Below are 57,170 nucleotides of genomic sequence, written 5' to 3'. Positions count from 1 at the left end.
CGAGGTTGGGCGGATTATTGCCAGGCCCTTTATCGGTTCGCCTGGCCAGTTTGTACGTACGCCAAATCGTCACGATTATAGTGTAGAGCCTGTGGGGAAAACGGTTTTGGATTTGTTGCAGGAGCAAAATATTCCCGTAATTGGCGTAGGCAAGATCGGCGATATTTTTGCGCACCGGGGGATTAGCCAGTCTTATCCGACAAAGTCAAATTCACATGGCATGGAAGAGCTAGGGCGATTAGTGCGTGAAACAGCCGGACCTTGCTATATTATGGCAAATCTCGTTGACTTTGACAGCCAATACGGTCATCGGCGCGATCCCGCTGGCTATAAAGCAGCTTTGGCCCAATTTGATCAGGAATTAGCCGTATTTTTGCCGCTTCTTAAAACGGACGATTTGCTGCTGATTACGGCGGATCATGGTTGTGATCCTACGGCGCCGGGATCAGATCATACTCGTGAATACGTGCCAATCTTGGCCTATAGCCCAACGCTTACAGGTCTTTCTCTGGGAATTCGTACCTCCTTTGCTGATGTAGGGCAGACGATTGCTGAAAACTTTTCGCTGAGAACGTCTGTACCAGGTGTCAGTTTTTTATCGCTCTTAGGGAGTAAAAAGTCATGAATTTTGTCGAGAAGATTTTACAAACTCGTAATGGCGATCCCCTAACAGGGGCAGATATCGAAGCAATGATTCAGCTGTTTACAGCCGGGAAGATTCCTGATTATCAGCTGTCGGCTTGGCTTATGGCGGTATTTTTTCGCGGTCTTTCCCGCGAGGAAACATCAGCTTTAACCTTAGCCATGGCTCGGTCCGGCCAAATGCTCGATTTAAGTTTGGTGCCAGGCATCAAGGTTGATAAACATAGTACTGGCGGTGTAGCCGATACTGTTACGCTTATTTTGGCGCCGCTTGTTGCTGCCGCTGGCGTTCCTGTAGCAAAAATGAGTGGCAGAGGCTTAGGCTTTACGGGTGGTACAATTGATAAACTAGAAGCGATTCCTGGTTTTTCGACCGCGTTAAGCGAAGCTGACTTTGTAGCTCAGCTGCATAAAATTGGGATTGCGCTTACGAGTCAAAGCTCTAGTATTGCTCCGGCTGACGGAAAAATCTACGCTCTACGCGATGTAACTGGGACAATAGAAAGCATTCCATTGATCGCTTCTTCCGTTATGAGTAAGAAAATTGCTTCCGGCGCTGATCGCATCTTGCTTGATGTAAAAGTGGGACAAGGTGCGTTTATGAAAGATCTTGCCGCTGCTAGAGAACTTGCTGAAACGATGGTAGAGATTGGCGAGCGATTAGGTAAAAAGACGATTGCTTTATTAACTGATATGAACCAGCCGCTAGGTACGGCTATTGGCAACGGGCTGGAAGTGGCGGAGGCCATTGAAATTCTGCAAGGCGGCGGGTCGCGACGGCTGCGGGAGGCGGTTTTGATTTTAGGCAGTTATATGCTGCTTCTTGCCGAAAAAGCTGAAAATCTGCAAGCTGCGCAAGAAAAACTTAGTGAATTGCTGGCATCGGGAGCGGCACTAGCTAAATTTGAAGAATGGATTATGGCGCAAGGGGGCCATAAACAGATTCTGCTAGAACCACATAAACTTTATGATACGCCCTATACATTTACGGTGCTGGCTAAAGAAGCTGGATTTGTTCAAACAATGGCGGCGGAAAAACTTGGAAAAATTGCAATGCGTTTAGGCGCTGGCAGGGCCTATAAAGGTCAAACAATTGACTTAGCTGTGGGCATTCGTTTGTTGGTACAGGTCGGCGATTTGGTTGAGCCTGGTCAAAAAATCGCTTGTTTATACACACAATCTGAAACGGCGGCGTTACAAGCCGCTGATGAGGTTAAAGAAGCGATTGTGATTGAACCAATTCCGCAGAAACCGCAGCCGCTTTTGCTTGGCTTAGTGGACGAAACAGGCTTTCAGCCAATCGCTTTATAAAAAAATCGCTGGTTATTTTACCAGCGATTTTTTTGTGTATCTCCTGACTTTATGGACAACCTAAAGCATAAAGCGTGGTTTAAAGAAAGGAGCTTATACAGATGGTCAAGCGCAGAAGTTTTATTGTTTTTGCTGTTTTTTTGCTGCTTTTTTCCGGACTTTTTCCTGTTGCCAAGGCTGCTACAGCAAAGGATATACCGCTTTCGCTTACAGCGCAATCAGCTGTTTTAATGGATGCTGACGGAACTATTTTATTTGAAAAAGATGCTCATAAGCCCTTGCCTCCAGCCAGTGTGACCAAAACGATGACACTGCTTCTTGCTGTTGAAGCCGTCGACCAAGGGAAAATTCAACTTACCGACCAAGTGACAGCAAGTTCCCATGCTGTTCGCCAAGGGGGATCACAAATTTGGCTCGAGCAAGGCGAAAAAATGTCTGTTTATGAATTGCTTACGGCGGTTGCTGTTGTTAGCGCCAATGACGCTGCTGTTGCGTTAATGGAGCATATTTATGGCAGCGAAGAAGCGGCGATTGCTGCCATGAACGAACGGGCTGCTGCATTGGGACTTGCGAATACCCATTTTAATAGTGTCAATGGTTTGCCTGTAGCGAATCATTATATGAGTGCTTACGATACAGCATTGATTGTTAAGGAAGCAGTAAAATATCCTTTATATCTCCAAGTATCAGGGATCAAAGAGTACTGGCTTCGCGGCGGAAAAAACTGGCTTGTAAATACAAATAAGCTGTTGTGGTGGTATGATGGGGCCGACGGTTTAAAAACAGGCTGGACGGAAGAAGCGAAGTATTGTTTTGCCGGTACAGCCAAACGTCAAAATTTACGATTGATTGCCGTTGTTTTTGCGGCGCCGGAACCGCGCTCCCATTTAAAAGAAAGTATGAAATTGCTTGACTATGGCTTTTCTAATTACATTACCTTACCTGTTGTTGCTAAAGGGGCTGTTTTAGAGAAGGTCAAGGTCGGTAAAGGGGTAGAACATGAGCTGTCTTTGGTAGCTGCCGAAGATTTAAATTTGCTGCTTTTAAAAGGACAAAGCAAGGTAATTCAAAAACAAATGAAGCTTACCGAGCCTTTGGTAGCGCCTATTGTGCAAGGGCAAAAATTAGGTGAACTTACTGTAATGAGGGAAGGAAAAGAAGCGGGAACTGTCGATTTAGTTGCGGCAAAGAGTATTGAAAAGGCGGGATTTATCCAAATACTGCAAGAGACATTTACACATTTTTTTGCGATTGCCAGTGAATGATTACAGCGGGAATTTGCCCGCTTTTTTTATTTGGACAAAAATCGCGGCAGGAAAATTTTTCCTTTTAGCGAAGTGTAGAGGAAATGTGAATGGAAAGCAGGAGGATGCCATGAATGTAGCCGTAGAAATGTGTTCTGGTAAAATCGTAGTTCGATTGGAAGGCGAGCTTGATTTGTTAACAGTCAAGGATTTTCGCGATGCTGTTGATAGTTTTCTCAATAGTCGTAAAGGCAGTCAACTTATTTTAAATCTTTCGGGTCTTACCTTTATTGACAGTTCTGGTATTGGCGCCCTATTGGGACGTTATAAAAAAGCACAGCTTTTAGGTGGCTGTGTTGCTGTAACAAACGTACAGCCTCAGGTACGTCGCATTTTAGAGTGCTCTGGTTTGGTTCAACTTTTTTTAAATTATGAGACGGAAGAAGCGGCCTTACAAGAGCTGTAAGAATAGGGAGGGCAAGTGATGGCTGTTAAAAATAAAATTATCATGAAGCTTATGAGTAATGAAGAAAACGTAGCTATTTCCCGTGTCGCTGCTGCGGCTTTTGCCGCACAGACAGATATTACGCTTGGGGAACTTGAAGATATTAAAGTCGCTATATCTGAGGCTGTTTCCAATGCTATGATTCACGGTTATGAGGGCGGTGAAGGGATTATTGAGTTTACAATGAGCCTATTAGAAGGAAATCTCGAATTTGTCATTGCCGATTTTGGTGTTGGCATAGAAAATATTGCCTTGGCCAGGCAGCCTGCTTATTCAACCGATCCGGAACGAATGGGGCTTGGCTTTGTGTTTATGGAATCGTTTATGGATGAATTAGTTGTTCAATCTAAGTTAGGTGAAGGAACGACTGTCACCATGATCAAACGCTGCGATGCGAATCGCGTTCATTAGGTGGGGAGACTGTGCTGACAGATGATGTATTTAAAGCTTGTCTGGTTCAGGCCCAGGCTGGCGATGAAAGAGCCAAAGAAATATTAGTAAAGGAAAATTTAAACTTAGTGCACAGCATTGTGCGGCGTTTTCTTGGTCGGGGATTTGAAGAAGAGGATCTCTTTCAAATCGGCTCAATTGGATTGCTTAAGGCCATAGAGCGCTTTGATCTTACCTATGAGACGAAATTTTCTACCTATGCAGTCCCCTTGATTTTAGGTGAGATTCGTCGCTTTATTCGTGATGACCATCCCATAAAAGTAAGCCGTTCGGTCAAGGAACTTTCTTACCAAATTCGGTTAGAGCAGGAAAACTGGCAAAAACGAACTGGCAGAGAGCCTTCTCTTTTGGAACTGGCGGAAGTGATGAATTTGGCAGCTCCTGAAGTAGCAGCTGCTCTTACAGCAGTACAGCCGCCTGTTTCTTTGTTCGATCCCATCTTTTCTGCTGATGAAACGCAGCCGGTTTTATTAGAGCGGCTTAAAGGCGTGGAAGAAGAGAAAAATCTGATTGAACGATTAAATTTACAGCAAATGCTGGAACGATTGTCAGAAAAGGAACGGCAGATTATTAAATTGCGCTTTTTTGATGATCTTACGCAGGCAGATGTTGCCTCGCTGTTGCAATTATCGCAGGTACAGGTTTCACGCTTAGAAAAAAAGGCGCTTATATTTCTGCGGCAGCTTGCGGCAAACCGTTAAAATTTTATAAAAAAAGTAAAAGGGCCCATACTAAGAAAAAAGCGAGGTGATTTTTTTGCCTGACAAGCGGTTTCATTGGATCCTTGGCGGCGTAATTGTTTTTTTTACGGCTACGCTTCTCACGTATTATTTGTTTTCGGAAAATTATACAAAACGTTCTCCCGTCCGGGCCAAGCAGGTTTTAGCGGATAAAATAACAGGAATCGTGCAAAATAATGATATTCTAACAGATAAGGGAGGTAAGCCTATGGTTGTAAAAGTCATTGAACTAGTCGGTTCTTCACCGCATAACTGGACAGAAGCCGTCAATAGCGCCGTAGCAGAGGCAGATCAAACAATTGATGAAATTACTGGCGTAGAGGCAACTAATTTTACAGCTTCCATTGCTGGCGGGAAAATAGCCGAATATAAAGCAGATGTGCGGATTGCTTTTAAAGTAAAATAAATAAAAAAACAGACGAAGGAAACTCAGTATTGATGTGACCTTCGTCTGTTTTTTTATTTGCTTTTGCTTGGTGCATGTTTTTATTTCGCAGTGGTCACAATAACACAAGAGGTGGATGGAATGAATCAAGCGCAGCAACAAGAGTATCAAGCGCGAGTAAAAGAAAAAAGTCCTAAGCCGCCGCTTCTAAAAAATTGCCTCTGGGCCTTTGGCGTGGGGGGAATGATTTGTCTTTTGGGGCAGTTCATTCAAGGCCAGTTTATCAATTCGGTTGGGCTAGCCAAACAAGACGCGGCAACAGCAACTTCGATTCTCCTTGTGTTTCTAGGAACCTTTTTTACGGGGTTGGGCGTTTATGATGAACTGGGCAAGCGGGCTGGCGCTGGTTCCGTTGTTCCGATTACGGGATTTGCTAACTCGGTGGCTGCTCCAGCCTTAGAGTTTAAGCGCGAAGGCTATGTTCTTGGCGTCGGAGCGAAGATTTTTGTGGTGGCAGGTCCGGTCATTCTTTATGGTACGGTAACGGCTTTTCTAGTAGGAGTGGCGCATCTTTGGTTGAAAGGAGGCTAGGGTTTTGTCAAAGAAAGCCGGAAAGCAAACCGTTATCTTTTCTTTACCGCCAAGTCTTTTGGCAACAGCTATTATTGGCGGTCCCATGGAAGCAGCAGGAAATCTTTCTGTTTATTTTGACCGGGTGTTAGAAGATAACCTATTAGACTATGACAGTTTTGAACAGTGCGAAGCTGCGATGTTGGAATGGGTTGTACAGAAAGCGGCAAAAAAAGGAGCTCAGACACTTGATTCGATTGATTATATTCTAGCAGGCGATCTTTTGAATCAGTTAATGTCCGCTCATTTTGCGAATCGAACGCTGCAACGGCCCTTTATTGGTATTTATGGCGCCTGTTCCAGTATGGTTTTAACACTTGCTGTTGGCGCAATGTTACTTGACGGCCAATTTGCTGATCAAGTAATTGCAGCCGTGTCAAGCCATCATGATGCCGCCGAACGACAATATCGTTTTCCCACGGAACTTGGCGTACAGCGTCCGCCAGTGGCGCAATGGACTGTAACTGGTGCTGGCGCGGTTCTTTTGGCTGCAAAAGCGGCTGCAAAGCGGCCTAACATTAAGGCGGCGACAATCGGCAAGATTATTGATGCTGGCGTACAAGATCCTAATGCTATGGGCGCAGCCATGGCGCCTGCTGCCGTAGATACTATGTTGCAGCATTTTCGGGATCTGAACCTTACGCCAAGTGACTATGATCATATTTTTACGGGGGATCTCGGTAAAATCGGTAAAGCCTTGGTGATTGATATGATGGCAGAAGCTGGTTATGACGTAAAAGGTCGTTATGAAGATTGTGGCTGCCTGATCTATACGGAGGAGCAGGATACTCATTCCGGCGCCAGCGGCTGTGCTAGTTCTGCGATTGTTTTCGGGGGGCCCATTTATCAAGAACTGGCAGCAGGACGGCTCAAAAAAGTACTTATTGTGGGAACTGGTAGTTTGCACAGTCCCACGTCGTATCAGCAAAAAGAAACGATTCCCTGCATAGCTCACGCGATAGCTGTAGCAGGAATATAAGGAGGAAGCGAATGCAGAGCTATTTAGCAGCGTTTATTGTGGGCGGCTGTATTTGTGTAATTGGTCAATTGCTTATGGATTTGACTCCGTTAACTCCCGCTCATATTTTAGTGCTTTTTGTCAGTCTCGGCGCAGTGGTTAGTGGCCTCGGTTTATATCAGCCGCTTGTTGATTGGGCCGGTGCTGGCGCTACAGTACCCTTGACTGGCTTTGGCCATGCACTTACTGTTGGTGTTATTCAGGATATTGATAAAAATGGAGTTTTGGGACTCTTTACCGGAGCCTTTCGCGCCGCCGCCGGCGGACTTATGGCAGCGCTGTTCTTTGGATTTCTTGTATCTCTTGTGTTTAATCCTAAGGGGTAGGCTTTATGTATGTAATCGATGTGATTGGCTTTATCGTTTCTATCGGGGTCATTGGCCTACGATATCCTCATTATGTCATTTTAGCGTCCCTTATTAATCAGGTAGGTCAAATTATAGCATCACTATTTTGCCATTTGGGAATACAAGGAGTTTTTGCCGCAGGACTTTTTAGTCAGATTGATGTGAATGGACCGCTGCCAAAGCTATTATTTGTAGCTGCAAGTGGAATTTTCAGCAATTATGCCGCAGGAAAGGTAGTTCGTGGTTTTGAGTTTGAGCCTTCGGCCCATTTATGGCAATCTTTTGCCAAACTGCGATTTCCTTTTGCCGTGATCAATATGCGGTTTGCTTTTCTGATGTTTTGCATGCAAGTCTTTTATTTTATAAAAAACCTCTAAGGGCAAGGAAAGGTTGGGGAAAAGTTGGCCAGGAAACTTACGAGACCTCTGTATACAGGCGGCGAAAACAGTAAAGAAGAAACAACCATTATGGAAAAATTGCAGGAAATGGCGCAAGATATACTGGATTTACAAAAAGCCGTTTCCGATAACAGTAAGGAAGGGAATAGCAGTAATAACACCAATAGCAGTAATAATACCGCGCAGTCAAGCCTAAGTGACAACTCAGGGCAAAATGTAATGCAAAGCCGTCAGCAAAATCAAGCTATTTCTTCTAATCAACAAGACTTTTCGCAAAAGCTGCAAGAGCTTTCCAACTTGCGTTATGAGCTATCGCAGGAGTTGGAAAATGGGCTCCAGAGTTTACAGCAAGTGATGGAACAAAGTCAAACTCTTGTAGCCGAAATGGAGCAGCTATTGCAGCAGAAAAATCAGTAAATGCAAAAAATCCGTGTAATATTAGTGACTGACGGCGATCAGGCGGCCCAACAGGTTGTTGAAAGCGTGGCTTATTCACTAGGTCTTCGATGTATCAGCGCTTCCGGCGGCAATCCCACACCAATTAGCGGCCCTGAAATTGTTGCTTTACTACAAGAGGTTCCTTATGATCCTGTTCTAGTTTTGTTTGATGATAAAGGGCATAAGGATTTGGGATGCGGTGAACAAGCTTTAAAATATGTGGCGCTTCATCCGGCCATCGAAGTACTAGGCGCGTTAGCAGTAGCGTCTAACGCTGGCGGAACTGGTGTGCTGACTGACTTTTGTATTACGAGACGAGGGAAAATCATAAGCGGTCCTGTTAATAAATTTGGCAAGCCGACTGTGGCGCCGTTAGGGCTGCCGCTAGTATTTGGCGACACGGTTGATGTATTGAATGAATTAAAAATTCCTCTGATTGTCGGTATTGGCGATATTGGCAAAATGGATTATGCCGATCATGTCTGTCAAGGCGCTCCGATTACCAAGAAAGCGATATTAGCCATATTAAAGGGTGTGAGCAGTTATGAGCGAGACCATTCATAAAAAACTCGACGAAAATATCAAAAACATGAAAGCGCTGCTAGGAACCGACGAAAGTTTTGATATCGTTTTTCGCGAGTATCATGTTGGATCGCGACGATCAGCTTCTTTTTCGATTAATGGAATGACCAATGATGTACTGTTAACGAATGTTTTCCAAGATATGATGACCTTAAAGCAGCAAGAACTGACGATCAACACCTTAGAAAAAGTATTCTATTCGCGAGCGACTCATTCGCAAGTGAAGAAAACCAAAGACTGGAATGAAGCGGTAATCAGTATTCTATCAGGTGAACTGATTTTCTTTATTGATGGTGAAACAGAGGCTTTGATTTTTGATGCGCGCGCCTATCCGGCTCGGTCGCCAGCTGAGTCTAACATTGAAAAGGTCACTAGAGGATCTCGCGATTCTTTTGTTGAGACGCTACCTTTTAATACAGCGCTCATTCGTCGCCGTTTGCGTGATCCTAATCTGCGCTTTACGATTGTAAAGGTGGGGAAACGGTCGCAGTGTGATGTGGCGATTGCCTATATTAAAGATATTACCAATCCTGAACTTGTTGATACAGTCAAAGAGCGTCTCCAGAATATCGTCGTCGATGGCGTCCCTATGGCGGAAAAAGCCATAGAAGAATATATTGGCGGTCATAGCCCCTGGAACATACTTCCCTCGGTACGTTATACGGAACGGCCTGATGTAGCGGCTGTCCATTTGCTAGAAGGCCATATTTGCCTGATTGTTGATACATCGCCTAATATTATGATTTTGCCAACTACCTTCTGGCATCATGTGCAGCATGTGGAAGAATATCATCAAAATGTATTAATCGGTTCGTATCTTCGTCTCATTCGCTTGTTTGGAATCGCCTTGTCCTTATTACTGCCGCCCATTTGGCTCGCCCTAGTCCTTGATAAGCAAATTCTGCCGGAAGCACTTATGTTTTTAGGGCCTCGTGATCCCGGTATTATTCCGCTGGGAATTCAGTTTATTTTAGCGGAAATTGGTGTTGAGCTTGTGCGCATGGCAACGGTTCATGTTCCATCAGCCCAATCGACTGCTTTGGGGTTTATCGGTGCTTTTATGCTGGGCGATTTTGCTACTAAAGTCGGCTTATTTGGCAATGAAGTCATTTTTTATACGGCCGTTGCGGCTGTAGGCGCTTTTGCCACGCCCAGTGTGGAGCTTGCCATGGCGATTCGTCTACTGCGCATACTATTAATTGCTTCGGTACTTTTCTTTAAGCTTACAGGACTTTTCGCCTTGCTTTGTCTCATTTTTCTCTTTATGGTACGCACCAAATCTTTTGGCGTTCCTTATTTATGGCCGGCTTTACCCTTTCAGTTTTCCGCTTTGAAAAGTGTAATTTTGCGACTACCTTTACCGCAAAAGGTTTTACGACCTGCTGTTTTAAAGCCGCAGCGGAGTAGCCGGGAGGAAAAGATGGCCCTAAACAAGAATAAAGAGCAAGACGATTTGAAGGATAAAGAAGACGATTTAAAGGCAAAAAATGATAAGGAAAAATAAAACCGACTCTTTTCCCCGCTTTTCGCGGAGTGAGGGTCGGTTTTCCATGAACTGATTTTATTATTTATTTTTGTAAAAGTCCCGGATATTAGCAAGACTTTCATTTAGATTTTTTAACAAGCTTTCTGCCTGTCCTTGGTTTTCACCGCCGACAGCATCACGCAAGCCTTTAATTGTGCTGTGGGTTTGCGTAACCTTTCCCAGAATTCCCATCATTTCCAAAGAGGGCTTATTTTGCTCCCAGGTTTGTTCTAGTTCCTGAGCTTTAGCCGCTGCTTTTGACCAATCTTTATCAGTTACATAGTAATTTACACTGCGAGCGGCATTGCCAATTTGCAGCAAATCAGCTAAGGGAGAGAATTTATAAGATTTTGCCGCATCGCTTGAGGCGCTAAAAAACTCGTTTAATGCTTCATAGGCGGTCAAGTTATTTTGTGCTGTAATCGCTTGATTTAGTTTTTCCAGAGCTTCATCGGCTTCAACTACTCCTTTTTTGGCACCAATGGCAAGTTTCGTATTTTCCCAGGTTTGACGCAGATTGGCTACATCTAAAGCGGCTGCCGACCAGTTCTTTTGTTTGATTTTTTCAAATAAAATACCACCTGTTGGCTCTAAATCGTAAAAAATTTGCGGCGGTTTTTCAAAACGCTGCCAAAAAGGTGGATTGGTTTTTGTTGTTTCGCCAGAACCTGTTGGCCCTATTTCCGGCTTTTTTTGGGCTTGACCTAGATCACAACCTGCGGTAAGAAGCACCGCAATGAGTGTACTGACAACCAAACTATTTACTAAATGGCGTTGGTTCATGCATATCGACCTGCTTTCTCGTTACTAGACTTATGTCTAGCCTGTTCGAATTAAGTGGTCTTTATGCGTGAAGGATCTATCTGGCAACTAAGTGATAAAACCAGTTAAAGAGTCCGGCTGTAGAATATTGCGCTTGGGGCAAAAGCATTTTTGTTACCTGTTGATAGATGGGAGTAGAACCTTCTTTCATCAGGTCAAAAGCGGCAAAGGAGGCCGATGCATTAGTGAAAAAAAGGGAGAATGGTTTTCTAAAATAAGGGGTTAGCGGCGCTGGTGGTGCAAAGTAGTCGCGGTAATTTTGCTCCGCCCAAGCCTCATATTCTTTATGACCGTCAAAGAGCAAACACGAGGTATGATGGGGAACACAGACATCCTGGAGCAAGTGCGCGGCTGCACCAAGATAAAAACAGCTTTTTGACCATTTTTTTTGTTTGCTATAAAGACGCGACTTATTTAAGTAAAGGGCAAAATCATAAGCAGCATTGGCAAAGCCGAACAGCCCTTGCTTCGTTTGCGGATGAAAAAAATGATTAATATTGCGATAGCCTGAATCGGCCCAGGTAACGCCTTCTTGCAAGGCTGATAGATAGGTAAGTAGAAACCGACTTTCTGATTCGAAGCCTGCTTTTTGTAGGAGTTCAAGGGCCGCCTCATTGATAAATTCATGGGTTGGACAAACTACTTTGGAAGAAAGCGGTCTGGCTAGTAATATAAATAATTTGGCTCCATAGGCGAGAGGGGATTGACGTTGGATCGCTTTAGCCATGGATGCATCTCCTTTAAGGGGATTTGATTGATTTTATTATAAAATTTTTCTGAGGCGGCAATGCGAAGTTCTCTTAAAAATTTGATTAAGGATTTGTAAAGAAGGCTTGCTGCAGTGAGAGTGTTTCAGTTCGGACAGTTCTGTGTTAAAATAAGTAAAGAAACTTTCTTGTTTCAGAAAATTAAGGAGGAAAGTGCGTGTTCGGTTTCGATAGCTATATGATTTTTCGCATTCCGGCGCTGCTAATTGCGCTGACGTTTCATGAATATGCCCATGCGCGTGTAGCTGCTTCTTTTGGCGATCCTACGCCGCGGGCTTTAGGCAGACTGACGCTGAATCCAGTGGCACATCTTGATCCGATTGGGCTGCTTATGCTGTGGCTGTTTCAATTCGGTTGGGCTAAACCGGTTCCAGTCAATCCTAATAATTTTTATAATCGCCGGCGGGGCATGTTTTGGGTTGCTTTGGCGGGACCTTTGTCAAATGTGCTTATAGCCTTTACTGTAGCTGTCCTCAAAGTAGTATTTTTGCAGCTCAATCTGTTATCATTTGAATTGCAGATGGTTCTTGATTTTACCTATACTTATAACCTGATGTTTGCAGTGTTTAACTTAATGCCGTTGCCGCCGCTAGATGGTTCTAAGGTGCTCAGCAGCTTATGGCCGCAAATGGGCTATTGGTTTGAACGAATCGAGCCTTATGCTACTTTTGTATTGATGGGGCTCATGTTTACAGGCGTATTTAGCATGATTATCTACCCGGCAGTTCGAGCGCTTTCCTTTATTATTAAAAGCGTGATTTTAATTTTCGTATAACTAGGAGTGAGTCTAATGAGTCAAAGTCGTATTTTCAGCGGTATGCAGCCTTCCGGAAAATTTCATCTGGGAAATTATTTAGGAGCTTTGGAAAACTGGGTGAAGCTGCAGGAGCAGTATGAATGCTATTTTTCGATTGTTGACTGGCATGCCTTAACGTCTTCTTATGAAGATACTAGCAAATTGCCAGGATACATTCATGATATGGCTCTTGATTGGTTGAGTGCTGGTTTAGATCCGGAAAAAAACGTGATTTTTGTTCAGTCCCATGTAAAAGAACATGCCGAGCTTCATCTCTTATTATCGATGATGACGCCGTTATCTTGGCTAGAACGTGTACCAACCTATAAGGATAAAATTCAGCAGACAAGCCTTGCAGGCAAAGACCTCAGTACTTATGGGTTCCTTGGCTACCCTGAACTTATGACAGCTGATATCATTTTATACAAAGCCGATACAGTTCCTGTGGGTGAAGATCAACTACCTCATTTGGAGTTGACCCGTGAAATTGTACGTCGTTTCAACTATATGTATCAACCTATTTTCCCCGAACCGCAGGCTGCTCTTACGAAGGCATCGATTCTGCCTGGGATTGATGGACGGAAAATGAGTAAATCCTATGGCAATGACATTAGTTTTTCCGCTTCTCCGGATGAACTACGTTCGAGAGTGCAGCTTATGGTGACAGATCCGCAGCGGGTAAAACGGACTGATCCCGGTCGCCCTGAAGTATGTACCGTCTTTAAATTTCATCAGTTTTTCTCCAAAGAAGAAGTCGGTCAAATTGAATCACAGTGCCGCAATGCCGAAATTGGCTGTGTAAACTGTAAGAAGAATTTAGCCGAACATTTAGTCACTGGCTTAGCTGACATTCATGCGAGAAGACAAGCTTTAGAGGCTTCACCCAACAAAGTGAAGGAAATTCTGCAATATGGCGCCGAACGGGCTAGAAAAGTGGCGGCAGCTACCATGGAAGAAGTTCGAGCAGCGATGCATTTAGGCTGAAACTATGGAATATAATCTTCGCCTCGATGCCTTTGAGGGGCCGCTTGACTTACTTATGCATCTGATTGAGAAAAATCAGATTGATATTTATGATATTCCCATTGCGCAGGTTACAGAACAATATCTAGCTTATATTGCCAGTTGGACTGAATTTGATATGGAAATTGCCAGTGAATTTCTGGTTATGGCGGCTACTTTGCTGCAGATTAAATCGCGCATGCTGCTGCCGAAACCGCCCAAGGTAGAACTAGATGTAGAGGAAGAAGATCCGCGGGCGGAACTTGTTAACCGATTAGTAGAGTATCGTCAGTTTAAAGAAGTAGCAGCAAAAATGGGCGAACTTTATAAAGAGCGGGCGCTTTGCTTTACGCGGGAACCTGCCGAATTTGCTAGAATTTATCAGCCCCTTTGCGGTCTGGAAGTGAATGAATTAATTAAAGCTTTTTTGGCTGTATGGGAAAGCACAGTGCCCGAAATTACTCTGGTCGATCATGAAGAAGTCAGTGTACAAAGTAAAATGGCTGATATTCTTCAATTGTTAACACGCGGTAAAGGACGTCTCGAATTTAAAGCGACTTTTATTCGCTCTGGCAGTCGGCAAGAGCTTGTAGCATCTTTTCTGGCTATTCTAGAACTTTTGCGCTTGAAGCGAATTTACATTGAGCAACAAGGCCTGTTTGGGCCGATTTATCTCACGGCAAGGGAGTAGAGGGAGAGTCGTGTTTTACGAGAACTTAAAAGGGCCGATTGAAGCGTTATTGTTTGCTAGCGGCGAACCGCTTGCGGCAAGTAAGTTAGCGCAGATATTGTCGATTGACGAGCTCAATGTACGCGAACTCATTGATCGGCTGCAATTTGATCTTGCTGCTAGTCATAGAGGATTGGCGATTGTTGAGGTCGCTGGCGGATTTCAGTTTTGTACTAAGCCAGAATTTGCCGCCTATATTGAACAATTAGGGCAGGTTCAAGACGCAAAGCTGTCCGCTGCCGCGCTCGAAACACTAGCTATTATTGCGTTTCGTCAACCTGTTACGAGACAGGAAGTTGAGCAGGTACGCGGGGTAAAAGCGGAGCGGATTATTTCTCAGCTAGTTGAGCGAGGTCTAATCAGAGAACTTGGCCGTAAAGACGCGATTGGTCGGCCCATTTTATATGGTACAACAGAAGGCTTTTTGCAGTCTTTTGGATTGCGTAGTTTGAAGGAGTTACCAGATCTTACAGAATTTATTAGCGAAAATACTTGATATAAAAGAAGGCTGTCTCTGCTTAAGAGGCAGTCTTTTTTATTGCGATTTTCAGTTTAAATGGCTAGTCTAGTATAAAACTTTTTTTTTCGGGTATGGTAAACAAAAAGGGGGAGAAAGAATGATGCTTTTTCTAGCCCTTATGCTAATAATTCTGCTCTGCTTTGTTGTATGGAATCTGAAACTTTATGTGTCGATTACTTATCGCGATCAAGGTCAGACGCAAAGCTTAACAATTACTGTGGCTACTTGGAAAAATATATTCCATTATGCGTTCACCGTTCCGCTTAAGGTGGTTCTAAAAGAAGGCCGAGTTTGGGTTGTTGCGAATGAACCGAAAGAAAAGCACCGGTTTGCCGCTTGGATCAGACGTTATTTGCTGCATCCGCGTGAATTGCTTCGATTCGTGCATCTACTAGAAAATATAGTAGATGATTATAAAAATTTAGTTTTGCTTTTATTGCGACGCGGCAAGTGCGAAAAATTGTTTTGGAAGACTCATGTGGGACGAAAAGATGCAGCCGAGACTGGTTTAGTAAGCGGACTATTGTGGACAATGAAATATTCTTTTATTGCCTATCTATTACGCTATATGCCCTTTAGACATAAGCCCTTGGTGCAGGTAGAACCTCACTTTCAGGAAGAGCGTTTTTCGATGGAACTGGAATGTATATTTTCCCTGCCATTAGGCAATCTTATGAACGTTCTGCTTACTCGTTTTACAAAACGTTCTAAGGAGGTAGGATAAATGGGCGATAATCCAATTGAAGGGCTTTTGAAAACAGCGATGGAAAGTATTAAAGAAATGGTCGATGTAAATACTATTGTGGGCGATGCTGTTGAAACACCAGATGGAACGGTTATTATTCCTATATCGCGTGTCGCTTTTGGTTTTGCTGCAGGTGGCGGCAACGGTTTGCCTGCCGGTGAAACCGAAAGAATAGGGGAAAATTTATCGTTCGGCGGTGGCAGCGGCGCTGGCGTCAGTGTAAAACCTGTAGGATTTCTCGTGTGTTCTCCCGTAAGCGGTATTCGCTTTTTACAGGTAGATGGTCATTTAATTTATGACAGAGTGGTCGATCTTGTGCCGCAGGTTTTTGATAAAATTCAAGAGCTTTTACAGGCAAAAGGGTGCCGAACCCATAAAATATCGCCGCAATCTCAGCCAAACGATCAGGAAACAGAAGACGAGTAAAAAAACTGTCGCGCCAAAAAAATTGGCAGCGACAGTTTTTTTACTGTGACAACTTATCAAGTTCATCTTTAATAGTAGCAGCGGCATAGCCTTCTTGTTCAGCAAACTCTCGATAGAGCGCGGCTACTTTTTCGTTATTAATGGTTTCGGCAAAGCTTTGATAGTCTCTTACCAGCTCTTGTTTTTGTGTCAGCGTAGTGCGAAGCGCCGTACGAACGTCAATTGTTTCCATTGTTTCACCTCCTCGTTTATTCTTTCCGATAGATTCCCTGATCATGTATGGTAAGAAGTATTTTGACGTTTGCAAGAAAAGTGGCTATAATAAATAGGTATTTTACTCTCAATTGTCTCTAGAAAGGATTTTTACTCATGCGACTGATCGCACTGCTATGTACTGTGTTTTGTTTGGTTGTAGCAATGCCCACACCTCTTTATGCAGCTGCTGAGCCTGTAATTACAGCGAAGTCGGCTATTGTGATTGAAGCGTCTACCGGAAAAGTTTTATATGAAAAAAATGCTGATGAACGGCGCTATCCTGCCAGTACAACAAAAGTCATGACACTGATTACGGCGTTAGAAGCAGGCAAGATGGATGACATTGTTACGACGAGCGCCAATGCCGCTCAAACGGAAGGTTCTTCTTTATCGCTTACGGTAGGCGAGCAGCTTTCTATGTTGAATATGCTTTATGGTATGATGATGATTTCTGGCAATGATGCGACCGTCGCCGTAGCGGAACATATTTCCGGGTCGGTAGGAGCCTTTGCTCATCTGATGACGGAAAAGGCGCAGAAAATCGGCGCAACCCATACTCATTTTACCAATACCAGCGGTCTGCCTGATCCCAATCATTATACAACGGTAGCTGATATGGCGAAAATTACAGCTTATGGTTATCGCCTTCCTTTGTTTGAAGACATTGTATCAACTAAGGTCAAACAGCTGCCTTGGCAAGGAAAACCTTATAATCGTGAACTTTTCAATGAAAATCGCATGTTGTGGTTGTATGATGGCGCTAATGGCGTTAAGACAGGCTATACGGATGCTGCCGGTCGTTGTCTCATATCAGGTGCGAAACGGGATGGCGTACAGCTTATTGTCGTTGTTTTTGACAGCGAACGCATGTGGGATGATTCTATTGCCTTGCTAAATTATGCTTTTTTAAAAGTCCAGGCTGAGCCTTTGCTGAAACAAGGCGATATTGTAAAGACCGTTAAAGTCGAAGCAGGTAAAGAAGAGAATGCTGTAGCGCTTTATGCTAGCAAGGATTTGTTTATGGCCGTATCACAGGGAGATCAAAAAGAATTTAAGACGCAGATTGATGCCCCTGATACGATTACAGCCCCTGTCGTTAAAGATCAAAAGATCGGTGAAGTCAGGCTGCTATATAAGGGGAAAGTGATTGATTCGGCTGATCTTTTAGCCCAAGATACTGTTGAAAAAAAATCGCTCTTTAAGACGATGTGGAGTTCTGTTTGGGGCGTATTCATGTTTTTAATTCGCAACTTTGCCTAACCTGTTTTGGTTAGGCTTTTTTGTTCTAGCTTTTCTCTTTCCCCGCATAAAATCATAGGGGGGAGGGCTGTCATGATTAATATAATTTGGTTTTTTTTAATTATTATAGGAATTCTTTACGCCGCGGCAACGGGACGTATCGAGACAATTACTAACAGTGCAATCAGCGGAGCCGAATCTGCGGTTGTACTTGCTTTTAAATTGATTGGCGTCATGTCGTTATGGCTGGGAATTATGAAAATTGCGGAACGAGCTGGTGTAGTTAAAGCCCTTTCGCGCTTTATGCATCCCTTGATTTGCTGGTTATTGCCAGGCGTGCCTAAGTCGCATCCGGCTATTGGCGCTGTGGTGATGATGTTGAGCGCTAATATGCTAGGGCTTGGCAATGCCGTGACGCCGCTTGGGATTAAAGCCATGGAAGAATTGCAACGGTTAAACCCGCAAAAAGATCGAGCTTCTGCCGATATGTGCACGCTGGTAGCGCTTTGTACGACTGGTTTCACTTTAGTGCCAGCTACGATTATTGCGTTGCGTTTTGCAGCAGGGTCGCTGTATCCGGCTAATATTACAGGAGTTACACTGATCGTAAGTCTTGCGGCTACGGTTAGCGTGTTGATTCTTGATCGCATTATGCGACTATTGACACAGCGGCGGAGGCATTTTCATGAATGACCTTCTTACGATTTTTGCCGCTTGGCTGATCCCGTTGTTGCTATTGTTTATTCCGTTAATCGGCTTGATTCGCGGTGTGAAAGTATATGAAGCCTTCGTAGAAGGCGCGTCGGAAGGCTTTTCTACGGTTCTTAGGATTATGCCTTACTTAGTAGCAATGATGGTGGCTATTGCTATTTTTCGCGATTCCGGTGCGCTGGCAGCTTTGGCTGGTTGCGTAGCCCCTTGGTGTAGTTTGTGGGGAATACCTGAAGAAATTCTCCCCTTAGCTCTGCTAAGGCCGCTTTCTGGCAGCGGTGCTTTAGGTATGACGGCTGAGTTGATTCATAGGTTTGGACCCGACTCTTTTGTTGGCTGTTTAGCCTCTGTGATCATTGGCAGTACTGATACAACTTTTTATGTTTTAACCGTTTATTTTGGCGCTGTTGGTGTGAAAAATCCGCGTTACTCCTTGTTCGTCGGGTTATGTGGTGACGTAATCGGCCTAGTGGCCTCGCTCTACGTTTGTCAAAAATTTTTTTTGTGAAATCGTTTGGAAAACCGCTGTCAGGCGGTTTTTTTGTTTTGGCTCTTTTGTTGTGTCAGACTTACTCACCGTGAATAGACTGTATTGTGTTTAAAGTGATGATAGGAGGGGACTTAATGATTCATGTCATCATTGTCGGCGGCGGCTGGTCTGGCTGTGCCGCCGCGCTTGCAGCGGCCAAGGCGGGCGCGACTGTCTCTTTATACGAAAAAAGCGATATGTTGCTAGGAACAGGGCTTGTGGGCGGAATTTTTCGCAATAATGGACGATATACGGCAGCGGAAGAAGCGATTGCTATGGGCGGCGGTGATTTGTTTTTGGCTATGGATGCAAATGCTAGACATAAAAACATTGCATTTCCCGGCCATAATCATGCTTCGCTCTACGATGTAGCGTTGATGGAGCCAAAAATCAAAGCACTTCTTACCGACTACGGCGTAGGGCTTTATTTACAAACAAGGATTGTCGATGTCACGAAATATGGGAAAAAGATCACGTCTCTCTTTACTCAGGCGGGAGAGGAACTGAAGGGTGACGTGTTTGTTGATGCCACTGGCTCCGCCGGGCCGATGGGAAACTGTATGAAATATGGCAACGGCTGCGCTATGTGTATTCTTCGCTGTCCGGCTTTTGGACCGCGGGTCAGTATTACTGGTTTGTGCGGAATCAAAGAGATGGCTTCGGTGAAAGAAGATGGAACAGTTGGCGCTATGAGTGGTTCTTGTAAGCTCAATAAAGAATCGCTTAGCAAAGAGTTGCAGGGCCAATTGAATGAGACAGGCGTTGCTTTAATTCCTTTACCGCCCAAGTTTAATAAGAAAAATGTTCTGGGGAAAAAAGCCTGCTCTCAGTATGCTCTGCCGGAATTTGGCGACAACCTTATCTTACTTGATACCGGCCATGCAAAACTGATGACGTCTTATTTTCCCCTAGAAGATCTTCGACAGCTTCCAGGGCTAGAAAAAGCCCGCTTTGAAGACCCTTATGCCGGCGGCAAAGGCAACTCTATGCGCTATTTGGGAATTGCGCCGAATGATCTTACCCTCCAGGTAGAGGGAATGGAAAATCTGTTTTGTTGCGGCGAAAAATGCGGCGCTCTCGTAGGTCATACGGAAGCAATTATTACAGGGCTTCTTGCTGGTCATAATGCGGTGCGGTACGCCCTTGATATGAATTACCTATTACTTAGCCGCGACACAGCCAGCGGTGATTTTATCGCTTTTATTCACGAACAAGCGACAAGCCCAGATGCTCTGGGTAAACGTTATACTTTTTCCGGCTCCGTCTATTTTGATCGAATGAAAGCCAGCGGGCTTTATTCGGCGGACTCGACAGTGATTCAAGCGCGGGCGGTGCAAACTGGAATGGCTGGCGTATATAGTCAATGCTTAGTATAGGAGGGACAAATATGCGAAAACGCCTTCAATGTATTGACGTAAATACAAAATATTGTCCCTGTCTGTTAGCAGAGACAAATCAGTGTATCCTATGCAGTCAATTGCAAGGCAAGGATTTTTGCAGCTGTGACTGGCCGGGGATTTGCATTTTTAATTTAAAAGAATGGCAAAAACCGCTCACGGCAATGCCGGACTTTTGGCGTCGCGAAGAGGAAGTCACCATGACGGCCAGTGAAGCAATTGGCATAAATACGTATAAACTTTCTTTTGCGCTATCGGCAGATTTCGCCGCAGAGTTAAGTCGGTTGGGAGCATTTTTATTTTTTCGTCTGGCCAAGGATCCGCTTTACTTTCAGTTTCCCGTAGCAGTCTATAAAATCACGGGATCACAAATTGAAGTGATTGTGGAAATCATCGGACCGAAGACACGGCGGCTTTGGGAAAATCGCAATGATTCCATTTTAGTGCGAGGACCTTATTTTAACGGACTTTTAGGTCAACCATGGATTGATAAGATCTCTTGTGGTACAATACTACTAATAGTTGGAGGAATTGGTCAGGCACCGGCTTTAGCGATTGCTCAAAAATTGAGAAATGGGCAAAATGAGGTGAAGGCTTTTTTAGCTCCCGGCCAAGTAGGTACTTTGTTTTGTGTAGAAGATCTAGCAGCTTTAGGGGTGACAGTGTATCCCCTTGATTCGCTCAGACAAACAGGATTTGCCAAAATCAGGGAATGGTTTATTACAGAGAAAGAACTGCCTGATGTGATTGTCAGCGCTGGTCCTGATGTACAACATCAGGCGATTATCAAAATACTTGACGAAACGCATGTGAACCTTCCGCTTGTCGTTACAAACAATGCAGTAATGTGTTGCGGCGAAGGTGTATGCGGCAGTTGTCAAAAAAAGACAAAAACAGATGAAACAGTAAGGCTTTGCAAAGTCCAAACGGATTTTGACGTTTTAGCCGAGGTATTAAAAGAAGAATAGGAGTATTTATGGCAGAGAGATTGCAGAAAGTAATTAGTCAATCAGGGATTGCTTCTCGTCGAGAAGCGGAAAAATTGATTGTTGAAGGAAAAGTAGCAGTAAACCACAAGATTGTGACAGAGTTAGGAACAAAAGTCGAAGAAAAAGACCTGATCAAAGTGGATGGAAAGGTAATTCAACGGCAAAAGCTAGTCTACGCTTTACTGAATAAGCCTAAAGGCGTTGTTACCACGTTAAAAGACCCCGAAGGTCGTCAGACCGTGGCGGATTTTGTGAAAGATCTCGGACAGAGAGTACATCCTGTAGGTCGTCTTGATTATAATACCGAAGGATTATTATTGCTTACGAATGATGGTGAGTTGACGCAAGCGCTGACTCATCCGAAGCATCATGTACCGAAAGTCTATGAAGCAAAAGTGCTGGGACTGCCTGAAGATGATAGGCTCGATAAATTGCGCCGCGGCATCAAACTTGATGATGGTATGACGCAGCCTGCGAAAGTAGTTCTTTTGGAACGGGATTTAGAAAAAAATCAGACTGCACTTGAAGTCACTTTATTTGAGGGACGCAACAGACAAGTTCGCCGGATGTTTGAGGCCATTGGCCATCCTGTCAGAAATTTAAAACGCACAAAAATGGCTTTTTTAACACTGGCTGGATTGAAACGAGGCAGCTATCGGCTGCTTACTGTGGCAGAAGTAAGACAACTTAAGAAATTAGTAGAAGAAAAAAGTTAAGCAGGGCGGGCTGAAATAAGCCCGCTCTTTTCAGGAGGAATTGGTTTTGAAGAAAATTATCGTTATCGGCGGCGGCGCTGCTGGACTCATGGCGGCCATAAGCGCCGCAGATCAGGGTGGAGAAGTGGTTTTAGTAGAAAAAATGGCTTCTCTGGGCAGAAAGCTCGCTATTACTGGTAAGGGACGCTGCAATATAACAAATGATTGTGATATTAAAACGATGATTTCGCATATTCCCGGCAATGGTTCTTTTCTGTATGGCGCTTTTCATACTTTCTTTCAGGAAGATATTATTGCCTGGCTCAATGCGCAGGGGGTGGCCACAAAGGTCGAACGAGGCGGACGAGTTTTTCCTGTTTCCGATGAGGCCAAAGATGTAGTGGCGGCTTTCTCTTTAGGGCTATTAGAACGCAAAGTGAAAGTACTTTATAATCAAAGTGCTAAGGCGATTTTGACAGAAAATGGCGTTGTTACTGCCGTAGAAACAGACAAGGGACTTCTTAAGGCCGATGCTGTGATTTTAGCGACGGGCGGCGCTTCTTATCCGGGGACAGGTTCTAGCGGCGACGGGTATGCCATGGCCAAAAAGCTAGGCCATACGCTTGTGCCGCTTAGGCCATCGCTTGTGCCGCTCGAAGTGGAGGAAGATTGGATTGGCGACCTTCAAGGATTATCGCTGCGCAATGTAAAAGCTTCGCTCATTGTGAAAGAGCAAAAAGTTGGGGAAGAATTCGGGGAAATGTTGTTTGCTCACTATGGCTTGACGGGACCGATTATCTTGTCCTTGAGTCGCTTGCTTACGGCTTGGCTTGATGAAAGGCAGCAAGTTACTGAGGAAGTGGCAATTGAAATTAATTTAAAACCGGCCTTGTCGGAAGAAGTACTAGACAAACGACTTCAGCGGGATTTTGAGAAATTTTCCCGTCGCCAGTTGAAAAATAGTTTATCAGAATTGCTGCCTGCGAAGATGATTCCTGTGGTGATTGATTTAGCCCATTTAGATCCGGAAAAATTTGTTCATCAAGTGACGAAAGCAGAACGGCAGAGACTGCAGCACCAACTGCAGCACTTAAGTTTTTTTATTCGTGGGACAAGGCCGTTGCGTGAAGCGATTGTTACGGCAGGCGGCGTTGCCACTAAGGAAATTAATCCTAAGACCATGGAATCTAAAATCGTACCAGGACTCTTTCTGGCAGGCGAAGTGATTGATATCGATGGCTATACTGGCGGCTATAACCTACAGGCTGCTTTTTCAACCGGTTTTGTAGCTGGGAGAAGTGCGGCTCAAATAGAATAAACGACGATTAAAATAAGGGCAAAGGGCTATACTAGGTTCCAAAAGGAGAAATGTCTTATTTCGGCTAAGCAGATCAAACGTTTTGAACGGTTTTTATGCAGTGTTGCGCTACTATGCTTAATTGTACTGACCCTTGTACAGGGGCTTATGCTGCAAGATGGTATTCGTGTTAAACTATCGCTATTAGATCAGTTAGAGGGAACATCGCTTGTAACTACCGACAAAAGTACTTTTCCCGCAAAATAGAGGATTTTTCCGCTATATAAGGAATTCTTTTATAATTAGCCCTTAATTTCCGGCGGCTTTTATATGTCGCAACTTTGTAATGCGGCTTAGACTTATTGGAGGAAGGCAGAGGAGGAAAAAATGGAAGAATATCATGTGCAAAAGGTCAAGCGCCTGAGAGGAACCATTGAAGTTCCTGGAGACAAATCGGTTTCGCATCGGGCCATTATGCTGGCAAGTTTATCGGATACACCAGTTGTCGTAAAAAACTTTTTGTTTTCCAAAGATTGCTTATCGACAATTGATTGTTTCCGTTCGTTAGGTATTGTCATCTCCTATTCGGAAGCTTCAGGCTGTGTATGGGTTTCCGGCAAAGGGATTCATGGTCTGAAAGAGCCGGAAAATATTCTTGATGCAGGCAATTCTGGCACGACAATGCGACTGATGAGCGGGATCTTGTCAGGACAGGACTTCTTTAGTGTAATCACTGGCGATGATTCACTGCGTCAACGTCCTATGGCTCGCATCATTGATCCTTTAAAGCAAATGGGTGCGCAACTCTATAGCCGTAATAAAAACCGCAAGGCCCCGATTGCAGTTTTACCAGCAGGTAAATTACAAGGGCAAAACTTTATGAATCATATTGCGAGCGCTCAGATTAAATCAGCGCAGCTTTTGGCGGGTCTTTTTGCTGAAGGTCCTACTAGTGTGACTGAGCCGTATATTTCGCGAAATCATACGGAACTTATGTTTGAAAACTTCGGGGTTGATGTCAATGTGACTGATACTACTGTTACGATTACGCCGCCGGAAAAGCTTACGGCGCCAGCTGAGGTGATTGTTCCTGGCGATATTAGCTCCGCCGCCTATTGGCTCGTTGCGGCGACTGTCGCTCCAGACAGTGAAGTGACATTGAAAAATGTGGGAATTAATCCGACCCGTACGGGGATTATTGATGCTCTTACGATGATGGGAGCTAATATAGAAATTCAAAATCGGCGTTATTTTGGGCGGGAAGAAGTCGGCGATCTTGTCGTGCGTTCGGCAGAGCTTCACGGCGTTACCATTTCCCATGAAATGATTCCGCGTCTTATTGATGAAATCCCGGTTTTAGCTGTGGCGGCACTCTTTGCCAAAGGTATGACCCGAATTGAAGGCGCTAGTGAATTAAAGGTCAAAGAGACCGACCGATTGTCAGGCATCGCTGGTGAATTGACCAAGCTTGGCGCTAAATTTGTTGTGACGGAAGATGGCCTAATTATTAACGGGCCTCAGACTTTGAGTCACTCCATCTGCCATTCTCGCTTTGATCACCGTTTGGCAATGGCTACGGCCATTGCGGGACTGCTCGGGCAAGGCGCAGAAATCGCTGAAGCGGAATGCGTAGAAATTTCCTATCCTACTTTCTTTAAGCATTTAGAACAGATTTCTTCTTGATGGCAAATGGGGTTTTTGAATAAAGGAGCTTATACAATCATGAAACGACTTACTGTAGCGATTGACGGACCAGCCGGTGCAGGCAAAAGTACAGTTGCCAAAGTACTGGCTAGTCGCCTAAATTATACATATGTTGATACAGGCGCCATGTACCGAGCAATTGCCTGGCAGGCGTTGGAGCAGGGTATTGATAAAAATGACATAGCTGTCGCGGCGAAAATGACAGAGTTAGCTGAGCAAACGACGGTAACGTTGCGTCCATCTGGTGACGGACTCGAAATATTCGTGGGTGAAATAGATATTACAGCGGCCATCCGAACGCCGCAGGTAACTGCTTTTGTAGCGGAAGTGGCGAAAGTCGCTGGTGTCAGAGCGGCGCTGCTCAGCCAGCAGCGGCGAATGGCCGCAAGCGGCGGTGTCGTTATGGATGGCCGCGATATCGGTACGAGAGTCTTTCCCGAAGCCGAGGTGAAAGTGTTTTTAACAGCTTCGGTAGAAACACGGGCTAAACGCCGTCATGCCGAACTGGCGGCGAAAGGTTATGAAGTGGAACTAGCACAATTAGCGGCCGAAATTGCGGCGCGAGATAAGTTAGACAGCGAGCGAGCTTGCGCTCCCTTAGTTCAAGCGGAAGATGCTGTTTATCTAGATACATCGGAACTAACAATTGATCAAGCCGTTCAATTTATTTTCCAGTTGTGTGAAGCGAAGGGACAGGTCTGATTATGCTTTATGGATTGCTTCGTCTCTTATTTAATCCGCTGTTTAAAGGGCTGTTTCGGTTGAAAGTAACTGGTAGAAAGCATCTGCCCCAGCAAGGCGGCTATATATTGGCTGCCAATCATATGAGTAACTGGGATCCGCCGGTGCTTGGTACGGCTATGTTGTTAAGACTTCACTTTATGGCTAAACTAGAACTCTTTCAAATTCCGTTATTTGGCGCGGCGATTCGGTCACTAGGCGCTTTTCCGGTAAAACGGGGCGTAGCAGACCGCACAGCTCTGCGCACGGCCATTGATTTACTCAAGGAAGGAAAGATTGTGGGCATTTTTCCGGAAGGAACACGTAGCAAAACTGGCGAGCTGCAAAAACCGGCAGCAGGACTAGAAATGATTGCCGCCAAAGCGGAGGTTCCCGTAGTTCCTGCTGCGATTTATGGTACAAATCGCATGTTTAAAAACTTGTTTTGCCTGCCGCAATTAGAAGTTCATTTTGGCGCTCCTATTTATCCTCCGAAAAAAGGCGATCGCAAAGAGGATGTGCCGTTAAGTGAACAAGTCATGGCTTCCATACAAAAAATGCTTGATGAACGCGCCGGTAAGGCGTCGTGAAGAAACAACGCGTTAGCATATGCTGGCGCGTTGTTTTTTTATTTGTTTGGCCTAGTCGCTTATTGAAAGTCTAGCTTGAAAAGTCTGTAAATTTGCGTTATTATGAATATGGGTAATAAAATTAAAATACTTAACAAAGGAGGATTAAGAGACGGTTTAAAATCACTAAACAGCGAGGTGTAGATAATGAATTCCATCATGTTGTTGATTGTTGCAGTTTGTGCCTTTTTGCTAGCTTATCGGTATTATTCCGCTTTTATTTCCGCGAAAGTTCTGATGCTCAATGATCAGAATGTAACACCGGCGTATCGCTGCAATGACGGGAAAGAATTTATTCCAACAAATAAATGGGTTCTTTTTGGACAGCATTTTGCTGCCATTGCTGGTGCGGGACCGCTCATTGGACCTGTGCTTGCGGCACAATATGGCTGGGGTCCTGGCTTTATGTGGATTCTCTTAGGTTCCATTTTTGCTGGCGGTGTACATGATTTCATTACCTTATTTGCATCTACACGTCACAATGGACAGTCACTAGCTGTTATTGCTCACAGAGAAACTGGTCCAATTACTGGTGCGGCCACGACGGCTGCGGTATTCTTTATTTTGATTGTTGCCATGGCTGGTCTGGCAATCGTTGTTGTCAATGCCCTGTTCAAAAATCCTTGGGGCGTCTATACGATTTTTATGACCATTCCGATTTCTTTTATTATTGGACTTTTTATATTTAAATTGACTCCTGGAGCCTTAAAATATGCTTCTTTTGCTGGTTTCGTTATGGTAATGGCCGCAGTTATTACTGGTAACTGGGTTGCCAATAGTTCTATTGCTGACTATTTCACCTTTACGAAAGATCAGCTTTCGGTGATTCTTCCGACTTATGGTTTTCTTGCCGCTGTGTTGCCTGTGTGGATGTTACTAGCACCGCGTGGTTATTTGAGTTCTTATTTGAAAATTGGTACCGTTGTTGCTTTGGCTGTAGGGATTGTCATCGTACAACCTACTGTGCAGATGGGAATGACGACACGCTTTATTGAAGGCGGCGGTCCGATTATTCCTGGTCCTTGGTGGCCCTATGTATTTATTACAATTGCCTGTGGCGCTATTTCGGGGTTCCATTCCATGATTAGTACTGGGACTACCTCGAAAATGCTCGAACAGGAATCGCAGGCACGGCCGATTGCTTATGGCGGGATGCTTACCGAAGGGTTTGTTGCCGTAATGGCGCTCATTTCGGCAGTTGTTTTAGCTCCTGGCGATTATTTCGCCATTAATACGCCAGCCGCTGTGTTCGCTAAGCTGAATATTCCGATGGTAGAACTGGATAAATTATCACAGCTTGTCGGTATGGATGTAGCCCATCGTCCTGGTGGCGCTGTATCGCTGGCTGTTGGCATGGCTCATGTTTTCTCCAGCATCGGCGGTATGCAGCATCTAATGAATTATTGGTATCAGTTTGCCATTATGTTTGAAGCTTTGTTTATCTTGACTACGATTGATGCTGGTACACGGGTAAGTCGTTATATTCTGCAGGATGTGCTGGGCGATCATGGTCTGCCGAAGTTTAAAGACAATAACTGGTGGCCAGGTATTGTGCTTACGAGTGCTTTTGTTAGCTTTTGCTGGGGCTATCTTCTCTACAGTGGTGAAGTTGCTACAATTTGGCCACTCTTTGGTGTAGCCAATCAGCTGTTGTCTGTTGTTGCTTTAGCAATTGGCACGACGATCATCTTGAAAATTGCCACGAAGAAATCCTATGCGCTAGTTACGGGAGCGCCGCTCGCTTTTCTGGCAGTTACGGTTATTTGGGCTGGTATCCTCAATGTAAAGATGTTCTTTGCAAAAGGTGATACGTCAGGAATCGTTAACGGAACAGTCAGTGTGATTTTGCTCGTGCTTGTTGCTATTACCTTAGTAGATTCCATCCGCAAATGGATGGAATTGCTTAAGACGGATAAACCAGTTGGTATGAACACGGAAATTCATCCTGTCTGTGAATATGGTACGACGAAACCCAATGTTCCAAGCTGAGAAATTAGCAAAATAAAAGGGAGCCGGTAGGCTCTCTTTTTGTTTTATTCAGGAGAAAAGATTGAAAGATTTTATCAAATAGATTTATAATAAGAACATATAACTTTTAGGGAGGAATTATGAAAATCAAATTAGCGGAACACTGTGGTTTCTGCTACGGCGTAAAACGTGCTGTGGAAGTAGCAGAGACAGCAGCGAGGGAAAAGGGAAGCGTGTTTACATTAGGTCCGATTATTCATAATCCCCAAATGGTGGACAAGCTAAAAAAGCAAGGTGCGTTAGTTGCCGACACTTTGCAGGACGTAACAGCGAAAACCGTCGTGATTCGTTCTCACGGCGTAGGCCCGGCTGTTTATGATAAAGCAGCTCAGTTAGGGCTTGAAGTCGTTGACGCAACCTGCCCGCATGTGAAAAAGGCCCAGCAAGAAGCTGCCGCTTTACAAGCGGACGGTTATGAAGTTGTAATTATTGGTGAAAAAAATCATCCAGAAGTTAAAAGTATTTGGGAGTGGACTGGGAAACAGGCGCAAATTCTTGAGACAGAAGCAGAAGCAAACGCCTATGAACCAACCCAGAAACTCGGAATTGTCAGCCAAACCACTTTCTCTGGGGAAAAGTTTGAGAAACTTCGGGCAATTTTGGCGCAAAAATGTCCTGACCTTGTAGTGCGGCGTACGATTTGTACGGCAACAGACCAACGGCAAGCAGCGGCGGTCGCTGTTGCGACGCAGGTAGAGCTTGTTTTGGTCGTTGGCGGTAAAAATAGTGCGAATACATCGCGTCTAGCTGAGCTTTGTCGTCAAAGCGGGACTACAACGTATCATATTGAAACAGCCGCTGAGCTTGAAGCGCAGTGGTTCACAGGAATTCATACCATCGGTGTTACAGCAGGAGCGTCAACGCCTGATTGGATTATAGAGGAGGTTATTAACAAGGTGGAAGAGATGGAGAAAATGGAACAGATGGAGCAAATGATGCAGGATGAAAGCGTAAAACTTTCTGTTGGCATGATTATAGAAGGTAAAGTTGTCAGTGTATTAAAAGACGAAGTATTTGTTGATATTGGTTATAAGTCAGAAGGCATGGTGCGGCGGGCCGACTTGGCTTTTCCGGCACCAGAAAATGCTGCTGATGTAGTGAAAAATGGCGATTTGATTTCGGTAAGTGTCGTAGCGTTAGATCGAGACGATACGCCTGTCTTATTATCGAAAGTGTTAGCTGATAAAGAAGATGCCTGGAAACGGCTTGCTTTGGCTAGAGACAAAGCGGAAGCCATTGACGTGAAAATCACGGAAGTTGTGAAAGGCGGCCTTGTGGGCGCATTTTCCGGTGTTCGCGTGTTTATTCCTGCCTCACAAGTTAGCCTCCAATATGTGGAAGATCTAAATAGTTATGTTGGCGATATTGTTGCCGCTAGACCGATTGAAGTAGACGAAGAAAAAAATAAAGCCGTACTCTCCCGGCGCGTCATTTTGCAAGAAGAACGGCGCCGCAAAGAAGACGAAGTTTATAATAAACTTACCGTTGGGACTACTGTGGACGGTACGATTAGCCGAATTGCCAACTTTGGGGCTTTTGTTGATTTAGGCGGCGTTGACGGACTGATTCATATTTCCGATTTATCGTGGGAAAGAGTTGCTTCGCCTGATGAAGTCGTTGCCGTCGGTGATGCTGTTTCCGTTATGGTTATGAAAGTGGACAAAGACCATAAACGAATTTCGCTAAGTCTTAAGGAAGTGCAGGAAGATCCTTGGTTTAATAAGGTTGCTGAACTTGTACCAGGAAAAATTATTGAAGGTACTGTAACGAAATTAACAGCGTTCGGCGCCTTTGTGGCAATTGGTGATGGCTTGGAAGGCCTTGTACATTTGTCCGAAATGGCAGAGCAGCGTGTTGCCAAAGCCGAAGATGTAGTAAGTAAAGGGCAAAATGTGAAAGTAAAAGTGTTGGCTGTTGAGGAAGGCAAGAAGAAAATTGCCCTCAGTCTAAAAGCAGCGCAAGAAGATTTGGAACGTAAAGAATTCCAGGGTTATTTAGGCAATCAAGACAGTCTTCATGTGACTTTAGGCGATAAGTTTAAAGATTTACTTAAAGGGTTAAAATAAATGTCGCGGCAGTCTCGAAAATTGGATCATATTAAATACGCCTTAGCGCTAGATGACGGTCCTGCTATTACGGGCTTTCAAGATATTCAACTGATTCATAATGCTTTGCCGGAGCTTGCTTTTCATGAAGTGGATCTTTCCGTTCCATTTATGGGGATTTCCTTAGTGCATCCTGTTATTATAAATGCGATTACCGGCGGCAATGATGATGTTGCTGCTGTCAATGCGGCGCTTGCCGCGTTGGCGGCTAAGACCAAGAGCGCCATGGCGGTAGGTTCCCAGTTCGCCGCAGTCGCGAAAGGGCAAGGGTATCACTCCTATGAAGTTATTCGTCAACAGAATCCAGACGGGATCGTTTTTGCTAATTTAGGAGCGCATGCTTCTTGGCAAGAGGCGCAAGCTGCTGTTGATATGATAGGAGCGAATGCCTTACAGATTCATCTCAATGCAGCGCAGGAAATGATTATGCCGGAAGGGGATCGTTCCTTTAAAGGGTATTTAGATAATATTGCAACGATTGCTAGTCATCTTTCTGTTCCTGTTGTCGTGAAAGAAGTAGGCAACGGCATTGCGCGTGAGCAGGCTGAAGCATTATGTGGGGCTGGGATACAGGCCATTGACGTGGGCGGCGCTGGCGGTACAAACTTTGTAGCGATTGAAGCAAGTCGCAAACCACAGGAAAATCGCTTTTCCCAGGATTGGCTCTATTGGGGGATTCCTACGGCGCTCAGCGCTCTCGAAGTCAAATCTGCTTTGAAAAATTCGGTTGATCTTATGATTTCTGGCGGGGTACGAACGCCCATAGAAGCGGCAAAAGCTTTGGCGATTGGGGCAAAGGCTGTGGGGATAGCGGCGCCGTGGCTGCGCTTCTTATCGCAACAGAATGAGGCGGAAGCCATTGCTTATTTAGACGATTTCTTACTGGAATTGAAGAAATTTATGTTGCTTTGCGGTGCCGATAATCCATTGCAACTAGCAAAGCGACCGTTTGTAATTACTGGCTTTACCCGCGAGTGGCTCACAGCGCGGCAAATTGATATTACCTCTTATGCACTTCGCTAAGCATGGCTTCGGCCATGCTTTTTTGTATATTTTTTGCAGGCGGGGAAAAACTATAAAGGAAAAATTATAGAAAAAGGTGAGAGGTGGAATTCAATGGGGATGCCGCTCGGAATGGTTTTGCTTATCATTATGGCTGTATTAATTTATTTTGGTCTGGCTCAACGGCTATTAGACAGAATGCGGCTTACAGATAAGCAGGCGATGCTGTTTATTGCTGCAATGATCATCGGAAGTTTTATGGATATTACGATTTTGCGTTCGCCTGTAGAAGTTACGGTCAATATCGGTGGGGCCGTACTTCCCTTACTCTTGTCGATTTGGCTCATTGTAAAGGCTGACCAAACGGCAGAAAGAGTTCGAGCGATTGTAAGCGCCCTGCTCGTAGCTGCAGCCGTTATGCTTGGTTCTAAGTATTTGCCAGACGAGCCAGAAAGCATGTTTTTAGATCCTAAGCTGATTTACGGAATTGCTGCCGGGCTCATTGCTTATATTGCGGGCCGTTCACGGCGCAGCGCCTTTATTGGCGGTGTTCTGGGCATCGTATTAAGTGATATCTGGCATATGGTTACGCTGCTTCGCACGCAAACAGCTGGAACGACAGCCATTGGCGGTGCTGGCGCCCTTGATGTCACGGTCATCGCGGGACTTGTTGGTATTATGATTGCCGAACTTGTTGGCGAGACAAGAGAAAAATTGCAAGGCGGCCATGTTGCTGGGCCGATTCATAATGAAGGGCTCTATGAATTTAGTAAAGAGTTAACGGAAAAGGGGAAAAAGAAAAAAAACGAACCACAGCGCTTTCCCGAAGGCGGTGGACCGAATGAATAGATGGCTTCTGACGATTATTATTCTATTACTGCAACTGCTGCCGCTGCGGGTTTACGCCGCCGAAAATTACTATCAAATCATTGATGAAGGCGGTCAAGTTGTTTACGAGACCGGCTGGAAAGTCCGCAAGGGAGATCAGGTTTTGACGGCTGACAATAAACGCTATGAAATTGTTTCAATAACGGGTGATAGGGCCCAAGGAAAGTATTTGGGAACGACAGATTTGCCGCAACAGGAAAAAACTTTTGGCAGCTGGCTGCCGCAGTGGTTCAATTTTTCTGTTGCGACAGCTGAAGATAAAGGGAAAATTGCGATTTACCATACCCATACGGACGAATCCTACGTTCCTTCTGATGGCACGGACAGCATTCGCGGCGGCGGCGGAATTTTTCAAGTCGGCGATTCGTTTGCAAAGGCGTTAGAAGCGCAGGGAATGACCGTGATTCATTCTGAGGCAAAGCATGATCCGCATGATGATATGGCCTATGAGCGGTCACGACGGACCGCAGCTGATCTCTTAAAAGAACAGCCTGATGCGATTTTTGACGTACATCGCGATTCAACGCCACCGCAGGTCTATCAGACGCAGATCAATGGTCAGGATGTGACGAAGGTGCAGCTCGTTGTGGGACAGTATGGTCCTACAGGCAAGCAGATTGAAGACTATGCGTTGCAGCTTAAATCGGTAGCGGATACGAAGCATCCGGGACTCATTAAAGGGATCTTTTTTGCCAAAGGCGGCGATTATAATCAGGACTTGTTTCCCCGATCCATGTTATTAGAAGTAGGAGCTCATACGAATAGTAAGGAAGAAGCCGAACGCGGTATTGCCTTATTTGCCGATGTGCTTCCTGGCGTAATTGCCAAAAGCGGCGCCAATGGCGTGAGTGGACAGGCTGGTGTCGGTACCACCACGACAGGGCCATCGGGGGCCGTTAAATCGATGGGCATTATGGCTGTAGTGATTGTGATTGGCGCCGCACTATTTCTCCTGCTCAGTACAGGCAGTATGAAAGAAGCCAAGGCAAAACTGAAGCAATTTACTACAACGGAATTTGTGAATTTATTTGCGGCAAAACAAGAAAAAGGGGAAAACAAAGCGGAAGATGGAAAGAAAAAGGATGAATAAATAGCAAGTTCATGATATGATTAATTAGGTGTTCATTCTGGTGTACAAAAGAGTGATGTTTTTCATCACTCTTTTCCTTTGTATTTCTAGCCAAGCAGGAAAAGGCTAGATAATAAGGAATTATGATTTTGAGGTGAGTAGTTTGGCATATAAAGCCTTAATTGCAAGTGTTCAGCCTGAGAGCATTGCCGAGGAAATAGGCCTTGTTTCTGGTGATGCACTAATCAGTGTAAATGGTGAAAGTGTAGAGGATTTGATTGATCTTAGCTTTGCCTTATCTGATGAATTTGTGGAACTTGTTATTGAAAAAGCATCGGGAGAAATTGTTGAAATAGAAATAGAAAAAGATTTCGATGAAGATTTGGGGATTGAGTTTGAAAGCGCTGTTTTTGACGGCGTGAGACGGTGCGGCAATCGTTGTATTTTTTGCTTTGTTGATCAGATGCCCACAGGTATGCGGCAAAGTTTGTATGTAAAAGACGACGATTATCGACTTTCGTTCCTTTATGGAAATTTTGTCACCTTATCGAATATCGGACCTAACGACATGGAACGGATTAAGAAGCTGCACTTATCGCCGCTCTTTATATCAGTTCATACGACAGACGGTGAACTACGCTCGCGTATGCTCAATAACAAACGAGCAGGACAGATTATGCAGCAGCTCAAGGCTTTGATTGATATTGGCGTCGATTTTCATGCCCAAGTTGTATTATGTCCTGGCTTTAATGACGGCCCTGCCTTAAAAAAGACTTTTGAGGATTTGTATGCGCTGTCGTCTTCCGTACTCTCTATGGCGATTGTTCCGGTTGGCTTAACCCGCTACCGGGAAAAGTGCTTTGAACTCAGAGGCTTTACGGCCGAGGAAGCAGGAACCATTATTGATGAAGTTTCTTCGTGGCAGGAACAATGCCGGAAGGAACAAGATCGCACTTTTGTTCATCTTGGCGATGAGTTTTACATGGCGGCAGGCCGTCCTTTACCGAAAACAGAGGATTATGATGGATTTCCTCAGCTTGAAAATGGCATTGGTCTTGTCCGCAGCTTTATTGATGAATGGCAGGAAACGGAGAAAGTGACAGCTGGTTACGAAAAGCCCTTTCATTTGACTGTAGTTTGTGGCGCTTCCGCTGCGAAAATTATTGCTCCTTTGACCGAAGAGCTTGCTATTGCGAATTTAAAGGTTCGCGTAGTGCCGATTGAAAATACTTTTTTCGGCAAAGCTATTACTGTGACAGGACTTTTAACTGCCACCGATATTATTAATCAATTGCAGGCTCTTGGCGGTGAAATGGATGGGCTGGTTTTACCTGGCGTGGCTTTACGCAAGGGCGAGCATATCTTTTTAGACGGCAAGACGCCAGATCACGTGAGCGAAGCTCTCCATACACCAGTACGTTTGGCCTGGTTTGCCAAAGATTTATTGGAACTATTGAAAAACTGGAACTAAAGGATTTATCGACTCAAGGGCTGATTAAAGATCGAATCCAGAAGTTGAATTAAAGGTTGAATTTTGGAAGGTGAGAATGATGAGTAAACCAATTGTAGCGATTGTAGGAAGACCGAATGTTGGTAAATCGACGCTCTTTAATCGTATTGCGAAAAAAAGAGTGGCGATTGTAGAAGATTTTCCCGGTGTAACACGCGATCGCCTTTATATGGATGCGGAATGGCTTGACCGCACCTTTACCATGATTGATACAGGCGGAATTGAAGTAATGGCTGAGGATATTATTTCGACGAATATTCGCATTCAGGCAAAACTGGCCATGGAAGAAGCCGATGTAATTTTATTTATGGTGGATGCCAAAGCCGGTATGACTCAATCTGATGAAGAAGTAGCTTCCATGCTGCGTCGGGCGAAAAAACCGGTGATTTTAGCTGTAAACAAAGTAGATAGTCCAAAAGATAGTATGGAACTGTATGAATTTTACAATCTGGGACTTGGCGAGCCGATTCCTATTTCGGCGGCGAATGCGCTGAATACAGGCGATTTACTTGATGAAATTGTCAAAGCGTTGCCGAAAGACGATGCCGACACAGTGGAAGACGATCAAATCAAAGTCGCTTTTATTGGTCGACCCAATGTAGGAAAATCCTCGATGGTTAATGCTATTTTAGGCGAAGATCGAGTTATTGTGAGTGATATTCCTGGTACGACCCGCGATGCCATTGACACGCATTTTGTCAAAGACGGTCAGAAATATGTTCTCATTGATACAGCAGGAATGCGTCGCCGTTCTAAAGTGGAGATTGCCGTAGAACGCTATAGTGTCATGCGTTCACTGCGAGCTGTCGACCGTTGTGACGTCGTTCTTATGGTCATTGATGCGACTGACGGTATTACGGAACAAGATAAGAAGATTGCCGGTTATGCTCATGAAGCAGGTAAAGGTGTGGCCATTGTCGTCAATAAATGGGATCTCGTGGAAAAAGACGACAAAACCACACTGCGCTATACTGATAACATTCGCAGCGAGCTTGCTTTTATGCAGTATGCGCCAGTTCTCTTTATTTCCGCTTTGACAAAACAGCGGATTCAGCGCGTAACTGAAATTATTAAATATGTGGCCGAACAGCATAGCATGCGCGTCTCTACCAGCGTGTTGAATCAGGTGGTTGAGGATGCGATTCACATCAGTCCGCCGCCATCGGATAAAGGCCGGAAATTGAAAATTTACTATACGACGCAGGCCAGCGTAAAGCCGCCTACTTTTATTTTCTTTGTCAACGAGCCGGAAATCGTGCATTTCTCTTATAATCGTTACTTGGAAAATAAGCTCAGGGAAGCCTTTGGTTTTGAAGGAACGCCGCTTCACCTGATTATGCGCGGGAAAAAACAAGAAGAATAAAAGGAGTTTTACAATGGAATATGTCATGACACTGCTCGTAAGTTATTTGATCGGTTCCATTCCTAACGGTCTTTTAATCGGAAAATATTTCTGCCAAGTTGATATTCGTCAGTTTGGCAGCAAAAATATCGGTGCGACCAACGCCTTTCGTGTGCTTGGTCCTAAACCAGCGTTGTTTGTTTTGCTCACTGATGCGGCAAAAGGAATCGCCGGTGTTTATTTGGGTGCTTATTTAGTTGGTACGCCGCTTGGCAGTTTGGCTGGGGGGATTGCTGCAATTTGCGGTCATAACTGGCCTATTTTCTTGAAATTTCAAGGCGGCCGTGGCGTAGCGACCGGCCTTGGCGTAATTGCAGTTCTTGTGCCAAAAGTTACGGCAATTGTGTTTACTGTGTGGCTGCTTATTGTTCTCGTTACTCGCTATGTGTCGCTAGGTTCGATTGTGGCAGCTTTCCTTGTTCCTGTGTGCATGTGGTTTTTTCAAGTGCAAATGGAATATTTTATCTTTGGCCTACTAGCGGCTTTATTTGTTATTTATCGTCATAAACCCAATATCGGTAGATTGCTGCGCGGCGAAGAGCTGAAAATTAAGCCAGGCAATAGCAAAAATATCGTGAAGAAGGAGTGAGCTTCATGAAAATTGCTGTAATCGGCGCTGGCAGTTGGGGCACCGCTTTAGCGAAACTATTAAGTGAAAGCAGTCAAGCTGCCACTGAAAACAGGCAGGTTTATCTTTGGGCGCGCAGCGACAATCAGGCCCAAGCAATGAACCAAGATCGGGAAAATAAGACCTATCTGCCTGGTGTTGCCTTGCCTGATTCATTAACGATCACCACGGATTTAGCGGAAGCCGTAACGGAAGCTTCGGTGATTTTTTTCGTCAATCCTTCAAAAGTCATGCGGGAAATGGCCGAACGAGTCAAGCCTTATATAGCAAAAGGGGCGATTCTCGTGAGCGCCGCGAAAGGGCTTGAGGCCAAAACCTATTATCGTATGTCAGAAATTTTAGCACAGGTAATGCCTGAAGCAGGCGCCGTTGTGGCTTTATCCGGACCGAATCATGCTGAAGAAGTGGCTCTTGGTTCACCAGCAGCGACTGTGGTGGCTTCAGCGAATCGGACGGCGGCGGAGCTTGTGCAGACACTCCTTATGACAACAGCCTTTCGGCCTTATACAAATGACGATATTATTGGCGTCGAACTAGGCGGCGCCTTAAAAAATATTATTGCTCTTTGTGCAGGCATTGCCGAAGGACTAGGCTTTGGCGATAATGCCAAAGCGGCCTTGATGACCAGAGGCCTTGTTGAAATTCGTCGTCTTGGCGTGGCCATGGGCGCAACCAATGACACTTTTTCCGGTATGAGCGGCGCGGGCGATTTAATTGTTACTTGTACCAGCCGTCATAGTCGGAATCGTCGTGCCGGACTGATGCTTGCCGCTGGGCAAAGTATGACGGAGATTCAAGATAGCAGTAAAATGGTTGTGGAAGGAATTCGAGCGACAGAAGCTGCTTATGAATTAGCGCAACTGCACCAAATAGAAATGCCTATTACCTATGAAGCGTATCGCGTAATTTATCAAGGCAAAGATCCCAAACAGGCTGTGCTTGATCTCATGACTCGCGGTCGAACTGAAGAAAACTGGTAAAAAGAGTATGGAAGATTCCATACTCTTTTTCTTTTGGTATAATTAGGAACCCTCCACATATATTTATAATGATAATGACGATTTTGCTTAGTTTGTGAGCCGAGGCCAGGGGAAGCAGGGGAGGGGACAAAATGGAAAGATTTGATTTATTTCGCGATATTGCCGAACGGACCGGCGGCGACATTTATTTAGGAGTAGTTGGTCCGGTACGCACAGGAAAATCTACTTTTATTAAGCGGTTTATGGAAACTTTAGTGCTGCCGAATATTGTGGATCCTTATGACAAAGAGCGGGCCAAAGATGAACTGCCCCAAAGCGCTGCCGGAAAAACAATCATGACAACAGAACCCAAATTCATTCCGAATGAGGCAGTGGAAATTTCCATCAAAGAAAATGTTACAGTACGCGTTCGCCTGGTTGATTGTGTTGGTTACACTGTTGACGGAGCATTAGGCTATGAAGAGCAAGATGGGCCGCGTATGGTGCTGACTCCTTGGTTTGAAGAAGAAATTCCCTTTCAAGAAGCAGCGGAAGTAGGAACGAAAAAAGTCATTGCCGAGCATTCTACGATTGGTCTTGTGGTTACGACAGATGGATCAGTGACCGACTTACCCCGTGAAAACTATACGGCGGCGGAAGAACGGGTCATTACCGAATTAAAAGAAATCGGCAAACCTTTTCTCGTATTATTCAATACGAATAGGCCGACAGCGAAAGAGACGCGCGAACTGATTGCTAAACTAGAGAGTAAATATGATGTGCCTGTTTTGCCTGTCGACTGTGCTCAATTAAACTCTGATGATATTTATGCGATTTTGCAGGAAGTTCTCTATGAGTTTCCTGTCAAGGAAGTTAATATTTCTTTGCCCAAATGGGTAGAGGAGTTAGAAACAGATCATTGGCTGCGTCTTAAATTTGACGATGCTGTCCATGAAGTCGTCCAATATATTAAGCGCCTGCGAGATATTGATAGGGCTATTGATGATTTATCAAGCTACGAGTTTATTGCTGATGTCATTTTGCATGATATGGACCTGGGTAGTGGTGTCGCCGTGATTGAGATGACTGCAAGACCGGATTTGTTTTATTCCATTTTAGAAGAATTGACTGGTTTTACTATTGGCGGTGAGCATCAGTTGTTGCGGCTCATGAAAGAATTATCCTACGCGAAACGGGAATATGACAAAGTGGCCATGGCGCTATCGGAAGTCAAAACGACAGGTTATGGAATCGTTACGCCCCAGCTTGACGAAATGGTTTTGGAAGAGCCGGAAATTATTCGTACAGGCAACCGCTTTGGCGTAAAACTGAGAGCGTCCGCTCCTTCACTGCATATTATTAAAACGGATGTGCAGGCGGAAATATCGCCGATTATTGGTACGGAAAAGCAAAGTGAAGAATTGATTCAATATCTTATGAGAGAATTTGAGGGCGAGCCGGAAAAAATCTGGCGCACAAATCTCTTTGGAAAATCCTTAAATGCACTTGTACGAGAAGGAATACAGAACAAGTTAACAGGTATGCCCGAAAATGCCCAGATCAAACTTAGAGAAACTTTACAAAAAATTGTAAATGACGGCAGTGGTGGCCTGATTTGTATCATTTTTTAAAGGGAAGAGCCAGTCAGAGGAGACTGGTTCTTTTTTTGTGAATTACTTTATACTGAAAATTCACTATAAATATACCTTGTGTTGATAGGTGAGAGACGTATAGTGAAAAATAAATAATTTTTCTTGTGTTATTTTGGCCTGTATTATATAATGTCTACTGTAAATAGATAATGTTCCGTTTATGAAGCACTAGAAGGAGGCAATACAGTGACGGGTCAAAAAGCCGTATTTTATCTTGTCAGGGAGGAAATCCTGCCTGAAGCAATTAAGAAAACCATCAAAGTCAAAGAACTCTTAAAACGAGGCGAAGTAAAAACCATTAATGAGGCTGTGGAAAAGATGGAATTAAGCCGCAGCGCTTATTACAAATACAAAGATTATGTCTTTCCTTTTTATGAAGCGAGCCAGGAGAAAATTGTTACTTTGGCGCTGCTTTTAGAGCATAAGCAGGGTGTGCTTTCGCGTGTCTTAAATACCATTGCTGGCGATCGCGGCAGCGTTCTTACGATCAATCAGGGTATTCCTCTCCAGGGAGTAGCCAATGCGACGATTTCCATTGAAACGGCGGAGCTTGATATTGATTTAGAAGCGTTGCTTGATAAACTGAGAATGATTGAAGGCGTCAAACGGTTAGAAGTATTAGGTCAAGCCTAATAACAGAGTTGGTCATGGGAGAGGGGAAGCTGCGATGAAAGAGACGATTCAGGTCGGTTTATTAGGACTCGGGACAGTCGGTACCGGAGTTGCTAAAATTATTGAAAATGATACTTGTTCCATGGCCCAAAAAGTAGGCATGCCTGTAAAGATTGCTAAAATTTTGGTACGCAACAAGGAAAAGGCCAGAGGAGTACAGACGGATGCTGTCATTACGGCAGATCCTGATGAGATTCTGCTTGATCCGAATATCGATATTGTCGTGGAAGTTCTCGGCGGTGAAGAGCCAGCTCGGACGTATATATTGAAAGCCCTTAAGGCGGGAAAACATGTCGTAACAGCAAACAAGAATGTAGTTGCGCTGTATGGCAAAGAGTTTTTTGCGGCAGCTGAAGAAAATAACGTGGACTTTATGTTTGAAGCTAGTGTTGGCGGCGGGATTCCGATTATTCGTCCGTTAAAGCAATGTCTTGCTGCGAATCATATCACGGAAGTCATGGGAATTGTCAATGGTACGACAAATTATATTCTGACAAAAATGACGGAAGATCTGCTTGATTTTGACACTGTGCTTAAAGAAGCCCAGGACAAAGGGTATGCCGAAGCCGATCCGACTGCCGATATTGGCGGCTTGGATGCGGCGCGTAAGATTGCTATTTTGGCATCTATTGCTTTTAATACAAGAGTTCCCTTAGATGACGTATCAGTAGAAGGAATTGAAAATATTTCTGCCGAGGATGTAGCCTATGCGAAAGAACTTGGCTATATCATTAAGTTGATTGCTACCGCGAAGGAAACAGAGGAAGGCCTCAACGTACGAGTTCATCCGACTTTTATTCCGAAAAGCCATCCTTTAGCTGCGGTCAGCGATGTGTTTAATGCGATCTATGTAAAAGGCGATGCCATTGGCGAAGCGATGTTTTATGGTCGTGGTGCCGGAGAAATGCCTACGGCGAGCGCTGTCGTAGCGGATGTTATGGATGTGGCTCGTGATTTGTATCATCATGTCAGCAGTCGTATATTGTGTACATGTTTTGAAACACGTGATCTTTGCCCCGTAGAAAAGACCTACTCTCCCTACTATATCCGCATTCTTGTGGAAGATAAGCCCGGCGTTTTAGCGGCTATTGCTGGCGCTTTTGGTGCGCAGCAAGTCAGTCTTCACTCAGTTATTCAAAAACGCAAAGTAAATAATTACTCAGAAATTGTTCTGATCACTTACCGAGTTACCGATGGCAATGTACGCATGGCATTACGGACTTTATCGGGAATGCCTGTAGTGACAAATATCAAGAGTGTAATTCGTGTAGAAACAGAAGAAATCGACGGAATTTAAGCGGGGGATATCATGGCATCTGTAAGAGTACGTGTTCCCGGAACAACGGCCAATTGCGGACCAGGCTTTGATTCACTGGGGATGGCTTGTTCCATTTATAATTATGTATCCATCGAAGAGCGAAATGATGCTTCGATCGAAATTGAAGTAGAAGGCGAAGGCAAGGAATCAATTCCTGGCCCAGATCATAATATTGTAGTAAAAGCAATTCAAAAGGTTTGGGAGAAGGTTGATTACCCTAGCCGTGGTTTTCGTCTAACCTTGGAAAATCAAATTCCTTTAGCCAGAGGTCTAGGCAGCAGTGCGGCGGCTATTGTAGGCGGTCTAGTTGCGGCTAATGCTCTAGCTGGCGGCAAGCTGTCAAAAGCCGAGCTTTTAGAGCTAGCTACAGAAATGGAAGGTCATCCTGATAATGTAGCGCCAGCCTTATTTGGCGGTCTTACCATCGGCTTTATGGAACATGGCAAGGGAAAGTGCTTACCAATTTTACCGTCAAAGCCGTTAACGATGGTTGTGGCTGTACCAGATTTTCAGTTAGCTACCAAAACAGCGCGGCAAGTACTGCCGAAAGAAGTGCCCTATAGTGACGCTTTGTTTAATGTAAGTCGCACAGCTTTATTAGTAGGCGCCCTTTGCAGCGGCAATTATGATTTTTTGACGACGGCTTTGGAAGATCGACTTCACCAACCTTACAGAAAGTCCCTTATTGCCGGATTTGATGCCATTATAGCGGCAGCAAAAGAAGCTGGTGCGATTGGTACGGCTTTAAGCGGCGCTGGTCCTTGCATGATTTCGTTTACCATGAGTGAGCCGGAAAAAATCGGAGCGGCTATGGTTGAAGCTTTCCAACAAGCAGGCGTTCAAGCTTGCTATCACATCTTGACATTAGACGAACGCGGTGCTGAAGTTCTTGCCGCAAATTAACATAAAGTAATTTTTATGTTTGCTATTGACAAGTAAGTAAAATCTAGGTATAATATTTTTTGTGAGTCGGGGCGTGGCTCAGCTTGGTAGAGCGCTTCCTTGGGGTGGAAGAGGTCGTGAGTTCGAATCTCGCCGCTCCGACCAATTAAATACTAGTAATATCAAGGCTTCTGAGGTTTTTCTTCAGAAGCCTTTTTGTGCCCTTTTCGTGTTTTGACAGCAATCTGACAGCAACCTGACAGCAACCCGATTTTATTGCTGTCAAAGTCTTACCGATTTTCCGCGCTGCATCTTGCTGCGCTTTTTCGGTAACATGTGTATACCTTCTCGTTGAGCGCTCATCGTTGTGGCCTAATTGAGCCTGGATCAAGCGAGTATGTACATTAAGGGCAACTAGCTGCGTTGCGTAGTTATGGCGTAAATCATATTGCTGGCGCTTATTTTCTCGGACATAATCATACCAATGTTGACGATCGTGAGGAGCAGCCGGTTCAAATTACACAAGAACTTCTGAATAATGTCAACGTATTGCAGAATAAACTTGATATTTCCGAGAAAAATGCGAAATATTTGGCGGATGAATTGGCGAAGATCCGATTAGGACAAGTGCAACCGGTAGCCAATTATTATGTAACAGCGCTGGATGTTACCAAGACTGCCGAAACGGTCCAGCAGCAGATCAAAAATAATAATTCGACATTTACCGCATGTAGTTCTCGAAGAAACCAATAGAACTGTAGTTACGCCCATCACGAAAGATTCGTCAGGCAGCACGTTCCCCACGGAGCAACAAAAGGTAGTCATTTATAAGATTGATCTTGATCGGCGCTGAGATGTTGGTGGCGGTAGTGGATCTATGAACGGTAAGGCTATTGCTGTGGCCGCTGTACAATATAATACAAAGGAAGTATCCTATGAAGTGATCGGCAACAAGGAAAACGTGATCGGACTTTTGAAAAAGAGATTTTGATAAAAAACGCCATTACTTTAGCAAAGGCAAAGTAATGGCGTTTTTCATTTAATATTTATAGGGATGAAGATGATCATATTTCTAGCAGTTTTGAGTTGTTTTTAGATAGTAGGATGTGGAATAAGTCACTAATTTTGGCACAGGTAGTAGATAATATAATTTGGATTAATGTCTATATAAAATCATGGATATAATCTATTAACATACTATTTTTTCCACAACGCTTGTCTGCTTCATTCTGGACGATGCAAACATCATAGTAGTAGTCCTCTATAAGAGGAATATAGATAATTCCTTCGCGGTCAAAGTATGTACAGACATCTCTTGTTGCAAATGCAATGCCCATATTTTTTTCAACTAAGTTGAATATCATCGGCAAGTTATAATAGTTGGTATACGTGTGGATTTCGAGATCAATCCCTGCATTTTTCATAACTTCTTTTGTCATTATATAGGGATATTCATTGGTATCACTTGTTATCAATTTGTTTCCTTCTAAGTTTTTTACAGAAATTTTATTGTATGATGCAAGTGGATTGGACTTACTCATTAGTACGTAGAGCTTTTCTTTGAATAACACATCATATGCTAGCTTTGAGTGTCGTTTCGCAATAGGCGTATATTTTATAATAGCAATATCCAAATGATTGGAAAGCAACATCATTTCTAAATTCTCCATGTTATCCACTTTGATTATATAATTATCCTTGCTATTACTGGATATGAAACTCATAATAGCATCATTGAGAGATGTTGTGAATGAGAGTTTGTATAGCCCAATGTAGTGTGATGAATTTTTCTCCGAATAATTTTTCAGCTTAGAAATAAAAAGATTATATTCATTTAGAAGTGGCGTTGAATCTCTTATAAATTTTATTCCGACCTGTGTGAGTTCCACACCTCGTTTACTCCTTATAAACAAAGGGGTTTTTAATTTTTCTTCAATGGCTTTAATGCTTTGTGATAAACTTGGTTGAGTGATATGTAAATATTCAGCTGCTTTCGTAAGATTCTTAAAATCTGCAACCGTTTTGACATATAAGAGCTCTCTTATTTCCATGACGCCCCCCCTTTTTTTGCTTCTTTATTATAGGGTACACTTATGAATATCATTATATATAGCTATTTTAATTATTACAAGTTGGTTGATATAATAAGGCTAAGCTAATAAGAAATATCGTTCTTTCTTATTGTTCATTAATATAGCCTATTATAAGGAGGATACTATGACAAATATTAAATACAAAGTGGTTACATCTAATAGCATTGATTTCTTAGAAGGATTATGTAATCAGTTGATGAAATTTCAAGCGGACCATGCAAGGATTCGTGCTGATATTATGGGGAGTATGAACTATAATAATAGATTAAAGTTGGAATATGCTAATATCTCAAGAAAGCATTTAGTAGTTGCTTATGATGGAGAAAAGCCTGTGGGATTTGCTTTTGCCAGTGTTGGACGAGTAACTGAAGAAATTTTGAAGGTGAAACCTGATTGGGCATCAGAGCTGAACGGTATAGGCTTTTATCCTGAAAACTACGAAGTTCCGAAAACGATTGGAACATTTAAACTACTCTATGTGAATGATGATTATAGAAGCCTAAGTATAGGTAGACAATTATCAGATATGATTATGGCATGGCTTAACAGTCAGCATGATGTAGAGGATTTATGGGTATATGTGGCAAATGGTAACGAGATCGTTGGTAAATTATACGAACAATATGGTTTTCAGTTAAGTCATAATGTTTATGATGGGTTTATTTATGCTTACTGCCAAAAAAAATAAAATGAAATCCTATCATTTCATGATGCCAGCTGCAATTTTGTCAGCTGGTGTTATTATTACTGGCAAAATTGCTGTTTTAGAATTAGGGACGTTTACGATTCTCTTTTTCAGATTTTTAATAGCTTTGATTACATTGTTACCCGTTGTACTAAGTAACAAGAAAAAGATATGTTTCAAGGTCAAAGATCTTCCAATTTTAACAATTTCAGGCTTGATAGGTTTCCTTGCATATAATCTATTGATTGTAATGGCCTTGAAATACACTTCTGCTTCCAATATTGCTATCATCGGTTCTTTAATTCCTGCTATGACTCTTTTTTTGGAAGGCACCTTTCTGAAAAAAATTTATAGCTGTCAAAAAGTTATCGGGATTTTTATATCTCTTGTAGCTGTACTGATTACAATTACAGATGGTCACATTGGTACGTTCCTAGAGATAAAGTGGAATTACGGTGATATTCTTATGTTAATGGGGGTCCTTTGCATTTCTTTATATAGTATCATTAATACAAAAATACCGAGAAAATATACGCCTAGTCAGATCCTTCTTTATTATTTCGGGGTTACCCTATGTGTTATATTGCCGTTTTTCTTATTTGAAATAAGCAGTGACTTTTATAAAGTGGTGACATGGAGAGGAATAATAATGGTTATTTATCATGGTATTTTTGGATCAACACTGACATACATTCTGATACAGTACTCATTAGAAAAATATGGCGCAAGCAGTACGATGATTTATTTGAATTTAGTCCCAATATTCTCGCTGGTACTAGCAATAGTATTTTTAAATGAAAGTTTTAAAATGTCCTTAATGGTTAGTGCAGTCTTAATTTGTATCTCCGTATATTTGAATAATAGAAGCAGTGGGATTTAAAGTTTTTTATGAAGAATTTCTCTGAATGCACTTAGCTTTTTAGAATAAGTGCCCTGGTTATATTTTATAACCAGGGCACTTCATAATATTTATTAAAGATATAAATTAAAAAGTATATTCTACCGGTAAGCTGCCCGAAAAATCGACTATAACGGCCTTGGCATTTTCAAGATAAAATACTTCTAGTAGAGGATTATCTGCAGACTGATATAGACTCTTTACAATAGGATTGCTAATACATATCTCTTTTATAGCAATGTTATTTTCAAATAATAAAAAGAAAGAGGCATAGATCATAAAAAAAAATTACCCGTTTGTCATATAGAGACAACCTTATTACTTATAGGGGATAAGTGGAAAGTGCTGATATTAAGAGATCTTATGGATGGCACTAAAAGATTTGGAGAGTTGAAAAAATCGATAGGTGCTGTAAGTCAAAAGGTACTTACACAACAATTAAGAGATATGGAAAGAGATGGTCTTATAGAAAGAAAAGTATATGCTGAAGTACCACAAAAGGTTGAATATTCACTCACACTTATTTATAGGAGACTCGGATGTAGGAGGGGATTATATGCGTTTAAGCTGCAAATGCGGGAACACAGAGATCTTAGCTGCTAAAATGGGGGCTTTGGTTTTGAGATCGTTAGATTATCTAAGGATAGCCAAACTGTTGTTATATCGGTAAAGTGTCATAGATGTGGATTGGAGTCAGAAAAGATTTTGTTAGGGGCTCATTAATAAATAATATTTTTTATAATCAACCCTACTTTGGCCTTGAGGCTGCGGTAGGGGCGTTTTTTATTTTATACATGAATTTCGATTGTTGATGATCAGAATTGTTTTCTATAACTTTTGATGTAGTTCTTTATTACTTCATAATCGTGCTCAACCCCTTGTGAAATATGTGTTTTTTATTAAAGAATAATTATTACAAAATATATCTTTTGGCAGAAGTAACTTTACTTTAATTCTATTACACTGTACTCAAGAGAAGCAAGAAAACAAGAAGGACAAGCTACTCGAAAGGAGATGGTTTTATGAAAAAGAAAAAGCTGCTCATGTTCCGCTGGGGCGCTGTTGAATATGGAATTCCCTTAGAACTTGTTACAGGAATGATTCACGAAAAGTGGCTAGAAGGATTGGTTGACAGCGGTTCTATTCCCGTAATTAGAGATACACGAGAAGAAGCATCAGATAACAAGCATGTGATTTTAATTGAATCGAATGGTTTGTTCCTAGCTCTGGTCGTCGATGAAATTCTTCCCCATACGAAAACAATTACCAATGATCAAATAACAAATATGATAGAATCATCTTTTTCACTCTTTCAATTCAAACCAAGTACCTACAATTAACTTTCAAATGATCAAAATAAGAATGAAAATAACAACAACTAGTGAGGAGGCGATCCCCATGACTATAAAAAAGAAACTTTCCTTAGGTTTTTCCTTAGTGATTTTGATTAGCATACTTCCTTCATCCTTCGTGTTCTACCAGCTCAATAAGGCACAAAGTGAAGTGCATAAACTTGCTACAGACTGGGTTCCTAGCATTAAAGCGGCTGGTAAAATCAATGATGATTTCTTAAACTACATTCGGTTCTTATATGCTTTCGCACTCGAATCAGATAGCGCGGCCAGGGATCGTTTAGATCAGCTCATTACTGATAGACAGCAAAAGGTAGAGAAAGACCAAGCTATTTACGAACCCCTATTTAACAGCCCGGAAGAAAGAAAACCTTACGAGCAATTTGTTGCTAGATGGCAAGAATATCAGCCAATTGCAGTACGAATCAAAGAAGCTGTCCGGAAAAATGACATCGCCGGAGCCAATCGCGAATTTGTCAAAGGTCGTCCCCTCGTAAATGAGATGGGTGAATTATTGCAAGAACTTGTTAAAATCAACGAAGATGGATCCGGCGAATCAGTTGCAATTAGCACTCAAGCTGCTTCCTTCAGTAAGATTAGTCTAATCGTCGCATCGATCATCAGCGCCATCAGTGGCACGATCATTGCAGTAGTCATCGCTTTGTCGGTAGTACGGCCCCTAAGGACTCTGGAAAAATCAATAGGTGATCTTGTGGAAAAAGGCGGCGATCTAACCCAGGAAATCGCTATATACAGCAAAGATGAAGTCGGTGATTTAGCGAAAGTCGTCAATGCCTTTATTGCAAACCTCAGAACAATTATGGCTGAAGTGATTGATGATGCACAGCAAGTTGCCGCTGCATCGGAAGAATTGACGGCCAATGCGGAACAATCAGCTCAAGCATCGAATCAAGTGGCTGTATCAGTCATTACCGTAGCTGATGGCGTAAACAAACAGTCAACAGCTGCAGCGGATACACTAAATGTAGTGACCCAAATGTCTGGCGGCGTCCAGCAAGCAGCAAGCAACGCCACAGCCGTTGCAGCAATTGCCGACAATACAGCTCGCTCAGCTCTCAAAGGCAGCGAAGCTGTGGGCAAAGTAGTGGATCAGATGAATGAAATTGAGAAAGCGTCGAAGAATGCAGCCGAAGCAGTGAATAAGCTCAGCATTCGTTCGCAAGAAATTGGTCAGATAGTAGAAGACATTACGGCGATTGCCGGACAAACAAATCTGTTGGCGCTCAATGCCGCAATTGAAGCGGCTAGAGCGGGAGAACAAGGCAGAGGCTTCGCTGTAGTGGCCGAGGAAGTTCGTAAGCTTGCCGAGCAATCGAAAGAAGCAGCCAAACGGATTTCTGGGCTGATTACGGAAATCAAGAAAGATACGGATGAAGCTGTAGGGGCCATGAATAAAGGCTCTAATGAAGTAAAAAACGGCGCCCAAGTTGTCCGGACAGCAGGAAAATCCTTTGATGAGATTCGCGGTTTGATTGACAATGTATCAAGTCAAGTAACCGATATTTCCGCAGTGGTACAGCAATTAGCAAGCAGCAGCGAAAATATCGTGGATGCAGTGCAAAGCATCACCGGAGTAAGCAAGGCAACAGCTACGGAAGCCGAATCCATTTCGGCAGCTACGGAAGAACAGTCGGCCTCTGTGGAAGAAATTGCTTCCGCCAGCATGAATCTTGCTAAGCTTGCACAGAATCTACAAAATGCGGTTAGCAAATTCAAAGTTTAAAAGATAAAAGGACCTCAAAATTGAGGTCCTTTTTAAGTCATTAGATTTCTATATAGCATATGAGAGATAGAAATTTTGTATACATAGATTTAGGACTTGTATATATCAGAAAGACTTTTATACTAAAAGTATGATTGGATTTTTACAAGCTTGAAGGTGACTAAGTTGGTTTGTGAAAAATGTAATTGTCCTATGAAGGAATCAGCTAATCCTAAAATTGTGAAGTGGGGCGATTGCGGGACCCCACATTACTGCGAAACCATATACACTTATTATTATTGTAAACGATGCGCAGTGTTAGGTGTGAAAAAAGAAGAATTAGGCCAAGTAGTAACGATACAAGGAGAAATAAATAAAAAGCTAATTAATGTGGGTAAATAATTGAGGCTCTTCTATTCCGTATGATTGGAGTAGGAGAGCTTTTTTATTTTTGACAAAAATGATACTTTTTTTCAGTTTTGAAGAGCTAAACTAAAAATAGCAGTTTTTTAGACTGCAGATTGGAGGGCGGTAAAATGGCGAAGTTTTACGAGTAGGCATCGGAGCGTTTACTGTTTGGTTATTTTTTCAACAATTATTGGCACTATAGGACAGGATTTTAATGATTTAGATTGAAACGTTCCATTAGGGGAGGTGAGAACATTGCGAGGACGAAAGAGGGATGATAAGGTAATGCGAAGGGAAGAAGAATTATTATCTTTATTAAACAGTGGCGATCCTGGCGTTAAAGAGAAGGCTGAAGAAGATTGGAAGAAATTTTTAATGGAACATCCTGAAAGACAAATTAATTTATTCATTCAGCAAGGGTAATTTAAAAAACGCAGCTGGGGGCATTTTCCTAGTATCTGCGCTAAAGTGTGCCAATGGTTCTTTGTGTTTTACTAGGGATTATTTTTCTTAATACAAAGGAGCCCTCAATTTTGAGGACTCCTTTCTCTAAAAGCCGCTGCTTCATCAACGCGTTTTTTGAGACGTTTACGATTTTCAATAAGATTGACCATAGCTTGCTTTAAACGCTCTTTAAAAAGCTTTGGCGTTTTATCTGGCGGGTATAGTGTTCCATTTGAGTCCTCCCTAAAAAATTAAATCTTAATTTTGTTTTTTCAATTGAATCAGCCCTTTCATTTTTGACAGCAACCTGAATGATTTTTAGTGATTTTTAATGCATTTTAAATCATTTCTAATACGCCTATAAGCCCAGTAAAATCACGGTTTTCGGCTGCTTTAAAGGCTTGTACTAAATTGGTCTTTTATCCTTAGGGTGGAAGAGGTTGTGAGTTCGAATCTCGCCGCTCTGACCAATTAAATACTAGTAATATCAAGGCTTCTGAGATTTTCCTCAGAATCCTTTTTACGTTATTATGTGAAGTTGGGTCCTGTATTTGGCCTTTTCTGAATTTGGCCTTTTCTGAATTTGGCCTTTTCTGAATTTGGCCTTAGTTTTTCTAAATAAAGAAGTTTTGGATATAAAGGTCTTGGAGAATGCAGGAAGTTACTTCTCTGGAATTTGTCAAGAAGAGTGTTGCCAATCCGCATAAAAAGATAAGCACCTAAATTAATAGGCAACAGAATTACTAAGATTTTCATTGTCTCCCATAGGGGAGCTTTTTTTATGGTAAAGTTCAAATAAATCTAAAAGAAAAGATTCAATAGAATAATTGACTTATTTAATCAAGATCGGGATCTTTTGTTTCAAAAATGAGAATGAAGTAATTATAAAGTATTCGCTGAAGAAAATTGAAAGAATAGAATTTTTTTTGTCCTAAAAATGAGAAGGGTATGCTTTGAAAATGCTTGATTTACGTAATTTTTTATGTTGGCACGTTTTTTGCAAATAAATAGGGCAGACAGAAATTATAACTGTTTCATGTGAATAAGTGGGAGGGAACTTGATGCACCCGGAAATGGAAATGTTGAAATGCTCTATTGTACGAGGGGGGACCAGTAAGGGAATTTTTATTATGAAAAATGAGTTGCCCCAAGATCCAGTGAAACGGGACCAAATAATTTGTGCTATTTATGGTAGCCCTGATTTGAGACAGATCGATGGCTTAGGCGGCGCTGATGTTTTGACCAGTAAGTTAGCCATTGTTTCTCCGCCAAGCCGTCCAGATGCGGATGTTGACTATACGTTTGGTCAGGTAAGTTTTGAAACTGAATTTGTAGATTATGGTGGAAATTGTGGTAACATATCAGCTGCTGTAGGACCGTTCGCGATTGATGCTGGGATGGTTGAACCTGTAGAGCCAGTAACTACAGTTCGTATTCATCTTACAAATAGTAATAATATCCTTGTGGCCGAGGTACCCGTTAAAAATGGAAAGGCTTGTGTGGAAGGCGATTATTCCATTGACGGTGTTCCAGGAACAGGAGCAAAGATTACACTTGATTGGTCAGATGTAACTGGAGGTATTACAGGTAAGTTATTGCCAACTGGTAATGCAAAAGATGTGATTAGTGTTGATGGGAAAAACTATACAGTATCTATTGTTGATGCGGGCAATCCTCTGGTATTTATTCATGCCGATAGTCTTGGAATGAGAGGAACTGAGACACCGCAGGAGATCGAAGCGAATCTCCTTTTGATGGAAACGATAGAAAAGATTCGTGGTCAGGCTACAGTGATGTGCGGTATGGTCGATAAAGCTGAAGAAGCGAAATTTAAAAGTCCTTATGCTCCTTTTTTCGCTATTGTTAGTCCTCCCGCCGATTACACCACTATAAGCGGAGGCTGTGTGAAGGCTTGTGAAGTGGATATTGTTTCCCGATTGTTATTCATGCTTAAGATGCATAAAACTTATCCTATTACTGGTACGGTTGCTACTGGCGCAGCCATTCGTGTACCGGGAAGTGTGGCTTGGGAAGTGTTGCGAGAAGAAGCAAAGACTAGAACGACAGTAAATATTGGTCATCCAGGTGGGATTATTCCAGTAGAAACAGAAGCCGAGGTTGTTAATGGACAAGTTAAGTTAAAGAGAATTGGGGTCTATCGTACTGCTAGAAAAATTATGGATGGCCAAGTTTATGTACGAAAGTTAATTTTGAAATAACAATGAGCGCATCATTTTGGGAATTTCATTTAGTAATAAATATAAGTAGAGGGTGATGGCATTTGAGAAAGACAATGTCTGAAAAGATACTAGCCAGAGCGGCTAATATTGAGACTGCTTCAGCCGGGGATATTCTTTGGGTTAATGTTGATAAAGCCATGATGGATGATATTTTGTGACCACGAGTTGAAATTGCGGAGAAAATGCTGGAGATCAAAGATGAGGTTTGGGATAAAAATAAAGTAGTTATTATATCCGATCACTATACTCCTCCGGCTAATGTTAAACAGGCGGAAATTGTGAAATTTACCCGGGATTGGGCAAATAACCATGGCATTAATAGTTACTATGAGTTTGCTGGACCGTGCCATCAGGTGATGGCGGAAAATGGTCATGTGATACCTGGGACTATTGTTTTGGGAACAGATTCTCACACTTGCATGGGTGGTGCATTAGGTGCATTTGCTAGTGGGATCGGATCGACAGAAATGCTGGGGATTTTGTTAACAGGGAAAACCTGGCTAAGAGTTCCTGAGACAATTCAAGTGCAGTGGAATGGAACTCTTCCAGAGGGTGTTATGGCTAAAGATATTTCACTTAAAACGATTGGTGAGATTGGTCATAGCGGGGCTACCTATAAAGCGGTGGAATATGTGGGTGATACGATCGGAAGTTTAAACATGGATGAGCGTATGGCAATTACTAACATGGCAGTGGAAATGGGGGCTAAAGTTGGTTTAATGGAAGCAGATGAAAAAGCACGGCAATATTTAAAAGAGCATGGCATTAATGAAGATTATACGTGTTTCCGTAGTGATTCCGATGCATCTTATTGTGCTACCTATGCTTTCCAAGCCGAAAAATTGGTGCCTGTTGTTGCGTGTCCCCATGAAGTAGATAACGTTACTGAGGTAAGTAATGTAAAAAATACTCAGATTCATCAAGCATATATTGGTTCTTGCACCGGTGGAAGATATAGTGATCTTGAAGCCGCAGCACGTATTTTGCAGGGAAGAAAAATTAAAAGCGGGACAAGGCTTTTAGTTTCTCCTGCATCACAAGAAGTTTGGGTGAAGGCTAATAAAGCAGGCATTTTAGAGGCTTTGATTGAAGCTGGTGCTACCATTATGGCTCCATCTTGCGGCGTATGCGTGGGAGTTCATTCAGGGCTTCTTGCAAGCGGTGAAAATTGTATTTCATCTACTAACCGCAATTTCCTTGGGCGGATGGGGAGTAAAGAGTCTAATATTTATCTTGGTTCACCATTGGTAGTAGCCGCGAGCTCTGTTACGGGTACTATTACAGATCCAAGGGAATTATTGTAGGAGGAACGAAGATGAGCAAACCAGTTTGTGGCAGAGTGCTAAAATTTGGTGACAACATAAATACTGATATTATTTCTCCACCTCAGTACATGGAACTTAGTATAGCTGAAGCTGCTAAATATGCAATGAGTGCGGTAGACTCGGATTTTTCAACCAGAGTGAGGCAGGGGGATATTTTAGTTGCTGGTGCTAATTTCGGCTCTGGATCTAGTCGAGAAACATCGCCCTTGACCCTTAAATATCTGGGCGTTGGAGCAATAGTGGCAAAATTTTTTGCCCGGATTTTTTATCGTAATGCAATTAATCTTGGAATTCCGGTCATTGAGTGCAAAGAGACAGATCAAATTTCTGACAACGACGAAATTTCAATTGACCTTGAAAATGGCATTATCGTAAATCACACCAAGAATGAAACGTATCGCTGTAGCAAAATTCCAAGTCATATTATGGAATTGATTAATAATGGCGGGTTAGTACCATTTCTCAAACAAACACTTTAGGAGGATATAGTCGTGGAAAAGCATGGAGCATTAGAAGGCGTTCGTGTACTGGATTTGACGAGGGTTTTGGCAGGACCTTACAGTGGGATGATGTTAGCTGACATGGGAGCGGAAGTAGTCAAACTGGAGGTCCCTAAACGAGGCGATGATTCGCGAGGTTTTACACCGATGATTAATGGCGAATCAGCATATTTCATGAACTTGAATCGCAATAAAAAATCAATTGTTATTAATCTAAAAGAAGAAGAAGGTCGTGTTGTCTTCAGAGAATTAATAAAAGAATTTGATATTCTTTTAGAAAATTTTCGGCCAGGGACGATGGAAAAGTTAGGGCTTGGTTATGAAGAACTAAAAAAGATTCATCCTGGGCTTATTTATGGCGCTGTATCTGGTTTTGGCCATTATGGTCCTTATTCGAAACGTCCTGGCTATGATATTATTGGTCAAGGCATGGGCGGACTTATGAGTACTACAGGCTGGCCTAATGGTGAACCAACTCGCAGCGGAACAGCTATTGCTGATGTTTTGGCAGGTCTCAATATGACGATTGGTATTTTAGCTGCTTATGCAAATAAATTGAAAAATGGTCATGGAGAAAAAGTAGACGTTGCGCTTGTTGATTCCGTTGTATCGGGCATGGAAATTATTACGCAAATCTATTTTGCAACAGGAAAGAACCCTGAACGCATCGGTAATCGTTATGAGTCGGTCTATCCGTATGATACTTTTAAAGCGAAGGATAAAACTTTTATTATTGGTGCTGGTAATAACAAGTTGTTTGCCATGTTGACTGATTACATGGGACGTAATGATTTACTGGATGATCCACGCTTCAAAGAGAATGCAGATCGTGTTAAAAATCATGCTGCATTAAAACCTATTATTGAAGAATGGTCCAAAAACAAGTTGGCCGATGATATCATCAACGACTTGTTGAAAAAAGGCTGTCCGGCAGCGCCAGTAAACAATATTTCCGATATAGCCAAAGATCCTCATATTGCCAAGGCGCGAGAGATGTTTGTAGAAGTAGATCATCCTAGAGCTGGGAAAACCACATTAACTGGTTGCCATATTAAATTTTCGGAAACTGACTGCAGTATTAAGACAGCGGCGCCAGATTTGGGACAACATACTGAGGAAGTGCTAAAAAAATATCTTGGTTTTGATAAAGCAAAGCTTGCAGAATTAAAAATTAAAGGCATCATCGAAGGATAAGCGTTGTTATTTAACAGGAGGAAAATCATGAATTTGTCAACAAATATTGAAATTATTGAAGTCGGACCACGAGATGGTTTTCAAAACATAAAATCTCAGATATCGACACAGACTAAGTTGGATATTATTGAGGGGTTAGTCTGTTCGGGGATAAAGGCAATGGAAGTGACATCTTTCGTTCATCCCAAAGCGATTCCTCAAATGGCTGATGCGATAGAAGTTGCAAAAAGTGTTGTTGCTAAATATACTCAGGATGGCTTACGGGCGATAGCGCTTGTTCCTAATCTTGTCGGTGCTAAAAAAGCCTATGAATGTGGTATTAGGGAAGTTACCTATGTCATATCAGCCAGTGAAAAGCATAATCTTGCGAATATTAACCGTACGCGCCAACAATCGCTTGCTGACTTAAAAAACATTGTTCAAGAGATTCCTGAATTAAAAGTTCGTTTAGATATTGCCACAGCTTTTGGGTGCCCATTTCTCGGTAAAGTGGATGAGGATCTTGTATTTAGTTTAATTGAGGGAGCACTTAATTGCGGCGTAAAGTCCATCATATTATGTGATACTATTGGTGTCGCGAATCCAAGTCAGGTGAGTAACTTAGTCAAAAATACGAAGACAAGGTTTGCAGATGTTCCTATGGGGCTTCATATGCATGATACTCGGGGCATGGGGCTTGCCAATATGTTAGCAGGTCTTCAGGCAGGTATCACAACCTTTGAGGGGGCGATTGGCGGACTTGGTGGATGTCCCTTTGCACCAGGCGCGGCTGGAAACACAGCTACAGAAGATATGGTCAATATGTTGCACGAAATGGGTATTAGTACTGAGATTAATTTGGAAAATTATCTTAATGTGGTTCGAGTTGTACGTGAAAAAATACAAACGATACTCACAAGCCATATGGCTTATGCAAGCAAATATGAAAATCAATAATTTATCCGGTTTTTTCAATGAGACCATCTGTTAGCATTGATATTTATATCTGGTCGAAATGAGCAAAGAAAATAGAATTATTTAAGGGCTAGCTTGGAAAAGTTAATTGGGTCTTTAATTTTGCGGTTACTAGAAATTTATAATTGCTATTGCTTGGACGCATCCTAGTATACAAATGAAATATTCTGATGGCAAAACCTTTGCATGAGTATATGCGATAGGTTTTGCCTTTTTTCTAGACACATTTCTGGGGGTTTTACGATGGAAGGAATTGCGGACTTTATATGTTGAATATTTAAAAATAATACGTAGAGGATTTGAAATATACGGGGGGGCAAAGGATGAAATGGCAAATAGCGCCGCACAGTACAAGTGATATAAAAGTGGCACTTGTTTATGATGATAGTAAAATGACCGATACATTTACACGAATGGCTGAGAGTGTAGGGGTGAAAACCTATACAGTTTCGGCCACCTTGGAAGAAGCAGCTATGAATGCATGCCAATTAGAAGAGGATGTTGATGTAATCTTGAGCCGTGGTGGAACTGCCGAATACATTAGGAAAGCTGTCAACATTCCCGTTGTGAGTGTTCCGATTACTTTCTCTGATGTATTGCGGGCTTTATATACAATTCGAGGTCAGGTAAAAGAAGTAGCTTTTTTTAAGTACGGAGAGAAATTACGTGGTATTCGTTTTATAGAAGAAATTTGTGGTATTAAAATTCATGAGTATTCTTTTATTACTCATCAGGAAATAAAAAAGGGAATATTAGATGCTAGCAATCGAGGCATAAAAGTTATGGTCGGAGGAATTGTCATTGTTCATTTTGCAAAGCAAATGGGATCGGAAGGCATATTAATTGAATGTGGCGAAGAGACCGTATCTCGTGCATTGGAAGAGGCTATACATGTTGGTCGAGTACGTCGAGAAGAGCGAAGTCGTAGGGCTAGAATAGAAAAGGTTTTGGATTCAATTGCCGAAGGGATTATTGTTACCGATGAGCAAAACAGGGTTGTTATTTTTAATGCTGCAGCGGAGAGGATTTTTCATATAGCGAATGATGCCGT

The 57,170-nt window shown here is 43.0% G+C and carries 61 protein-coding genes and 1 tRNA gene (2 of these 62 only partly in view); 57 read left to right on the top strand and 5 right to left on the bottom strand.

The window, feature by feature from the left end; translation table 11 throughout:
- The 14 genes from AC0MXB_RS14180 to AC0MXB_RS14115 form a co-directional block, all read left to right on the top strand.
- A protein-coding gene (locus tag AC0MXB_RS14180; RefSeq protein WP_474040363.1) for a phosphopentomutase crosses the window boundary here: on the top strand, positions 1–625 show its 3' portion. Its footprint begins 563 nt before the window's first position; only the last 625 of its 1,188 coding nucleotides appear in the window; the start codon falls outside the window, past its left edge; the stop codon is at positions 623–625.
- Positions 622–1,953: a thymidine phosphorylase gene (locus AC0MXB_RS14175; RefSeq protein WP_474040362.1), complete on the top strand. Its 1,332-nt coding sequence runs from the start codon at positions 622–624 to the stop codon at positions 1,951–1,953. Before AC0MXB_RS14180 ends, AC0MXB_RS14175 begins: the two co-directional genes overlap by 4 nt.
- 101 nt (positions 1,954–2,054) lie before the next feature.
- On the top strand, positions 2,055–3,218 hold the full coding sequence (locus tag AC0MXB_RS14170) for a D-alanyl-D-alanine carboxypeptidase family protein (RefSeq protein ID WP_474040361.1): 1,164 nt from the start codon (positions 2,055–2,057) through the stop codon (positions 3,216–3,218).
- 109 nt (positions 3,219–3,327) lie between these two features.
- Entirely contained in the window at positions 3,328–3,663 is a 336-nt protein-coding gene (locus AC0MXB_RS14165; RefSeq protein ID WP_474040360.1) for an STAS domain-containing protein, read from the top strand.
- Between the two features lie 18 nt (positions 3,664–3,681).
- Complete coding sequence (gene spoIIAB / locus AC0MXB_RS14160; RefSeq protein ID WP_474040359.1) at positions 3,682–4,113, top strand: anti-sigma F factor; 432 nt, start codon at positions 3,682–3,684, stop codon at positions 4,111–4,113.
- An 11-nt stretch (positions 4,114–4,124) separates the two neighbouring features.
- Positions 4,125–4,853: a SigB/SigF/SigG family RNA polymerase sigma factor gene (locus AC0MXB_RS14155; protein ID WP_474040358.1), complete on the top strand. Its 729-nt coding sequence runs from the start codon at positions 4,125–4,127 to the stop codon at positions 4,851–4,853.
- A 55-nt stretch (positions 4,854–4,908) separates the two neighbouring features.
- Positions 4,909–5,298 (top strand): dodecin family protein, encoded by a 390-nt coding sequence (locus AC0MXB_RS14150; RefSeq protein WP_474040357.1) that lies wholly within the window; start codon positions 4,909–4,911, stop codon positions 5,296–5,298.
- 120 nt (positions 5,299–5,418) lie between these two features.
- Positions 5,419–5,868 (top strand): stage V sporulation protein AC, encoded by a 450-nt coding sequence (gene spoVAC, locus AC0MXB_RS14145; RefSeq protein WP_474040356.1) that lies wholly within the window; start codon positions 5,419–5,421, stop codon positions 5,866–5,868.
- A 4-nt stretch (positions 5,869–5,872) separates the two neighbouring features.
- Positions 5,873–6,886, top strand: a complete 1,014-nt coding sequence (gene spoVAD / locus AC0MXB_RS14140; RefSeq protein WP_474040355.1) for a stage V sporulation protein AD — start codon at positions 5,873–5,875, stop codon at positions 6,884–6,886.
- 11 nt (positions 6,887–6,897) lie between these two features.
- On the top strand, positions 6,898–7,251 hold the full coding sequence (gene spoVAE / locus AC0MXB_RS14135; protein WP_474040354.1) for a stage V sporulation protein AE: 354 nt from the start codon (positions 6,898–6,900) through the stop codon (positions 7,249–7,251).
- Positions 7,252–7,256: 5 nt separating this feature from the next.
- Positions 7,257–7,649, top strand: coding sequence for a hypothetical protein (locus AC0MXB_RS14130; protein ID WP_474040353.1), 393 nt, complete (start codon positions 7,257–7,259; stop codon positions 7,647–7,649).
- A gap of 24 nt (positions 7,650–7,673) precedes the next feature.
- The gene (locus tag AC0MXB_RS14125) at positions 7,674–8,087 is read left to right on the top strand and encodes a hypothetical protein (protein ID WP_474040352.1); all 414 of its coding nucleotides are present in this window, start codon (positions 7,674–7,676) and stop codon (positions 8,085–8,087) included.
- Positions 8,088–8,672: a stage V sporulation protein AE gene (locus AC0MXB_RS14120; protein ID WP_474040351.1), complete on the top strand. Its 585-nt coding sequence runs from the start codon at positions 8,088–8,090 to the stop codon at positions 8,670–8,672.
- Entirely contained in the window at positions 8,653–10,194 is a 1,542-nt protein-coding gene (locus AC0MXB_RS14115) for a spore germination protein (protein WP_474040350.1), read from the top strand. The genes AC0MXB_RS14120 and AC0MXB_RS14115 overlap by 20 nt, the downstream gene beginning before the upstream one ends.
- A 60-nt stretch (positions 10,195–10,254) precedes the next feature.
- Here AC0MXB_RS14115 and AC0MXB_RS14110 read toward each other — a convergent pair whose 3' ends face one another.
- Positions 10,255–10,998, bottom strand: coding sequence for a hypothetical protein (locus tag AC0MXB_RS14110; RefSeq protein WP_474040349.1), 744 nt, complete (start codon positions 10,996–10,998; stop codon positions 10,255–10,257).
- A gap of 76 nt (positions 10,999–11,074) precedes the next feature.
- On the bottom strand, positions 11,075–11,764 hold the full coding sequence (locus AC0MXB_RS14105; protein ID WP_474040348.1) for a zinc dependent phospholipase C family protein: 690 nt from the start codon (positions 11,762–11,764) through the stop codon (positions 11,075–11,077).
- A gap of 197 nt (positions 11,765–11,961) precedes the next feature.
- Between AC0MXB_RS14105 and AC0MXB_RS14100 the strand changes: the two genes are divergently transcribed.
- From AC0MXB_RS14100 to ytfJ, 6 genes are all read left to right on the top strand, one after another.
- Entirely contained in the window at positions 11,962–12,579 is a 618-nt protein-coding gene (locus AC0MXB_RS14100; RefSeq protein ID WP_474040347.1) for a site-2 protease family protein, read from the top strand.
- 15 nt (positions 12,580–12,594) lie between these two features.
- On the top strand, positions 12,595–13,584 hold the full coding sequence (gene trpS, locus AC0MXB_RS14095) for a tryptophan--tRNA ligase (protein WP_474040346.1): 990 nt from the start codon (positions 12,595–12,597) through the stop codon (positions 13,582–13,584).
- Positions 13,585–13,588: 4 nt separating this feature from the next.
- On the top strand, positions 13,589–14,293 hold the full coding sequence (locus AC0MXB_RS14090; protein ID WP_474040345.1) for a segregation and condensation protein A: 705 nt from the start codon (positions 13,589–13,591) through the stop codon (positions 14,291–14,293).
- A gap of 10 nt (positions 14,294–14,303) precedes the next feature.
- The gene (scpB, locus tag AC0MXB_RS14085; RefSeq protein ID WP_474040344.1) at positions 14,304–14,828 is read left to right on the top strand and encodes an SMC-Scp complex subunit ScpB; all 525 of its coding nucleotides are present in this window, start codon (positions 14,304–14,306) and stop codon (positions 14,826–14,828) included.
- A gap of 121 nt (positions 14,829–14,949) precedes the next feature.
- Positions 14,950–15,576: a DUF2953 domain-containing protein gene (locus tag AC0MXB_RS14080; RefSeq protein ID WP_474040343.1), complete on the top strand. Its 627-nt coding sequence runs from the start codon at positions 14,950–14,952 to the stop codon at positions 15,574–15,576.
- The gene (gene ytfJ, locus AC0MXB_RS14075) at positions 15,577–16,023 is read left to right on the top strand and encodes a GerW family sporulation protein (RefSeq protein ID WP_474040342.1); all 447 of its coding nucleotides are present in this window, start codon (positions 15,577–15,579) and stop codon (positions 16,021–16,023) included.
- 40 nt (positions 16,024–16,063) lie between these two features.
- On the opposite strand, the gene AC0MXB_RS14070 is transcribed toward ytfJ, so the two are convergent.
- Positions 16,064–16,255, bottom strand: coding sequence for a rubrerythrin family protein (locus AC0MXB_RS14070; RefSeq protein ID WP_474040341.1), 192 nt, complete (start codon positions 16,253–16,255; stop codon positions 16,064–16,066).
- Between the two features lie 137 nt (positions 16,256–16,392).
- On the opposite strand from AC0MXB_RS14070, the gene AC0MXB_RS14065 reads away from it, so the two are divergent.
- From AC0MXB_RS14065 to AC0MXB_RS13950, 24 genes are all read left to right on the top strand, one after another.
- Complete coding sequence (locus AC0MXB_RS14065; protein WP_474040340.1) at positions 16,393–17,538, top strand: D-alanyl-D-alanine carboxypeptidase family protein; 1,146 nt, start codon at positions 16,393–16,395, stop codon at positions 17,536–17,538.
- Between the two features lie 72 nt (positions 17,539–17,610).
- A complete protein-coding gene (locus AC0MXB_RS14060; protein ID WP_474040339.1) occupies positions 17,611–18,210 on the top strand; it encodes a nucleoside recognition domain-containing protein in 600 nt (199 codons plus the stop codon).
- A complete protein-coding gene (locus AC0MXB_RS14055; RefSeq protein ID WP_474040338.1) occupies positions 18,203–18,736 on the top strand; it encodes a spore maturation protein in 534 nt (177 codons plus the stop codon). The genes AC0MXB_RS14060 and AC0MXB_RS14055 overlap by 8 nt, the downstream gene beginning before the upstream one ends.
- 116 nt (positions 18,737–18,852) lie before the next feature.
- Positions 18,853–20,133, top strand: a complete 1,281-nt coding sequence (locus AC0MXB_RS14050; protein WP_474040337.1) for an FAD-dependent oxidoreductase — start codon at positions 18,853–18,855, stop codon at positions 20,131–20,133.
- An 11-nt stretch (positions 20,134–20,144) separates the two neighbouring features.
- On the top strand, positions 20,145–21,122 hold the full coding sequence (locus AC0MXB_RS14045; RefSeq protein WP_474040336.1) for a hypothetical protein: 978 nt from the start codon (positions 20,145–20,147) through the stop codon (positions 21,120–21,122).
- Between the two features lie 8 nt (positions 21,123–21,130).
- A complete protein-coding gene (locus AC0MXB_RS14040; protein WP_474040335.1) occupies positions 21,131–21,859 on the top strand; it encodes a pseudouridine synthase in 729 nt (242 codons plus the stop codon).
- A gap of 46 nt (positions 21,860–21,905) precedes the next feature.
- Positions 21,906–23,156, top strand: coding sequence for a BaiN/RdsA family NAD(P)/FAD-dependent oxidoreductase (locus AC0MXB_RS14035; protein WP_474040334.1), 1,251 nt, complete (start codon positions 21,906–21,908; stop codon positions 23,154–23,156).
- Positions 23,157–23,522: 366 nt separating this feature from the next.
- Positions 23,523–24,818, top strand: coding sequence for a 3-phosphoshikimate 1-carboxyvinyltransferase (gene aroA / locus AC0MXB_RS14030; RefSeq protein ID WP_474040333.1), 1,296 nt, complete (start codon positions 23,523–23,525; stop codon positions 24,816–24,818).
- Positions 24,819–24,857: 39 nt separating this feature from the next.
- Positions 24,858–25,541 (top strand): (d)CMP kinase, encoded by a 684-nt coding sequence (gene cmk / locus AC0MXB_RS14025; protein ID WP_474040332.1) that lies wholly within the window; start codon positions 24,858–24,860, stop codon positions 25,539–25,541.
- Between the two features lie 2 nt (positions 25,542–25,543).
- On the top strand, positions 25,544–26,149 hold the full coding sequence (locus AC0MXB_RS14020) for a lysophospholipid acyltransferase family protein (RefSeq protein ID WP_474040331.1): 606 nt from the start codon (positions 25,544–25,546) through the stop codon (positions 26,147–26,149).
- A gap of 186 nt (positions 26,150–26,335) precedes the next feature.
- A complete protein-coding gene (locus AC0MXB_RS14015) occupies positions 26,336–28,177 on the top strand; it encodes a carbon starvation CstA family protein (RefSeq protein ID WP_474040330.1) in 1,842 nt (613 codons plus the stop codon).
- A 119-nt stretch (positions 28,178–28,296) separates the two neighbouring features.
- Entirely contained in the window at positions 28,297–30,282 is a 1,986-nt protein-coding gene (locus tag AC0MXB_RS14010; protein WP_474040329.1) for a bifunctional 4-hydroxy-3-methylbut-2-enyl diphosphate reductase/30S ribosomal protein S1, read from the top strand.
- Positions 30,283–31,344: a type 2 isopentenyl-diphosphate Delta-isomerase gene (fni, locus tag AC0MXB_RS14005; protein WP_474040328.1), complete on the top strand. Its 1,062-nt coding sequence runs from the start codon at positions 30,283–30,285 to the stop codon at positions 31,342–31,344.
- 93 nt (positions 31,345–31,437) lie between these two features.
- Entirely contained in the window at positions 31,438–32,172 is a 735-nt protein-coding gene (locus AC0MXB_RS14000) for a DUF1614 domain-containing protein (RefSeq protein WP_474040327.1), read from the top strand.
- Positions 32,165–33,301 carry a stage II sporulation protein P gene (spoIIP, locus tag AC0MXB_RS13995; RefSeq protein WP_474040326.1) on the top strand — a complete coding sequence of 379 codons (1,137 nt, stop codon included), beginning with the start codon at positions 32,165–32,167 and terminating at the stop codon, positions 33,299–33,301. Before AC0MXB_RS14000 ends, spoIIP begins: the two co-directional genes overlap by 8 nt.
- Before the next feature lie 142 nt (positions 33,302–33,443).
- Positions 33,444–34,751 (top strand): DUF512 domain-containing protein, encoded by a 1,308-nt coding sequence (locus AC0MXB_RS13990; protein WP_474040325.1) that lies wholly within the window; start codon positions 33,444–33,446, stop codon positions 34,749–34,751.
- Positions 34,752–34,830: 79 nt separating this feature from the next.
- Positions 34,831–36,153, top strand: coding sequence for a ribosome biogenesis GTPase Der (gene der / locus AC0MXB_RS13985; protein WP_474040463.1), 1,323 nt, complete (start codon positions 34,831–34,833; stop codon positions 36,151–36,153).
- A 13-nt stretch (positions 36,154–36,166) separates the two neighbouring features.
- Entirely contained in the window at positions 36,167–36,781 is a 615-nt protein-coding gene (gene plsY / locus AC0MXB_RS13980; RefSeq protein WP_474040324.1) for a glycerol-3-phosphate 1-O-acyltransferase PlsY, read from the top strand.
- A gap of 5 nt (positions 36,782–36,786) precedes the next feature.
- Complete coding sequence (locus AC0MXB_RS13975; protein WP_474040323.1) at positions 36,787–37,800, top strand: NAD(P)H-dependent glycerol-3-phosphate dehydrogenase; 1,014 nt, start codon at positions 36,787–36,789, stop codon at positions 37,798–37,800.
- A 131-nt stretch (positions 37,801–37,931) separates the two neighbouring features.
- On the top strand, positions 37,932–39,410 hold the full coding sequence (gene spoIVA, locus AC0MXB_RS13970) for a stage IV sporulation protein A (protein WP_474040322.1): 1,479 nt from the start codon (positions 37,932–37,934) through the stop codon (positions 39,408–39,410).
- Positions 39,411–39,617: 207 nt separating this feature from the next.
- Positions 39,618–40,064 carry an ACT domain-containing protein gene (locus AC0MXB_RS13965; protein ID WP_474040321.1) on the top strand — a complete coding sequence of 149 codons (447 nt, stop codon included), beginning with the start codon at positions 39,618–39,620 and terminating at the stop codon, positions 40,062–40,064.
- A 34-nt stretch (positions 40,065–40,098) separates the two neighbouring features.
- Positions 40,099–41,400 carry a homoserine dehydrogenase gene (locus tag AC0MXB_RS13960; RefSeq protein ID WP_474040320.1) on the top strand — a complete coding sequence of 434 codons (1,302 nt, stop codon included), beginning with the start codon at positions 40,099–40,101 and terminating at the stop codon, positions 41,398–41,400.
- Between the two features lie 9 nt (positions 41,401–41,409).
- A complete protein-coding gene (thrB, locus tag AC0MXB_RS13955) occupies positions 41,410–42,324 on the top strand; it encodes a homoserine kinase (RefSeq protein WP_474040462.1) in 915 nt (304 codons plus the stop codon).
- Between the two features lie 67 nt (positions 42,325–42,391).
- Positions 42,392–42,468, top strand: a tRNA-Pro gene (locus AC0MXB_RS13950).
- A 1-nt stretch (position 42,469) separates the two neighbouring features.
- On the opposite strand, the gene AC0MXB_RS13945 is transcribed toward AC0MXB_RS13950, so the two are convergent.
- Positions 42,470–42,694 (bottom strand): hypothetical protein, encoded by a 225-nt coding sequence (locus AC0MXB_RS13945; protein WP_474040319.1) that lies wholly within the window; start codon positions 42,692–42,694, stop codon positions 42,470–42,472.
- A 32-nt stretch (positions 42,695–42,726) separates the two neighbouring features.
- On the opposite strand from AC0MXB_RS13945, the gene AC0MXB_RS13940 reads away from it, so the two are divergent.
- Complete coding sequence (locus AC0MXB_RS13940) at positions 42,727–43,056, top strand: hypothetical protein (protein ID WP_474040318.1); 330 nt, start codon at positions 42,727–42,729, stop codon at positions 43,054–43,056.
- Positions 43,057–43,466: 410 nt separating this feature from the next.
- Here AC0MXB_RS13940 and AC0MXB_RS13935 read toward each other — a convergent pair whose 3' ends face one another.
- On the bottom strand, positions 43,467–44,354 hold the full coding sequence (locus tag AC0MXB_RS13935; RefSeq protein WP_474040317.1) for a LysR family transcriptional regulator: 888 nt from the start codon (positions 44,352–44,354) through the stop codon (positions 43,467–43,469).
- 166 nt (positions 44,355–44,520) lie between these two features.
- Between AC0MXB_RS13935 and AC0MXB_RS13930 the strand changes: the two genes are divergently transcribed.
- The 12 genes from AC0MXB_RS13930 to AC0MXB_RS13875 form a co-directional block, all read left to right on the top strand.
- Positions 44,521–45,084, top strand: coding sequence for a GNAT family N-acetyltransferase (locus AC0MXB_RS13930; protein ID WP_474040316.1), 564 nt, complete (start codon positions 44,521–44,523; stop codon positions 45,082–45,084).
- Positions 45,062–45,961 carry a DMT family transporter gene (locus AC0MXB_RS13925; RefSeq protein WP_474040315.1) on the top strand — a complete coding sequence of 300 codons (900 nt, stop codon included), beginning with the start codon at positions 45,062–45,064 and terminating at the stop codon, positions 45,959–45,961. Before AC0MXB_RS13930 ends, AC0MXB_RS13925 begins: the two co-directional genes overlap by 23 nt.
- A 288-nt stretch (positions 45,962–46,249) precedes the next feature.
- Positions 46,250–46,582 carry a winged helix-turn-helix transcriptional regulator gene (locus AC0MXB_RS13920; RefSeq protein ID WP_474040461.1) on the top strand — a complete coding sequence of 111 codons (333 nt, stop codon included), beginning with the start codon at positions 46,250–46,252 and terminating at the stop codon, positions 46,580–46,582.
- 419 nt (positions 46,583–47,001) lie between these two features.
- The gene (locus tag AC0MXB_RS13915) at positions 47,002–47,319 is read left to right on the top strand and encodes a hypothetical protein (RefSeq protein WP_474040314.1); all 318 of its coding nucleotides are present in this window, start codon (positions 47,002–47,004) and stop codon (positions 47,317–47,319) included.
- 58 nt (positions 47,320–47,377) lie between these two features.
- A complete protein-coding gene (locus AC0MXB_RS13910; protein ID WP_474040313.1) occupies positions 47,378–49,075 on the top strand; it encodes a methyl-accepting chemotaxis protein in 1,698 nt (565 codons plus the stop codon).
- A 642-nt stretch (positions 49,076–49,717) separates the two neighbouring features.
- Entirely contained in the window at positions 49,718–49,885 is a 168-nt protein-coding gene (locus tag AC0MXB_RS13905; RefSeq protein WP_474040312.1) for a hypothetical protein, read from the top strand.
- Between the two features lie 1,082 nt (positions 49,886–50,967).
- Positions 50,968–52,125, top strand: coding sequence for a PrpF domain-containing protein (locus tag AC0MXB_RS13900; RefSeq protein ID WP_474040311.1), 1,158 nt, complete (start codon positions 50,968–50,970; stop codon positions 52,123–52,125).
- Positions 52,126–52,328: 203 nt separating this feature from the next.
- Positions 52,329–53,450: a 3-isopropylmalate dehydratase large subunit gene (locus tag AC0MXB_RS13895; protein ID WP_474040310.1), complete on the top strand. Its 1,122-nt coding sequence runs from the start codon at positions 52,329–52,331 to the stop codon at positions 53,448–53,450.
- Between the two features lie 11 nt (positions 53,451–53,461).
- Entirely contained in the window at positions 53,462–53,950 is a 489-nt protein-coding gene (locus AC0MXB_RS13890) for a LeuD/DmdB family oxidoreductase small subunit (RefSeq protein WP_474040309.1), read from the top strand.
- A 12-nt stretch (positions 53,951–53,962) separates the two neighbouring features.
- Positions 53,963–55,165 carry a CaiB/BaiF CoA transferase family protein gene (locus tag AC0MXB_RS13885; protein ID WP_474040308.1) on the top strand — a complete coding sequence of 401 codons (1,203 nt, stop codon included), beginning with the start codon at positions 53,963–53,965 and terminating at the stop codon, positions 55,163–55,165.
- A gap of 27 nt (positions 55,166–55,192) precedes the next feature.
- Positions 55,193–56,101, top strand: coding sequence for a hydroxymethylglutaryl-CoA lyase (locus AC0MXB_RS13880; RefSeq protein ID WP_474040307.1), 909 nt, complete (start codon positions 55,193–55,195; stop codon positions 56,099–56,101).
- 341 nt (positions 56,102–56,442) lie between these two features.
- Positions 56,443–57,170, top strand: the 5' portion of a protein-coding gene (locus tag AC0MXB_RS13875; RefSeq protein ID WP_474040306.1) for a sigma 54-interacting transcriptional regulator. The gene runs 1,222 nt beyond the window's last position; the window shows 728 of its 1,950 coding nt (coding positions 1–728); the start codon lies at positions 56,443–56,445; its stop codon lies beyond the right edge, outside the window.

The organism is Pelorhabdus sp. sgz311001 (assembly GCF_055901755.1).
The sequence above is the reverse complement of the archived record's forward strand: the minus strand, read 5'-3'. Positions and strand labels throughout refer to the sequence as shown.

What these genes read in the sequence shown, in the direction of transcription:
- AC0MXB_RS13895 (WP_474040310.1), top strand. Translation starts at nt 52,329, where the DNA reads ATGCTGGAGATCAAAGATGAGGTTTGGGATAAAAATAAAGTAGTTATT.
- AC0MXB_RS14080 (WP_474040343.1), top strand. Translation starts at nt 14,950, where the DNA reads ATGATGCTTTTTCTAGCCCTTATGCTAATAATTCTGCTCTGCTTTGTT.
- der (WP_474040463.1), top strand. Translation starts at nt 34,831, where the DNA reads ATGAGTAAACCAATTGTAGCGATTGTAGGAAGACCGAATGTTGGTAAA.
- AC0MXB_RS14045 (WP_474040336.1), top strand. Translation starts at nt 20,145, where the DNA reads ATGCGAAAACGCCTTCAATGTATTGACGTAAATACAAAATATTGTCCC.
- AC0MXB_RS14060 (WP_474040339.1), top strand. Translation starts at nt 17,611, where the DNA reads ATGATTAATATAATTTGGTTTTTTTTAATTATTATAGGAATTCTTTAC.
- AC0MXB_RS14165 (WP_474040360.1), top strand. Translation starts at nt 3,328, where the DNA reads ATGAATGTAGCCGTAGAAATGTGTTCTGGTAAAATCGTAGTTCGATTG.
- plsY (WP_474040324.1), top strand. Translation starts at nt 36,167, where the DNA reads ATGGAATATGTCATGACACTGCTCGTAAGTTATTTGATCGGTTCCATT.
- ytfJ (WP_474040342.1), top strand. Translation starts at nt 15,577, where the DNA reads ATGGGCGATAATCCAATTGAAGGGCTTTTGAAAACAGCGATGGAAAGT.
- AC0MXB_RS13960 (WP_474040320.1), top strand. Translation starts at nt 40,099, where the DNA reads ATGAAAGAGACGATTCAGGTCGGTTTATTAGGACTCGGGACAGTCGGT.
- AC0MXB_RS13935 (WP_474040317.1), bottom strand. Translation starts at nt 44,354, where the DNA reads ATGGAAATAAGAGAGCTCTTATATGTCAAAACGGTTGCAGATTTTAAG.
- AC0MXB_RS13910 (WP_474040313.1), top strand. Translation starts at nt 47,378, where the DNA reads ATGACTATAAAAAAGAAACTTTCCTTAGGTTTTTCCTTAGTGATTTTG.
- AC0MXB_RS14115 (WP_474040350.1), top strand. Translation starts at nt 8,653, where the DNA reads ATGAGCGAGACCATTCATAAAAAACTCGACGAAAATATCAAAAACATG.
- AC0MXB_RS14040 (WP_474040335.1), top strand. Translation starts at nt 21,131, where the DNA reads ATGGCAGAGAGATTGCAGAAAGTAATTAGTCAATCAGGGATTGCTTCT.
- AC0MXB_RS14105 (WP_474040348.1), bottom strand. Translation starts at nt 11,764, where the DNA reads ATGGCTAAAGCGATCCAACGTCAATCCCCTCTCGCCTATGGAGCCAAA.
- AC0MXB_RS13880 (WP_474040307.1), top strand. Translation starts at nt 55,193, where the DNA reads ATGAATTTGTCAACAAATATTGAAATTATTGAAGTCGGACCACGAGAT.
- AC0MXB_RS14170 (WP_474040361.1), top strand. Translation starts at nt 2,055, where the DNA reads ATGGTCAAGCGCAGAAGTTTTATTGTTTTTGCTGTTTTTTTGCTGCTT.
- AC0MXB_RS14110 (WP_474040349.1), bottom strand. Translation starts at nt 10,998, where the DNA reads ATGAACCAACGCCATTTAGTAAATAGTTTGGTTGTCAGTACACTCATT.
- AC0MXB_RS14120 (WP_474040351.1), top strand. Translation starts at nt 8,088, where the DNA reads ATGCAAAAAATCCGTGTAATATTAGTGACTGACGGCGATCAGGCGGCC.
- spoIVA (WP_474040322.1), top strand. Translation starts at nt 37,932, where the DNA reads ATGGAAAGATTTGATTTATTTCGCGATATTGCCGAACGGACCGGCGGC.
- AC0MXB_RS13890 (WP_474040309.1), top strand. Translation starts at nt 53,462, where the DNA reads ATGAGCAAACCAGTTTGTGGCAGAGTGCTAAAATTTGGTGACAACATA.
- spoIIAB (WP_474040359.1), top strand. Translation starts at nt 3,682, where the DNA reads ATGGCTGTTAAAAATAAAATTATCATGAAGCTTATGAGTAATGAAGAA.
- AC0MXB_RS14000 (WP_474040327.1), top strand. Translation starts at nt 31,438, where the DNA reads ATGGGGATGCCGCTCGGAATGGTTTTGCTTATCATTATGGCTGTATTA.
- spoIIP (WP_474040326.1), top strand. Translation starts at nt 32,165, where the DNA reads ATGAATAGATGGCTTCTGACGATTATTATTCTATTACTGCAACTGCTG.
- AC0MXB_RS14070 (WP_474040341.1), bottom strand. Translation starts at nt 16,255, where the DNA reads ATGGAAACAATTGACGTTCGTACGGCGCTTCGCACTACGCTGACACAA.
- cmk (WP_474040332.1), top strand. Translation starts at nt 24,858, where the DNA reads ATGAAACGACTTACTGTAGCGATTGACGGACCAGCCGGTGCAGGCAAA.
- AC0MXB_RS13975 (WP_474040323.1), top strand. Translation starts at nt 36,787, where the DNA reads ATGAAAATTGCTGTAATCGGCGCTGGCAGTTGGGGCACCGCTTTAGCG.
- AC0MXB_RS14130 (WP_474040353.1), top strand. Translation starts at nt 7,257, where the DNA reads ATGTATGTAATCGATGTGATTGGCTTTATCGTTTCTATCGGGGTCATT.
- AC0MXB_RS13915 (WP_474040314.1), top strand. Translation starts at nt 47,002, where the DNA reads ATGAAAAAGAAAAAGCTGCTCATGTTCCGCTGGGGCGCTGTTGAATAT.
- AC0MXB_RS13930 (WP_474040316.1), top strand. Translation starts at nt 44,521, where the DNA reads ATGACAAATATTAAATACAAAGTGGTTACATCTAATAGCATTGATTTC.
- fni (WP_474040328.1), top strand. Translation starts at nt 30,283, where the DNA reads ATGTCGCGGCAGTCTCGAAAATTGGATCATATTAAATACGCCTTAGCG.
- AC0MXB_RS14055 (WP_474040338.1), top strand. Translation starts at nt 18,203, where the DNA reads ATGAATGACCTTCTTACGATTTTTGCCGCTTGGCTGATCCCGTTGTTG.
- aroA (WP_474040333.1), top strand. Translation starts at nt 23,523, where the DNA reads ATGGAAGAATATCATGTGCAAAAGGTCAAGCGCCTGAGAGGAACCATT.
- trpS (WP_474040346.1), top strand. Translation starts at nt 12,595, where the DNA reads ATGAGTCAAAGTCGTATTTTCAGCGGTATGCAGCCTTCCGGAAAATTT.
- AC0MXB_RS14065 (WP_474040340.1), top strand. Translation starts at nt 16,393, where the DNA reads ATGCGACTGATCGCACTGCTATGTACTGTGTTTTGTTTGGTTGTAGCA.
- AC0MXB_RS13900 (WP_474040311.1), top strand. Translation starts at nt 50,968, where the DNA reads ATGCACCCGGAAATGGAAATGTTGAAATGCTCTATTGTACGAGGGGGG.
- AC0MXB_RS13925 (WP_474040315.1), top strand. Translation starts at nt 45,062, where the DNA reads ATGCTTACTGCCAAAAAAAATAAAATGAAATCCTATCATTTCATGATG.
- AC0MXB_RS14090 (WP_474040345.1), top strand. Translation starts at nt 13,589, where the DNA reads ATGGAATATAATCTTCGCCTCGATGCCTTTGAGGGGCCGCTTGACTTA.
- spoVAE (WP_474040354.1), top strand. Translation starts at nt 6,898, where the DNA reads ATGCAGAGCTATTTAGCAGCGTTTATTGTGGGCGGCTGTATTTGTGTA.
- spoVAC (WP_474040356.1), top strand. Translation starts at nt 5,419, where the DNA reads ATGAATCAAGCGCAGCAACAAGAGTATCAAGCGCGAGTAAAAGAAAAA.
- AC0MXB_RS14020 (WP_474040331.1), top strand. Translation starts at nt 25,544, where the DNA reads ATGCTTTATGGATTGCTTCGTCTCTTATTTAATCCGCTGTTTAAAGGG.
- AC0MXB_RS14010 (WP_474040329.1), top strand. Translation starts at nt 28,297, where the DNA reads ATGAAAATCAAATTAGCGGAACACTGTGGTTTCTGCTACGGCGTAAAA.
- AC0MXB_RS14015 (WP_474040330.1), top strand. Translation starts at nt 26,336, where the DNA reads ATGAATTCCATCATGTTGTTGATTGTTGCAGTTTGTGCCTTTTTGCTA.
- AC0MXB_RS14175 (WP_474040362.1), top strand. Translation starts at nt 622, where the DNA reads ATGAATTTTGTCGAGAAGATTTTACAAACTCGTAATGGCGATCCCCTA.
- AC0MXB_RS14050 (WP_474040337.1), top strand. Translation starts at nt 18,853, where the DNA reads ATGATTCATGTCATCATTGTCGGCGGCGGCTGGTCTGGCTGTGCCGCC.